Below are 57,671 nucleotides of genomic sequence, written 5' to 3'. Positions count from 1 at the left end.
GGATAAAATTGAATTTGAGAATAAAAATGAGTTAGCTGTTTGGCGGGGACATATTCATCAGGAGCATAGAGTTCTCTTAGTTGAAAAATTTCACACTAATAGGCTTTGTAATATAGGACATTGTGATGAAAAAAAAGCCTTTGAAGCAAGCTTTAAAGGTTTTTTATCAAAAGAAGAGCAGCTTAAATATAAGTATATAATTAGTGTTGAAGGTAAAGACGTTGCAACAAATTTGAAATGGATAATGTCTTCAAATTCTCTTTGTTTTATGTGTAAGCCAAGATATGAGACTTGGTTTATGGAGGGGCGATTAAAAGCTGGTTTTCATTATGTTGAACTTAAAGATGATTTTAGTGATCTAGAAGAGAAAATTTCTTTTTATAATAAAAATCCAGATAAAGCACTAGAAATAATTAAGAATGCTCAAACTTATACAAAACAATTTTTAGATGAAAATATGGAAGAGATAATTGGATTGCTTGTTGCTGAAAAATACTTTATTCAGTCACAGCAGCTTAAAAAATAAACTGCTTATATAGTTTTAGGTATGAGTTAGTCATTGCATTTGGAGAGTATTTTTTTAATTGGCTCTTGGCATTTAATATATATTCTTTTTGTTTTTCTGGCGTTTTTATAAGTTCCAATAAAGATTCCTCTAATGCTTTTGCATTATTCACTTCAAATAGAAGCCCTGTCTTCTTATGAATGACTATGTCCGGAATACCTCCAACATCTGCTGCAATTATTGGTACGCCAGCGTTCATAACATCTAAAAGAGTTGAGCCTAACCCTTCATTTCTTGAAGGAAAAGCAAAAATATCAAGAGCAGCAATGTGATCTGCAATATTTTCTTTAAAACCTGCCCAGGTTATATTATCTAATTCATGAGACTCTTTTTTTAATATGGCCTCATCTTCCCCTCGACCAAAAATAATAAATTGAAAGTGTGGGTGGGACTTTTTTAAGTTTCTTGCCGTTTCAATTAATAACCTTTGTCCTTTATGCTTATCTACAAGTGCGCCAGCGTTGCCAATAAGTATTTTTCCATTAAATTCTGATTTAAAACTATTAGTTATGCTTTTATTCACTTTAAAGTCTGCCATTACACTAGGAATGAGCTGGATATTTGTATTCCATTTTCTTTGTTGTATGAGAGTTTTTATTAAACTTGATATAGCTACGATACTAGCAGCGTTTGAATAACTCTTTTTATTAAACCATTTCTTCTTAATATCCTGATCAACTCTTCGAGTAATGATGTAAGGAGTATTTGTAAGAAGCTTATGTAAGTATGCCCAATGAACTGCTTTTGCATCATGAGCATGCATAATATCAAATTTAGTAGCACTAAAATGCCCGAGAATTTGATTATCTGCATCTACAAAGTCTAAGTTTATAACTTTTGCTAAGTGATGTCTTAACGGCGAGTCTTTTCTACATGCTAATGACTGTTTTATATCAGGTTTGTTCGCAAGAGTTTTAATTAGAATCTCTGTCTGTCTTTCTCCTCCACGAAAGCCTTTAGCTAAATTTATATGTAATATTTTCAATATCGTTCTCTCTTTTTAATTTTATAATTGCTAAAGCTGACTTTGTAACGCTAAGAGTCGTTACTTCTGAAATATTTCCATTCGGTGGTGTGATGCAAACAGAAAGTGAGTTTTTATAAAACCATTCTTTTTTCACTTTATCAAATATACCTAAAAAACCATTTTGCACACATTGTGCAACATGGCTGGGACCGCAATCATTAGCAATAGTTAAGTCACATAAGATTGACAGTTTTGAAATATCAGAAATATTTATGTTTTCATATATTTGAATTCTATGGTTTGATTTTTTAGCCTTTAAAAGTATTTTTTTTTCTTCTTTCTCATCAGGCCCAATAAGGGCGTGAATACCAATCTTTACATCAAGTAATTTTTCTAAGTTTATGCAAACTCTAATAAAGTTATTAACTCCCCATTTTTTAAAATCGCCTGCACCTCCCCCAACCATAACAAAAATATTAATGTGGTTTTTATTAACATTTAATTGAGACCGCCTAGACTCATATAGAAATGGAGCCTTTAAGCTTTTTGATATTTCATCTTTTGATAAAAATTTATCATAAAGTTCAAGATAGTGAACTGCTCTGTATTTTTCATCACAAAAATTCACATGGTTATTCAGTAGATTAGAAGTTTTAGCACTTTTAGTCTTGACAATAGCATCTTTAGGATAGGCTCTTTTGAGAAAAAATGAAAACCTTAGCCCAAAACTATTTGGTCGAAGTGAAATGCAGTGTTCATTTTTCCTAATATATTGTAAATCCGTCAAGATCGAAGTCGATTTAACTTTATGATCTATCCAACTAAATTGTTTATAAAAAAAATCTAAGTCTTCTTTATAAACTATTCTGATTTCGTTATATTTTTTTTGATTTTTTAATGTGAATAAAAAAGGTAGACATGTGATTTGTGCACCAAAATTACATCTATTTCTCAAAAAGATATTTTTCATACTTAAACTACCAAATATTTTTAAACTCATTTTGTTCTGTAACACTTTTATCTCTTTGAAACTCTAATAGTTTAGCATATTTCAAGTAACTATTTATTGCAGAACTTAAAGCAATCGTCATTCCATCTACTCCTCCTAAAAAACCTTTTTGAAAAATATATTTACGTATGAAGGCATTTAATCCATGCAAGAAGGGGGAGAAAGAATTGGCTTTTTTGCCTTTAGCAAACATGATTTTTGCGGCCCGACCGCTAAAATTTCTACCTGGTTTAGCAAAGAGTTCGCCAATGTTCTTAAATGAAAAATGAATGATATCTGAGTTAAAGGTTTTCAGTGAATTAGCGGGAACACTTGAGTGCTGTTTTACCTCTTTAAATTTTGTTTTTTTATGGTTGTAAAGACGTGTGCAATTATCTGGATACCAACCACAATGTTTGATCCAACGAGAGCCGATCATGTTTTTACGGCGAAAAGAGAAAGCATCAAATTTAGTGCTTTCAAGGTCAATAGAGCGAATGTCTTTAATCATTTCTTCTGTCAATCTTTCGTCCGCATCTAGGCTTAATACCCAATTATATTGCACTTCTTTTAGTGCGATATTTTTTTGAAAACCATCCCCTAAATAAACTTGATGAATGACCTTTGCTCCTAAAGATTGTGCAATCTCAATAGTTTTATCTTTACTACCAGAGTCAACCACAATGATTTCATCACAGACTTGTTTAAGACTATTAATACAGTCTGTAATATTGGCTTCTTCATTTAAGGTAATGATGTTTCCAGATATCTTCATAATTTTAGAATCACTATCAAGGGTTTATGGTCTTAATGATTAAATCGGGTGTTAGCTTATTTTGACAGTCTGTATGCCCTAAAGGGCATTGACGCTTAAAGCAGGGAGAGCATTCTAAGTGTAAATTGTGAATGGTCTTTTTAATTGTCAATGGTGGTGTATAACGTTCACTGGTGGAGCCATAAATACCATGGACATAAGTGCCAACAGCGGCGGCCACATGCATTAATCCAGAGTCATTGCTAATGGCGAACTCTGCTTTAGCCAGTAAATCGATTGCATCAACAAGTTTGGTTTCACCACACAAGTTGAAAGCAAACTCTCCTAATCCTTCGATAATTGCGTTGCCTTCTTCCTTGTCTTTAGGGCCACCCAGAACCCAAACTTGGTAGCCTTCTTCTATAAAGTGTTTGGCTGTGTCATGAAAGTGAGAAATAGGCCATTGCTTTGATGGACCAAATTCTGCACCAGCCATGAGGCAGGTAGCAGGTCTATTTGGATGTAATCTAAGACTATCAAATAGCTTGCCTTGGTTTACTTTGTCAACTTCAAGCTTTGGGTTGGGCATGTTTTCAGAAGTAGGGGGGTATGCTTCAAGCTTCTCCAATCCTAGAGATGTAAAGCGTTTTACTGTTTGATCTAAGCTAGTTTTATCAAGCTTTCTTCTTTCATTTAAAAGGAAGTATCTTTGCTCTCCATGAAAGCCAACTCTTTTGGGAATGTTAGCAAAAAAGGGAACTAAAGCAGACTTCCAAGACCTAGGAAGAACGATGGCTTGATCGTATTTTTCACTACGTAAAGAATGGCCTAGTTTTTTTCGTGTACTGATTCCCCATTCGCCATGGCCAGTGGGCAAGGTGATTGCGTTTCGTACATCTGGCATACGTGCCAAGATAGGTGCAGACCAAGCTGGACCTATCACATCAATAATGGCATCAGGATGATTTTGTCTGATTTGGCGAAAAAGGCTATTCGCCATAACCATGTCGCCGACCCATGAAGGGCCGACTATTAAAAATTTAGCCATTAGCATCTAGCCATGTCATATAATCTTTTACACCTGTTGCCAGATCCCTAAAGTCACCTTGATAGCCTGCTTCTCTTAACTTACTAATATCTGCTTGAGTGAAGCTTTGATACGCACCTTTTAGGTGGTCTGGGAAATCTATATATTCAATTTCACCTTTTTCATAGTGAGAAATAACAGTTGTCGCTATGGTTTTAAAAGGCTCTGCTTGGCCTGTTCCGAGATTGTAAATACCTGATGCTTGCGGGTTATCTAGGAACCATAGTTTAGTTGTTACCAAATCTTCAACATAGATGAAGTCACGGCTTTGTCCGCCCGCTTCATAACCATCGTAAGCGCCGAAAAGTTTCGGATTCTCACCTGCAAGCACTTGATTGCGAAGGTGGAAAGCGACGCTTGCCATACTATCTTTATGTTGCTCTCTTGGACCGTAAACATTGAAGTATCTGAATCCAACAATTTGAGATTCTGCATTTGGTAAAATGTTGCGAATATATTGATCAAACTGAAACTTAGAAAAAGCATACATGTTTAATGGCTTTTCATGGCTTCTTTCTTCTTTAAAAATAGGGCCTGCACCATAAACAGAAGCAGAAGAAGCGTAAGAAAATGGAACTTTATGCTCAAGGCAATAATCTAGAACAGCCTTTGAGTATTGATAGTTAACATCCATAACATATTTACCATTCCACTCAGTGGTTGCTGAACAAGCACCTTCATGGAAAATAGCATCGACTTTTATAGACAGAGTTTTGTTTTTTAAGGCGTCTAAGAAGTCATACATATCCATGTAATCAGCAATGTTTAGATCTGCTAAGTTAATGCATTTTTTGCCGTCAGTAAGATCATCTACCAGAAGAATATCGCTAATGCCACGGTCATTGAGGGCTTTGATAATGTTGCTGCCGATAAAACCGGCGCCGCCTGTTACTATATACATATTCTTTATCCTATTCCCTTTATGGGGTTTCTTTGCATCCAGTTTATCACTTCGGTAAGCCCTAGAAAAATATGATAACTGGTTGTTCCTGATAAATTAGCGTCGATTGGACTGTTTTCAGCATCTAGGTATTCGTTCCAACGACCATCCACTTTTAGATAATGGTTAAAGGTAAAGTTCAACCCAGTATGAATTGTTTGTGCTTGCTCTTGATTTGACTCAATTTGCACGCAGGCCGCTTTTAAAAACTCTGTGATAGGCCAAATGCGTTTTGATGTGTCTAGAGGTTTGCCTGTATCTGCCGCAATTTGATTATAAATACCACCTCTTGGATCAAAACCATATTTGCAGGCTTTCTCCCATAGATTGGTTGCCATACTAAGGTAGGTATCTTTAGGGTGTACTTTATAGGCTTGGTGTAATAGCCAAACCCACTCAAAATGATGCCCAGGCTCAGTAATCTGACCGTCGCTTTTATCTGCTTGCCAATCTAATTCAAAAAACTCTAATAAACTTCTGCTTTTTTTATCATAAAAATGTGTTTCAGCTAACTCTAACAGAGATATTATTTGTGTTTTGTAGCAGGTTTCCTGTGTTGCATTAAACGCAGCAATATAACCCTCTAACAAATGCATATGAGGGTTTTGACGTCTTTGCTGAGTTTTATCAATAGGGTAGCTTTCGTAAAATCCACCATTATCAGCGCTCATGTGTTGAACGAGAAAACCGTCGGTTTTTTTCATTAAATCTAAAGCTGTTTTATCTTTTGTTGCATTAAAATAAAAGCTGAAAGAAAGCAGTACAAAAGCTAAAGCATAGGCATCACTAGTATTATCAAGTGGCTCAAGGTTGTCATCTAGAGAAAAGCGCCAGCGTTCAATATTATTTTCAGTAAATAAATAATGGTTAACGATAAACTTAAATAAAGGCTCAAGCAGAGTAAGCCACTTTGGGTCTTTTGTTTCTAAATAAGCATGAGAAAATGTATAAAGCTGCCGACATTGGCTAAGCAAACGAATGCGTCCCATGGGCTTAATTTGCCAGTCTTGATCAAGACATTCAGCACTCTTGCCATCAGCTTGATTAATCCCGTTTAGAGACCATTTTGTCAGTAAGTTTTCATATAAATATGAACGACAAGGCGTAAGGAAATCTCGCTTACATTCTGAAATTGTGAGTGTCATGATGGAATAAAACCTTATCTTTGTGACGATATCCAACTTGGGAGTTTCATATGATAAGATGGACGTCCCAAAAAATCGATTATTATTACGCCATGGACTCTTCATATTTAAATTTTCAAGATAAACATATTCTAGTTGTTGGTGATGTCATGCTAGATAGATACTGGCATGGTGGCACTTCTCGAATCTCTCCTGAGGCACCTGTGCAGGTTGTTAAGGTGTCGCAAAATGAAGATAGACCAGGTGGTGCGGCGAATGTTGCGCTAGGTCTTGCTCAATTGGGTATGACAGTAACCTTAATTGGTATCGTTGGAGATGATGAAAACGCAGATGCGTTAGAGGATTGCTTGAATAGTGCGGGAGTGAATTGTCATTTCGTCCGTACCGCAAGTGCACCAACGATTACCAAGCTACGTTTAATGAGCCGTCACCAGCAATTGATTCGTATGGATTTTGAAGAGAGTTTTGCTGCCGAAAAATTGCAACAAGCTTTAGCTGATGTGGTGAAAGAGCAAATAATAAATAAAGATGCGGTTATTTTTTCAGATTATGCTAAAGGCACATTAGCGGGCGTACCAGAGCTTATTCGTATTGCTAATCACGCTAACGTCCCTTCTTTTGTTGATCCTAAAGGCAAAGATTTTTCAATTTACCAAGGCGCAACCTTAGTAAAGCCTAATTTATTAGAGTTTGAGATCATTGTTGGTGCCTGTGAGTCAAACGATGAGGTATTAGAGCGTGGTGAAGCCCTAAGGCAGAAATATGGCTGGAAAGCTTTATTAGTTACTCGTGGTGAAGATGGTTTGGTGTTATTCGAAGAAGGGCAACCTGCGTTTTCTTTGGCAACGGCCGCAAAAGAAGTATTTGATGTGACGGGTGCTGGCGATACTGTTGTCTCTGTCTTAACGGCAGTCTTTGTGACAAGTAAGCGTTTAACGGATGCGGTTGAATATGCGAACCAGGCGGCTGCTTATGTCATTAGTAAGCTAGGCACAGCCTCTATTACATCAAAGCAGCTTGATGCCATTATGTTTGCTAGAACCCGTACTACAAATTTTGGTGTACTCTCACCCTCTGAATTGTTAGAGCAAATTCAACTTGCTCAAATGAATGGTGAAAAAATTGTTTTCACTAACGGTTGTTTTGACATCCTCCACCCAGGCCATGTGACCTACATGAAACAAGCAAAAGCCTTGGGCGACAGACTTATTGTTGCGGTTAATACAGATGCGTCTGTGAAGCGTTTAAAAGGGGACAAACGTCCTATTAATCCTTTAGTGCATAGAATGGCTGTATTAGAAGGGGTTGGAGCGATCGATTGGGTGACAAGCTTTGATGAAGATACACCAAAGGAAATTATTGAAGCCCTATCGCCAGATGTTCTAGTAAAAGGTGGAGATTATAGTATTGAAACCATTGTTGGGGCTGACCATATTCTTAGCCAAGGCGGGGAAGTAAAGGTATTGACCTTTGTTGATGGTTATTCAACCACCTCAATCATTGAAAAAGCGAACCTATAGTATCTAGGCTAGTCCAAGGGCTAGCTTAAGTGCTCTCTCGCAATATGTAACGGAAGAATTTCATTGGAAAAGCAAGTTAATAAAACTGTATCAGATGTGAGTATTTACTTACGTTTGCTTAATTATACAAAAAGCTCATGGCCTTACTTTGTATTAAGTTTTTTTGGGTATTTGTTATATGGGGCAATGGAGCCCACACTGGCTTATTTACTACAGTTAATAGTAGATACCCTAGGCGGCTCAGAAGCTGAAGGTGCGAGATCAAACTTGACTGACGATAGAATATTTATTCCTTTGTTTATTTTGGGAATCTTTATTATACGTGGGATAGGAACTTTTTTTGGTAGCTATTTTATGGCAATTGTTGGCACTAAGTTAGTTTTTGATCTTAGGGTTGATATGTTTAATAAACTTAGTGAGCTTCCATCTAGTTATTTCCATGGTGAATCAAGTGGTCGGATTTTATCAAAACTGACCTTTAATACCGAGCAAGTCATAGGTTCGGTCACACAAGCTATAAGGGTTATTTTGCGAGAAGGGCTCACTGTTATTGGTTTGTTTGGTTTTATGTTATATACCAATTGGCGTTTATCTCTCTTTTTTATTTTGATTATTCCTTTTATTGCCGCGATTGTTGCCTACGCATCTAAGCGTTTTCGTAAACTGAGTAAGCGTATTCAAAGTGCTATGGGGGGGATTACAGATGTTGCTTCAGAAGCGATTAAAGGCCAAGAAGTGGTAAAGATTTTTGGCGGCAAAGCCTATGAAAATAAGCGTTTTTATCATGCTGCGTTACATAATCGCCGTTCACAACTTAAAATGGAACTTACTAAATCATTAAACGTGCCTATCGTACAGTTTATTGTGGCGATCGCTTTGGCAATGATAGTGTGGCTAGCATTGGCTCCTGAAATCAGTGAAAACATGACTGCTGGTCACTTTGTGGCCTTTATCGGTGCTGCTGGTATGTTAAGTAAGCCACTGCGACAACTGACAGAGATTAATTCAATCTTGCAAAAAGGTTTAGCAGCAGCGCAAAGTATCTTTGAGTTTTTAGATGAAGAAAGTGAAAAAGATACAGGCAAAACTAAGGTAGGGACGCTTAAAGGAGAGCTTGAGTTTAAACAGGTTGATTTTGTCTACCCTAATACTGAGAAGACTATTTTAACTAACATTAATTTGATTCTTCCGGCAGGTAAAACCTTAGCTCTAGTGGGTCGTTCTGGTGGCGGTAAGTCTACGGTAGCCAACTTGGTGCCTAGATTTTATGATATTAATGAAGGTGAACTGTTAGTTGATGGACTTAATGTTAAAGATTACTCCTTAGATGACCTACGTCGTAATGTAGCTTTAGTGAATCAGAAAATAGTGCTTTTTAATGGTTCTGTTCGTGAAAATATTGCGTATGGCCATTTAGCTAATGCCTCTGATGAAGAGATTATTGCGGCCGCAAAAGCGGCTAATGCTTGGGACTTTATCGAGAAGTTAGAGTATGGACTAGATACCCAAGTAGGCGAAGACGGTACACTTTTCTCTGGTGGACAGAGACAGCGCATTGCGATTGCTAGAGCTATTTTGAAAGATGCATCCATTTTAATTTTGGATGAAGCCACCTCAGCGTTAGATTCAGAATCTGAAAGAGCCATTCAACAAGCACTTAATTCCTTGATGAAAAATAGAACCACTATTGCGATTGCTCATCGGCTTTCAACAATAGAAAAAGCTGATATTATTGCTGTGATTGATCAAGGGCAAATTGTTGAACAAGGTACTCACAAAGAGCTACTTGCCAAAGAGGGGGCTTACGCCAAGCTTCATGGTCAGCAGTTTAATGAAGAGAAAGAGTAAGGAATGCTGATTTATCGAATTTTAATGGGTTTGATTAGTCCCTTTATATTGCTAAGACTATTTAAATTAGGTCGAGGTTATTCTGATTATTCAGTAATTAAAGCTTTAGGCTTTAACCAAACACCTGTAAAGGCTGATATTTGGATTCACTGTGCGTCTGTTGGTGAAGTGCTTGCTGCTAGGCCTCTGGTTAAGTCTTGGCGCACTAGGAACCCGAATGCAAAAATTTTGATTACCACAATGACGCCGACAGGAGCTGAGCAAGTTTCAGGTAGCTTTGGTGAGGCTGTTATTCATAGGTATATACCCGTGGACTGGCATCATTCTGTTAAGCGATTTTTGAAAGGGGTTGAGTGTCCTAGGCTTTTAATTATTGAAACTGAGCTATGGCCAAACTTGCTTGTTCAAGTGAAAAAAAAGGGAATGGCGATTTATATTGTTAACGCAAGGTTAAGTGAGAGGTCATTTAAAAAATACGCTAAATTTGCAGGATTCTCTAAAAGATTAATGTCCTTGCCGGATCGTATTTATGCCCATGCTGATGCTGATGCAAAACGCTTTGCAGATTTGGGTGCGAAGCAGGTGTTAGTAACAGGCAATATTAAGTTTGATTTAAAGGTTAATCCTCAGGTTATTCAAGATAATTGGCAACAATACTTTGTTAAAAATGAGTTTGTTTGGATCGCAGCCAGCACCCATGAAGGTGAGGATATTCCATTATTGGAAGAGCATCTTGTACTAAAAGCACAACACCCAAGTGCTGTGCTTATTATTGTGCCTAGACACCCTAAAAAGTTTGAGCAGGTCTATCAGCAAGCTTCTGCTAAGTTTGAAAATGTAGGGCTTCGCTCTGAAACCCCCATGGAAGAGTGGTGTAAACTCGATGTGTTAGTAGGTGATAGCATGGGAGAGATGATGCACTATTTCCAAGCATCTGATCTCGCGTTTGTGGGAGGGAGCTTAATTGAGCGAGGTGGTCATAACCCAATCGAGCCAGCTCTCCTATCTAAGCCTGTATTGGTTGGCGAGCACACTTTTAATTTTAAAGACATTACTGAAAGTTTGGTTTTATCTGGTGGCGGGTTACGTTGCAAAAATAGTGAGTTGGTAGGTAGTCTATTGCTTGCTTTTGCAAAAGATAAAACACTCGTCATAGAAACGGGCGCTGCAGCCTATGAGTATGCATTGAGTAATCAAGGGGCTGTTGAGAGAGTATTGGACTCAATTAGCTCTTGATGTAGTTTGCTTCACTGTAGCAGGTTTCAATGCCTTTCAGTTTTATATCATTTGTCACACCTTAGTTTACTAAGTGGTTTCCTATATAGAGAAAGAGATAATTGCGCGATAGTGTGGCTACTCTGTCTCTTGCGATGAAAATAAATTCCAAGTCTTCTAATCTAATAACGCTTTAAAATCTGATAAGCAGATTTTAGCTATGCTCATATCATTCTTGATATTAAATTCATGTCTAATACCAATAACATCACAACCTGCTTCATTTGCTGCGCTAAGGCCTGCAAAAGAATCTTCAAATACTAAGGCGTCTTTTGCTTCAATATTGAGCTTTTTTAGTGCGACAAGATAAGCTTCGGGATGGGGCTTGTGTCGACTAACATCTTCTTGGCTGATGATAAGGTCAAAAAAGTTGTCTAATTCCAGTTGAGTTAATACTTGTTCTATCATCCAACTGGCAGCGCTACTTACCACGGCGACTTTACAATCAAGCTGGGATAACTGTTTAAGGTAGGGTTTGATGTTCGGGCTTAGGTCAAGTTGATCTTTTAATAGTCTTCGGTAGTGTTGTCTAAAGTATTGATTAAATTCAGCTAAATCAGGGTTTATCTTTGCTGACTTAAAAAAGTGTTGAGTAACACTTGGCCAATCTTGTCCCATGACATCTTGATAGATAAGGTGATCTGCTTTACTGCCATAATCTTGACAGGCTAATGCTAACGCTTTGCCTTTTAATGGTTCTGAGTTAACTAAGGTACCGTCTAGATCAAATAAATAAGCTTGGTATTCTCTTTGTTTTGTTGATTGCGTGTGTGAGTTTAACAAGATTCTTCCTTTCATTTTTATACGCCATACATGGCATGCCTTTTGTTTTGGTTAAGAGCAGGAAACTGGCCTTAAGTTCAAAATATCGTTACAATCCGCTTCGATTTTTTATCTCATGGGGTGCTCTATTCGTTTTCGATGTGGGGCTGAGAAGCAAAGCTAACCCAATGAACCTGATCCAGATTATGCTGGCGTAGGGATTGAGATCCTCTACTTAACGCTTATTGTGACTTAATTTAATAGGTCCAAGTTTAATAGTAGAGAGCCTTCAAGCCTCGCCGCTCACAATGCCACATTAGGCTTGTTTTTAGGAGCGACAAAATGCGAACACCTTATATTACTTCAATAGCGCTAGCTTCCCTTGCCAGCTTGTCTTTATCAGCCTCTATGGTACAGGCCGAAGAAACAAAGATACTAAATGTTTATACCTATGATTCATTTGCATCGGACTGGGGCCCAGGTCCTAAGATTAAAACGAACTTTGAAAAAGAGTGTGCTTGTACTCTAAATTACGTCACCTTAGATTCTTCTGTTGGTATTCTATCTCGCGTTCAGCTTGAAGGAAGCGGTTCAAGAGCGGATGTTCTATTAGGCTTAGATTTGAATTTAATGCAAGCTGCTAAAGCGAGTGGTTTAGTTGCTGAGCATAATGTAGATACTAGTAAGGTAACAACACCAGGTGGATGGAGTGATTCTCATTTTGTGCCTTTTGATCAAGGATATTTCGCATTTATTTATAATACTGAAACCTTGAAAGAAGTGCCTAAGTCTTTGAAGGACGTAGTAGAAAATCAAGACCTTTCTGTAATCTACCAAGATCCAAGAACCAGTACACCTGGTTTAGGTCTGATGTTGTGGATGAAATCAGTTTATGGTGATGATGCCGCTGAGGCTTGGCAGACATTAGCAGGCCATACTAAGACAGTAACCAAGGGTTGGTATGATGGTTATAGTATGTTTCTAAAAGGTGAAGCTGATCTTGTTTTAAGTTATACCACATCACCTGCTTACCATATGGTGGTAGAGAGTGAATCTAAATATCAGGCCGTGCCTGCATCGGAAGGTTTTTATCCTCAAGTTGAAGTGGCAGCTCAATTGAAAAATGCACCTAACAAGGCGCTAGCGGATCAATTTATGCAGTTTATTTTGACTCAAGGTTTCCAAGGTGAAGTAGCAACAGGTAATTGGATGTTTCCTGTTATTGAGTTAGGAGATAACTTACCAAAAGCATTTACTGGTCTTGAACAGCCAACTAAAGTATTAACTTTGCCTGCAGAGCAAGTTGCTGCTAACCGTAAGCAGTGGATTAATGAGTGGTTAGATTCAGTGACTCAATGAGACTAGGCTTATTTGGTGGTAGGCTTGATAAAAGTTTACTGCCAGCTATCTTAATTGTTAGCGTTTTCTGTATTATTGGTATTGCGAGTTTCGTTGTTTTGCTCGCTTTCCAAGATGTTTCAAACTGGTATGAAACCCTTTCGAGCCGTTACATCTGGCGACTACTTAAATTCTCTCTCTGGCAAGCTTTGCTAAGTAGTGTGCTCAGTCTCATTGTTGCCATCCCTGTTACAAGTGCCTTAATGCATCGACGTTTTAAGGGGCGGGATTTTCTATTGCAACTTTTTTCAATTTCTTTAGTTGTGCCAAGTATAGTGGCAATTTTAGGGATAGTTGTTGTTTATGGACGTAGTGGCTGGATTACCTCAGTAACGGATGTTGAGCTACCTCTTTATGGATTGTTTGGTATCTTACTAGCACATGTGTTTTTTAATATGCCGCTCGCTGTTCGTATACTTATACAGGCACATAATCTCATTCCTTCTGGTCAATGGCGTTTATCTTATCAACTTGGCTTTTCTCGATGGAATGTATTTCGATGGATGGAGTGGCCTTATTTACGTAAAGCCTTACCGGGTGCTTTTCTACTTATCTTTATGCTTTGCTTTACAAGTTTTGCTGTTGTTTTGAGTTTGGGTGGGGGCCCTAAATCAAGCACTTTAGAAGTAGCGATTTATCAGGCGCTTAAATTTGAATTCGATATTGCTAAGGCAAGTGTTTTGTCTTTATTGCAGGTCTTTATTTGCACTTTAATTGCGGCTTTAGTTTATAAGTTTGCAAGCGCTTACCAACAAGATTTTAGTTTAAAGCAGATTAAAAGTTTCCCCGTGAAGGATAGTGTTAAAGCTAGGTGTTTGGATTTGAGTTTTCTGGCTTTGGCTTTGCTTATTTTATTGCCTCCTTTTATGGCTATTTTATCCCCTATTTTTACGCCTCTATTTATCACTACTTTGTTCCAAGAAGCGACATGGCTAGCTGTTTGGGTGTCTATCAAAATAGCGATTCCTAGTGCTGCTTTAAGCTTAGTGTTAGCAATGGGGTTTGTTGTATTAGCGAGGGTATCAATGGATAAAGCGGGTTGGTCTTGGTTGCCGAGTAAGCTTGAGTATTTAGGCGGTATGATTTTAATTGTGCCAAGTTTGGTAATGGCTACAGGCTTGTTTTTATTGTTGCGTCATTTAGGTATTGCAGCTTTTGATAATGCTTACTGGGTAGTGGTATGGGTAAATGCCGTGATGGCTTTGCCGTTTGTACTAAGAGTTGTACTGCCAACTTTTTATCAGCAAGAAAAACGTTATCGTAAATTGTATCAAAGTCTAGGACTGAGAGGAGTTGCAAGGTTTAGATTGGAGTGGCCAATAGTACGACAATCTGTTGCTCAAGCGACAGCTTATGCGCTTCTTTTAAGTTTAGGGGATATGAGTGTGATCGCGTTATTTGGCTCGCAAGGGTTAACCTCTCTGCCGCTATATCTTTTTCAATTAATCGGTTCATATCGAATAGATCAAGGTGCTTGTATCGCTGTGATTCTAGTCTTGTTATGTTTTGCTTTATTTTCACTTTGCACTCGTGTGATAGGAGGGAAGCCAAATGCTTAACCTAGATGTGCAATATCAATGGCGTAATCAAGATGGTGAAGGCTTTAATGCAAATTATCAAGCTAGCTTGGCTAGTGGTGTAACGACCCTACTAGGGCGCAGTGGAGAAGGAAAAAGTACCTTACTACACCTTATTGGAGGGTTTTTAGATGCGCGTAAAGGGATCGAGTATCTAGGGCAAGACTTAACGGTTTTGACGCCCGAGCAAAGGCCAATCACAACCTTATTTCAAAGTGATAATTTATTTCCTCAATTAAGTGTGTGGCAAAATGTTAGCATAGGATTAGCTACAAATTTGAAGCTGAGTGCTATTCAAAAAGAAGCTGCTATGTGGGCGTTAGAACGCACTCAGCTTGAGGGTATGTTCACTAAGTTACCTGAGGCGTTATCAGGCGGACAAGCGCAGCGAGTTGCAATTGCTAGGGCTGTTGCTCGGGCTGTTGTTGCTCAAGAGGAAAAGAAGAAATCTATCCTTTTGCTCGATGAGCCTTTTAGTGCGTTAGACCCTAGTTTACGCAGCCAGATGCTGACGTTAGTGGCAGATCTTACTCAGCAATTAGAGCTCACCAGTTTGATTGTGTCTCATTTGCCTGAAGAAGCTCTTTTAGTTGGAGGGAAGCTTATTCTGATAGAAAGTGGAAAGGTCGTGTTACATGAGAGTGTGGATGTTCTCAATCAGATTGATAAAAAACCTGAATTATCACGTTATTTAAATCACTGATACTTTTTATCTCATTCTTTGGTTTTTGCTTGGAGCACCTTTTGAAAGATAGCCTATTGGTAAAAGGGGTTTTGGCGACTCTCGCCTATGCTTTCATCATGTCAGTTACTAGCTTGGTTGCTAAACTGGTGCAAGCAGAAGTCGCCGTGTCAGCATTGGTTTTTTGGCAAAGCCTCTTTTGCGTGACCATATTGCTACCTCAGCAAAGAGGTCATTGGCGTCGACATAATGTGAGTGTGTGGAGAACACACTTTTTACGCAGCATATCTGGTTTTTTAGGCTTTTATTTTTTCTACCTCGCAATTAATCATATTCCTTTGGTGGAAGCGTCAATGTTAAGAGCTTGTGTGCCTTTATGTGTGCCTTTAGTCGTTTTGCTTGTACATAAAATAAAAGTTCCGAGTTCTCGCTGGTTACCTTTGATTTTAGGTTTTTTAGGCGTTGCGCTTATTATAAGGCCGACCCCGAGCCAGTTTGATCCTTGGCAACTCGTTGGTTTTTTGTCTGCCATTGGTCTGGCTTTTTCAATGGTGACGACTCGGATGCTTTCAAAAAACGTTAGAGCAAAAGAGACAATGACGATTTATTTTTTAATTTCGGCTGTCTTATCTTTGCTCTTGTCTGTATATAACCAAACATCTTTGTTAGTGCCTGTTTATCTTATTCCTCATATATTGATAGTGGGATTAACCTTATATTTTGCTATGTACCTATATACCTTGGCTTACGGTTTTGCTCCTGCAAGTATTGTTTCGCCAGTGAGTTATATTGGCGTAGTTTTTAGCGGGCTTTGGGGGATGTTGATTTGGGGGCATGTGCCAGACTTACTTGCAATGTCAGGTATGTTGCTTATTTTTTCGAGTGTGCTTTTAACTACTTATTTAGGTGGTAGAAAATCTATGGCTTAGCTACTTTTGTGATTTTGCTCGGCGAAGGTTTTGCACAGTTAAACCTATTAGGATACAGGCAAGACCAACGAGCGTTGAGTTTTGTATGCTTTCACCTGCAAACTGAGTTAACCAAAAAATAGATAAAATAGGGGAGAGAAAAATAAAATTGGCAATGCGACTCGCCTTATCAGTCAGCTTAAGGGCCTGATTCCACAGTACAAAAGTGATTCCCATTTCAAAAAGACCAATATAGAGGGCGCTTAAAACGCCTTCGATAGGCCAGTTACTAAGGTTACCTGTTATCCAGCAATATATGAAAATCATTGGAATGGCGAAAGCAAAGTTTAATGTCAGTCCGATTAGGCTAGGGCGCTTATCTTTAGTATTTAATAACCAGTAAAGCGCCCAAATAATCGTGCTTAATAATGCCATTGCTACCCCAAGGAGGTTGCCGAACTTAAGTGAAAACGGCTGGCCGTGAGTAGCAATAAAGAGCACGCCAAAATAACAGAAAAGTGCTGCTAGCGTATCATTCAGTGTCAGTCTTTGTTTCATGATAGGTACAGCAAGTAAACTAAGCATAATTGCCCAAGTGTAATTAATCGCTTGTGCTTCTTGAGCAGGCAGTAGGTCGTAGGCAACCAGTAAAATTAGATAATATATAAAAGGGTTAATGGCACCGAAAAAGAAAGAGCTTTTATAACTGGTTTTTGCTTCTTGCAATAATGCTTGGCCTTGTTTTTTTATCAAGACTAACGTCATTAAAAAGCCAAAAGAGGTGATGCTAGCGACAAGTAAAAGTTGTGCTGGTTCTATGTGCCTTAAGGCGATGCTAAAAGCTGTGGCAACGGTGGACCAAAAAAAGACAGAAATGAGCCCATAAATAATAGCTTGCTGATTGTTTTTTTCTGTTGTCATGGCACGTTTTCTTCTTTGTTTACCTAAAATATTAGAAGCGCATCAAAGCGCCGATACTAACAGCGTTACTTTTATCATCTTCAACAATTGGGCTGTTGGTAATGTCGTTATAGCGACTGTGAGAGTATTTTAAATTAACAAAGGCTGATTTTGTTAAAGGGTAATTTACTGCAACCCCCACACTAATTTTTTGAGTACTGCCTGAATCGTAAGCGGCGATATTGCCACCTGTTCTGTCTGATTCTGCTTGGCTAACACCATAGACATGATTGCTTAGTTTTTTATCTAGGTAACGATAAGATATTTCAGGAGAAACACCTATTTCATTCACTCTCAGTCTTAATTTCGCTTTGACTTCGGCAAAAAAGCCATCATGTTCACCTAAGATATCTTGGCCTGCTTTAAAGGTGACGGGGCCTATACGATAAGCTGCTACAGACATTAGCGTGATGTCTCTATCGTCTAGTTTTCTTACATCGACATTGTCTGAATCATCTGGATCGTAACTTTCATTTTCAAGACTTAGGCCAAAGCTTAAATTATGGAAAGACTGTAAAGGGAGTAAACGATAACCCAGTTCGATACCCTGAAAGTAAACATGCTCACCTTGGTAAACGATAAGGGGCAGTGCTTTGGTTTCTTTATCAGTATCTAGATGAACGGATGAACTGGTATTAGAAATTGCTCCTAAGGTCCAAGGTGGTACTGTCTGGGCCATGACTGAAGAAGGCAATAATAAACTTAGTAGGGCAATTTTAGTGACGTTTCTCATGAAAAGGTCCTTTTCTCCAGTAGTCCTGTTTAGGTATGAAAACTTTGGGCATAATGTCAAAAAAATGCCTATTAATATAGGCTTAAATTAGTAAAAAAGACGCAAACCCTTCCTTATTATAATGATGCAGATTTAATTCTAGTTCGACTAGGCTTTTATGTTTGTTTGTTATACAATTCGCCACCCCGTAAATCATACACTCCTTGTCTCACAGCTTTTAACGGGGGAGCTTCGGAGACTAAGAACCCATAAGGAGCTTCAATGCGTCATTATGAAATCGTCTTTCTGGTTCATCCAGATCAAAGCGAACAAGTTCCAGCGATGGTTGAGCGTTACACTAACCTAATCACTGAAGATGGTGGTCAAGTACACCGTCTAGAAGATTGGGGTCGCCGCCAATTAGCTTACCCAATTAACAAAATTCACAAAGCTCACTATGTTCTTATGAACATTGAAGCTTCTGAAGCTGTTATGTCTGAATTAAACGACACTTTCCGCTACAACGATGCAATCATCCGTAACTTGGTGATCCGTCGTAAAGGTGCGGTAACTGAAGTTTCTCCAATTAAAGCTGCTGAAAGCCGTGAAGACCGTCGCGCACCACGCGAAGAGCGTCAAGAACGTACAGAAGCTGTTGAAACACCTGCTGAAGAAAAATCTGCAGAGTAATTTATTAATTTAGGAGATCCTCATGGCTCGTTTTTTCCGTCGTCGTAAGTTCTGCCGTTTTACAGCAGAAGGTACCGTTGAGATCGATTACAAAGATCTAGACACACTTAAAGGTTATGTTACTGAAACTGGTAAAATCGTACCTAGCCGTATTACTGGCACTAAGGCACGTTACCAGCGTCAGCTAGCGACCGCTATCAAACGCGCTCGCTACATCGCACTATTGCCATACACTGATAGCCACTTCAACTAAGAACGTGGTTTAAGTACCTGATGAGTAAATTAGCGCAATGGGTAATGAATCGTCGAATGAATGCCGTTATTGGCGTTGCGGCGTTTAGTGCCATTCCTTTACTTGTTTTTATAGCTGGCGCGATACAAGCGTTAGTGGTACTTAGAAAAGGTGTTGCAGAAGGCATATCTGTATTTGCGTGGGGAGGGCTAACAGCCTTATTGCTGTGGGTCTTTCAGGGTGATGCGACAACCATTTTAATATTGGTTCAAGCTGCCTTATTTAGTTATGTGTTAAGAACTACCGTGTCCTGGGGGGCTTTGTTTGTAATGGCAGTTGTAATTGCTGTTGTGAACGTTTTTATGCTCCCTTTGTTGATGTCTGGTGTGCTCGATCTTCTTCTTGAGATGATGAAAGGGCTGTTTTCCCAGATGAAGGTGACAGGTGTAAGTGATGAGGACTTGTATCAAGAGCTCGTTGTTTCTATGTCAGTGGCACAAATGTGTATATCAATTGCGGCTGTTTTCCTTGCGAGGAGTTGGCAGTCAAAATTGTATAACCCAGGTGGTTTAGCAAAAGAATTTTTGCAGTTAAAGTTGACTTTACCAGTCACATTAACATTTGCGGTGATGGTTTTCTTAGGCGAAAGCTTGGGTGAGTCATTTCAGTTCTTTGCTCACATAGTGATTCCTATTTTTGTCCTTGTTGGACTAGCGCTAGTGCATGGTGTGTTTGCGAAAAAGAATATTGGGAAAGTTGGGCTGATTGCTTTTTACCTAGTAGGACTGTTTATATTAAACGCTTATATCGTCAATATGCTGATTGTATTAGTTATTGTTGATAGTTTTGTTGATATCCGTAGTCGTATCTCTGGTGCAGCGCCCACTTCTGACTAAAGCTAATGATTATTTAGAGGTGATCGAGATGAATGTGATTCTACTCGACAAAGTAACTAAGCTAGGTGGTATCGGTGACCAAGTTGTCGTAAAACCAGGCTATGCTCGTAACTTTTTGATTCCGAACAAAAAAGCTGTAATGGCAACGAAAGCTAATATTGCAACTTTTGAAGAACGTCGTGCTGAGCTAGAAGCTCAAGCTGCAGAACGTACTGCTGCTGCGCAAGCACGTGCAGAACAATTGAATGGCAAAACTTTCACTATCGAAGCAAACGCTGGTGATGAAGGTAAACTATTCGGTTCTATCGGTACTCGCGATATTGCTGACGTGATCTCTGCTTCTGCAGAAGTTTCTAAGTCAGAAGTACGTCTACCAGAAGGCGCTATTCGCCACACTGGTTCTTTTGAAGTTGACGTTCAACTACACTCTGAAGTAGTTGCAACTGTTACTTTGGAAGTTGTTGCTCAGTAATCGTTGAGATTCTGAATAACAGACTGCAAAATAGGGCAGCTGACGTTTCGTCAGTTGCCCTTTTTTATGGCGTTTTTATGTGAATGATGATTTGCTTTTAATATAAAGTGAATTGTTTTGTGATTAAGCTGATTATTACTTAATGGTGTAGGTTTGGAAAATTCAGATGTGAGTGCAATAAAGTTGCCACCTTATTCGGTTGAGGCTGAGCGTTCTGTTGTGGGTGGCTTAATGCTTGACCCAGATGCATGGGATAAAGTGTCTGAATTGGTTGTATCTGATGACTTTTATCGGCCAGAGCACAAACAAATCTTTGCCGTTATCGCAAAGCTTGCTGATGAGTCTGAGCCTATCGATGTGGTTACCATTGGTGAAAAGCTTGATAAACGTGGTGAGCTCGAAGATGTGGGAGGCATGGCTTACCTCATTGAGATGGCTGAAGCGACGCCAAGTTCTGCCAACATCGCAAGTTATGCAGATATTGTGCGTGAACGGTCTGTTTTACGTCGCCTGATAACCACAACAAGTGAAATTTCGACTCGTGCTTTTCATCCAGAAGGCTTAACTGCCGCCGAAGTATTGGATGAAGCTGAGCGTAAAATTTTTCAAATCGCAGAGGGTGGTGATAAGAAAGGTGGACCGCGAATTGCGTCGGATATCTTAAGCGCTACCGTGGATAAGATCGATGAGCTTTACCATCAAGAGGGTGCAATTACGGGTTTAAGTACCGGCTTTACCGACCTTGATGATATGACATCAGGATTGCAAAAGTCTGATTTAGTTATAGTGGCAGGTCGTCCTTCTATGGGTAAAACAACCTTCGCGATGAACTTGGTTGAAAATGCCGCCATGATTACTGATTTGCCTGTGATCGTATTTAGTTTGGAGATGCCCTCTGAGCAGCTAATGATGCGTATGCTTTCTTCTTTAGGACGAATTGATCAAACGCGCATGCGTTCTGGTCAGTTGTTGCAAGAAGACTGGGATAAGCTCATGTCTGCCGTAAAAATGCTGAAAGATAGAAAGCTATTTATTGATGATACTGCCGGTATTAGTCCAACTGAGATGCGTTCTAGGGTAAGGCGAATAGCCCGTGAGCATGGTGATGGTAAGGTTGCCTTGATCATGATCGATTACCTTCAATTGATGCAAATACCAGGCTATAGCGAAGGTCGAACCAATGAAATCTCTGAGATTTCCCGTTCCTTGAAGGCCATCGCGAAAGAAATGGAATGCCCTGTTATTGCATTATCCCAGCTCAACCGTAGTTTGGAGAACCGTCCTAATAAGCGACCTGTAAACTCAGATTTGCGTGAATCTGGAGCGATCGAGCAGGATGCAGATATTATATCCTTTGTATATCGTGATGAGGTTTATAACGAAGATACGCCTTATAAAGGGGTTGCAGAGATAATTATTGGTAAGCAACGTAACGGTCCAATCGGTACTTGTCGCCTGTCATTTGTGGGTAAGTTCACTCGTTTTGAAGATCTGTCTCCGGATGCATATCAAGATTTTGATGATGAATAAGGAAAAAGATTGGCAATATACGTTTTTTTTAGTAAAGCGATATTGATTTATCTAGCTTAGTTAATGGTTTAGAATTATTTTAATGTGAAGAGAAAACACCCTTCTTAAATGGGTGGCCATAATAAAATAATATCGAGAAAACTTATGCGTAAGATGTCAGCAACAAACAAAGAAACGGCTTTCCCTGCTGATTATGTGCTCGTTTCTAGTACAGATATTAAGGGAAAAATTACTTTCGTTAATGATGAGTTTTGTGAAATAGCGGGCTACTCCAGAGAGGAGTTAATGGATCAGCCTCATAACTTGATTCGTCATCCCGATGTCCCGCCTGCCGTTTTTGCAGATATGTGGGCGAATCTAAAGCAGGGCAATTGTTGGCTCGGTATTGTTAAGAATCGCTCAAAGAATGGTGATCATTACTGGGTAAGTGCTCATGTAAGCCCTTTGATAGATAATGGTAGTGTCATAGGTTATGAATCTGTTCGACGTAAGGCTACGGCAGCAGAAGCGCAGCATGCTCAAGGTTTATACGATAGGGTGAATAAAGGGAAGTCGATCGTTCCTAGCTCTGTTAAAGTGGCTTCTTTTTTTCAATCAAGTTTTATCCCTTCAATTTTATCTTTATTAGTTCTTATGCTTATTAGCTTAGGGACTGGTGTTGTTTGGGCTCAAGTGGCTGGTGTGCTTGCAGGTGCAATTGGATTGTTTGCTGTGTTGCAGCAGCGTACGGGTCTAGATGAAAGTTTAAAGACCATTCCTGTAGAGTCTCACAATATGGTTGGCCAATACTTATATTGTAAAAGAGTCGGACCTAAAGCCGCTTTGAGTTTTGCTCAGTTACATCAGGAGGCAGCGCGAAATACTTTTCGTCATAGACTATTAGAGAGTTCGAAAAATTTAACCGTACGAGCAAGTACGGTTAAAAATGGTGTTTCCGTGAACCTTAAGGGCTTTGCGCTGCAGAATAGCAAATTTGATTTGGTTGCTGCAGGTGGTGCGCAGATGCTATCGAGTATTCAAGAGGTGGCGCAAAATGTTAACGCTGCCGCTGAGGCAACAGAATCTGTTTGTGCTGAAACACGAAGCAGCCAAACTTTAGCTGAAGAGACAGGTAGTACGATACGTCAGGTCTATAGCGAAATTAATGATGCTAAGAAAGTAGTTGATGTATTAGCGAAAGAGAGTGACACCATTAATGAGGTGGTTAACTCTATTAGTGATATCGCTGAACAAACCAACTTACTTGCGCTGAATGCTGCGATTGAGGCGGCACGTGCAGGTGAAGCTGGACGTGGGTTTGCTGTCGTTGCAGATGAAGTGCGAGCATTAGCAACACGAACTCAACAAGCGACTCAAAATATTAATCAAATGACTGAAGAGTTGAAACGTAATACTGAGGCTGTTTTAACCACAATCGATCATGGTACGGAAGTGGCTAAGCAAGGTGTTGATCGTATTGAGCGTGTGGCATTGAATATGACATCAATCGAAGAAGCTATCATGAAAATAGTGGATATGACGTCTCAAATTAATGTGGCAGCTCATCAGCAGGAGCAGGTAGCAGAAAACTTGAATCTGCAAATGGGTGAAGTGACAGAGTTAAATAGTAAGAGTATTGGGCGAGCTGAAAATTCAGTCGCGGCTATTACGGCTATTGAAGAAGAAGTATATGAGCAAGTGAACTTAGCAGAGCGTTTTAAAGGTTAAGCTTATCTTATAGAAAGTTTATGCTAATCACTAAAAGGCCCGAATCAAACAGTTGATTCGGGCCTTTTATTTTTTGCATATTATTTAACTTTTAGGGCTTTGTTTCATTTAGATATCGTTATTTATTTAATTTTGAGAGCACATTAAAAATTGCAGAACCTAACTTATCTAGATCAGTCTTTTCTGCGACAAAGGGAGGCATTAGGTAAACGAGTTTGCCAAAAGGCCTTACCCAAACGCCTTCATCAACTAGCATAGGTTGAATGACTTTTTGATCGACAGCCTCTTTTAGTTCTACTACGCCAATTGCGCCGAGGCAGCGAACATCGGCAACATTGCTTAATGCTCTGCATGGCTCTAATGCTGAAACTAGATTGTTTTCGACATTGCCTATTAGGGCCTCAAGGTCGTACTCTATCAAAAGTTCAAGGCTTGCATTGGCTGCACTACACGCTAAGGCGTTACCCATAAAAGTGGGACCGTGCATGAAAACGCCATCATTGTCGCTGATACCAAGTGCAACCTTGTCATTGGTTAGTGTGGCTGCCAATGAGCAGTTTCCGCCAGTTAACGCTTTGCCAATACACATGATATCAGGGCTAACATTAGCGTGATTACAAGCGAACATTTTGCCGGTACGGCCAAACCCAGTAGCTATTTCATCTAAAATGAAAAGAACATCAAACTCCTCGCAAATTGCTTGTATTTCAGTTAGATATGCAGGGTTATAGAAGCGCATTCCCCCTGCATTTTGTACGACAGGTTCGAGTATGAAGCCGGCAATTTGTTCGCTTGATTGGCTAAAGAGGGTGCGTATTTCATCCAAATAACTTTGATCAACCTCGCTTTCTAAACCCGTAGGTGGAGGGCTAACAAAGTACTGAGGTGTTAGTGCTTGATTAAAAAGTCCATGCATTCCGTTGACTGGGTCGCATACTGACATAGCGGCAAACGTATCGCCATGATAGCCACTTTTTGGCGTGGCGAATTTTTGTTTGTTAGGTTTGCCTTGAGTGTGCCAATACTGAATGGCCATTTTAAGTGCGACTTCAACTGAGACCGAGCCTGAATCACTAAAAAATACTCGCTCTAATCCGTCTGGGCTTAAGTCTATCAGCTTCTGGCCAAGCTCTATGGCGGGCTTATGGGTTAAGCCGCCAAACATAACATGGGAGAAGTTATCTATTTGCGCCTTCATAGCTTGGCTTATTTTTGGATGATTATAGCCATGAATAACGCTCCACCATGACGCTGTGCCATCAATTAACTGTCGACCATCTGCTAATTGAATTTGCATGCCCTGGGCTTTTTCAACTAGGTAGTGAGCGATAGGTGTGCTCATAGATGTATAGGGGTGCCATAGTAGCTGTTTATCAAGCTCGACTAGCTCTGAATGTTGATCTTTATTTGTTGTTTGAATGGGAGCTGTCATTGATGTGCGCCTTCTCATGCTAATTTAATCTGGGCAATCTTAGCGAAACTCTTTTAGCTGGGCTAGTCGCAAAGTATATTAGTTGTCTTCAAATCCTTTTGCAGGGGTTCTTGCGAGGCTCCATACATCCACTTGTGTTGCACCTGCTTCTTTTAATTGGCTAATGCAGGCATCAATGGTTGAGCCTGTGGTGATGACATCATCAAATAAAGCCACATGAGAAGGGACAGGTTTTGGGCAATTAAAGCTATTGGCTTTTAGTTTATGCCTTTGTGCTTTATTTAAATCATGTTGTGGTGCTAAATTTTCAGATTTTACTAAAAGTGTGTTTTGCAGGGGGAGGTCTATTGCAAGCTGTGCTAATAGATTGCTGCTTAATAAGTTCATGTGACAAAAGCCCCGCTGACGAACTCTATTAATGTGACTAGGAACAGGGATGAGTGCCTGAGGCCATGGAGTGTGATTGCTCTGTTGGTAATGCTTTTTGAGTATTGCGACGAGAAAGTGACATAAAACTTGGCAGTTTTGATATTTGCTAGAGAATTTTAATCCCGTTATTAGCGTTTTTGTATGCCCTTGGTAAATTAATGGGCTAAACAATGTTTGATATTGGGGCGGTTTTTTCTGACATTCACCACATAAATTTATTGGCTTAGGAGTGGGCAGTTTACACGTCTGGCAATAGCTCTCATTCAGTGTGAAACCGTCTAAGCAATGTTGGCAAACGAGCTGTGTTGATTTGATCCGACAGAAATAACAGCGATCTAAAAAATGTTGGTAGTAAACTTGTGATATTTTTTGGGTTGACAGAAATGACCAGTCCATTAGTATTGCTATCCTTGCAATCATTTATTTGGGGAAACCATGTCTGCCACAAACCTTTTCGAAGCGAAACATAATTGGACTCATGCTGAGGTGCAAGCCTTATTTGATCTTCCTTTTATGGATCTTTTATTTCAAGCGCAAACTGTTCATAGGCAGAACTTCAAGCATAATGAAGTACAGGTTAGTACCTTGTTATCTATTAAAACAGGTGCGTGTCCTGAAGATTGTAAATATTGTCCTCAAAGTGGTCACTACAATACTGAGCTTGAAAAAGAAAAGCTAATGGAAGTAGAAAAGGTATTGCAAGAAGCAAACCTAGCCAAAGATAAAGGGGCGACTCGTTTTTGTATGGGGGCTGCTTGGAAGCACCCTTCTGAAAAAGATTTTCCATATGTATTGGAAATGATTAAAGGTGTTAAGAAACTAGGTCTTGAGTCTTGCGTTACTCTAGGAACTTTGAATGACAAGCAAGCTGCTATGTTGTCTGAAGTGGGTCTTGATTATTACAATCATAACCTAGATACCTCGGCTGAATTTTATAACAGTATCATTACTACGCGCTCATATCAGGATCGTTTAGATACTTTGGATCGTGTACGTGATTCAGGTATTAAACTGTGCTGTGGCGGTATCATGGGTATGGGCGAAGAACAAAATGACCGTATTAGCTTGTTGCGCCAGTTATCAGAAATGAAACCTCACCCAGAAAGTGTACCAATCAATATGCTTGTTAAAGTAGAAGGTACGCCAATGGAGAATGTTGAAGACTTGGACAATTTTGAATTTATTCGAACTGTCGCGATTGCGCGTATTTTGATGCCTAAATCTCATGTCCGTTTATCTGCTGGGCGTGAAGGCATGAATGAACAGATGCAGACTTTGTGTTTCATGGCGGGTGCAAACTCCATTTTCTATGGTGAGAAACTATTAACAACACCTAACCCTGAAGCGCATAAAGATATGCAACTATTCAGTAAGCTAGGTATCAATACAGAAACCCGTGAAGAACACTCTGATGAAGAGCAGACAGAAGCGCTTTTGGCCGATGTGCAAGCACATCAAGAGTCAAAAGTTTTTTACGATGCAGCCAAGTAGAGTGAATTTATGTCGATTAGTCCTGATTGGGTGCTTGAAGCTTTAGAAGAGCGAAGAAAACAGGCCTTATTTCGTCATACTGTTATAATGGAAGGTGCTCAGGTACCTTCCATAGAAATTGATAAAAATGCCTATCTGGCATTTTGTTCTAATGATTACCTAGGTTTATCTAATCACCCCAATATGGTGAAAGCCATGCATGAATCAGCACTGACTTACGGTGTTGGTAGTGGTGCTTCTCATCTTGTAAATGGTCATAACCGCGAACATCAGAGTCTTGAAGAAGAGTTAGCTGATTGGCTAGGTTATGACAGAGTGATGCTTTTTAGCACTGGCTATATGGCAAACTTAGGTGTCATTGCAGCTTTCGCTGGTAAAGATAATGCTGTAGTGCAAGATAAACTTAATCATGCTTCTCTCATTGATGGGGCTCAGCTTGCTGGGGCTAAAATGAGGCGATACCTTCACTCTGATTTGATGTCAGCACAAAAAATCTTATCAGGTTTTACTAAAGATCAAACTAAATCTACTATCCTGGCTACGGATGGTATTTTTAGCATGGATGGTGATAGGGCTCCTTTAGCTGGATTGGCCTCTTTATGTAAACAAAATAGTGCTCTTTTGCTGGTTGATGATGCTCATGGCTTAGCTTGTTGTGGTAAGACTGGTCGAGGCTCTATGGAGATAGAAGGCGTAACACCAGATGAAGTGCCCCTTTTAGTAGGAACTTTTGGTAAAGCATTTGGAACGGCTGGCGCTTTTGTAGCTTGTTCTCACGACTTTGCTGATTATCTTACCCAATTCTCTCGACCTTATATTTATACTACTGCTATGTCACCAGCTATTGTCGGTGCAACAAGAGCAAGCCTAAATATAATAAAAAGTGATGAAGGTCTGATGCTTAGGCAAAAGTTGGCTGCTAATATAGCCTACTTCAGACAAGCTGTTAGCGCACTACCTATTGAATTGTGTGAATCAGAAACAGCAATTCAGCCTATCTTAGTTGGAGATAGTGAGTTGGCGCTAAGTTTGAGTGAATCTTTAAAGACAAGCGGTATTTGGTGTACGGCAATTCGTCCTCCGACTGTGCCAAAGGGAGGGGCTAGGTTACGTATTACTTTTTCTGCACAGCATAGCTTTGATCAAATTTCACACTTGGTTAATAGCTTGACGTTAGCATTGGCGACAAGGACATAAAGGTATATGCGCTATCGAATAGAACAAGAATGTTTTGGTAATCCAGATAATCAGGCAATTTTTATGCTTCCTGGTTGGGCTATGCCAAAAGAGTGTTTACATACGTTAGCGCAAAAACTAAGTGCTAATTTTTACGTTGTATTAGTTAATTTACCGGGTATCTCTAGGGATGCCGACTTGATTCAAGATGCAGTGATAGGCCCTAACTACGATATTGATGCTTTAACAGAGCAGTTAGTCGCAGCGGCACCTAAAGATGCTTGGTGGCTAGGTTGGTCTTTAGGCGGAATGATTTCAAGTTATGTTGCTGCCCACAGGGCAAGTTGTGTCAAAGGCTTGATTACAGTCGCTAGTAGCCCTGCATTTGTGCAATCTGATGATTGGCAGCTTGCCATGCCTATGCAAGATTTTGAGAATTTTGAAAGCTTGATAGCAAGTGATGCTGCTTTAGGGTTAAAGCGTTTTATTGCCTTGCAAACCAAAGGTGGTTTAGATGCGTCTCGTATACGTAAAGAATTAGCCGCTTGGGTTGAGCCTGGTGTGTATATGTCTTTAGCTTTAGAGGGTGGGTTACGCCTTTTAAAAGATTTGGATGTAAGGCGAGAGCTTGAGATTCTTGATGTACCAAGTTTACATATCTTAGGCGAAAAGGATGCACTGGTTAACTCTACTTGGCCACAAACTATCAAAAATGAATGTGTACCTATTGAATATAAAGTTCTTGAAGGGTGTGCACATCAACCGTTTTTGGAAGATTTAAATCTGTTATATCCACATATAGAAAATTTTTTGAATGCCCACTAAAAACATCATTCCCTGCTATAAACAAGAAGTCGCAAAATCCTTTAATAAAGCGGCTTCGACATACGATGACTTCTCTCAATTTCAAGATAATGTATTGACTAACTTAAAAGGGATGTGTCCAGAAGGTGACTTTAAATTAAGTTTAGATTTAGGTTGCGGTACAGGGAATGCAGCCAATTTTTTGAGTGCTTTTTCTCATCGTCTAGTTAGCTTAGATTTATCGCTAAATATGCTGCAAAAGAGTCAGCAAAAGTCACCTAGTAGCTTTGTTGTTTGTGGAGATGCAGAGGCTTTGCCTTTTCAGAATGGCTGTTTTGATTTTATTTTTTCGAGTCTCTCTATTCAGTGGTGTGAAAATCTTAATTCAATTGGGCGTGAAGTTGAAAGGGTCTTGCAGTCAAACGGAGATTTTCTTGTTTCTACCTTATCACAGGACTCAATGCCTGAAATTGCCCATTGCTGGCTACAAATAGATGGCCATACCCATATAAACCATTACCCAAGCTATGATGAACTGATTGCTCAAATTAGTTGTGCTGGACTTGTGCCCCAACAGATCGTTTGCGAGCCAATGACTATGTGGTTTGACTCACCTAAAGATGCGATTGATTCACTGAAAAAAGTGGGTGCGAGTGTGCTGGTAGAAGAAGATGAAAGGCAAATTGTTACTCCGGCTGCTTGGCGAGCATTTCTGGGGGAGTATGAAAAGCTAAGAACAGAAAAAGGCATTCCTTTAACCTATCAACTTGTTTATTTACACCTTAAAAAGATATAAGAGAGAATTAAATGTCAGCTAAAAAACGCTTTTTTATTACTGCGACAGACACTGATGCTGGTAAAACTTTTGTTGCTGCGGGCATTCTGGCTGCTGCAAAGCGAGCAGGCCTTGCGACTATGGGGCTAAAGCCTGTTGCAGCAGGTGCTGAATTGGTTGATGGGGTTTTGCGTAATGATGATGCCCTGGCGTTAATGGCTCAGACCAATGTGAAGCTGACTTATGAGCAAATTAATCCAGTGCTATTGAAACAGGCGATTGCTCCTCATTTAGCGGCTGAAAGTGAAGGTGTGAATATATCGGCAAGAAGGTTGGAAGGGGTTATTAAGGGATCGTTGCTAACGCCTCATGATTTTGCGCTGGTAGAAGGGGCTGGTGGATGGCGAGTGCCTTTAAACTCTCGTGAAATGCTATCTGACCTTGCTAAGTCGCTAAATTTTCCCGTTATACTTGTTGTGAATATGAAGCTTGGCTGTATTAATCATGCGACTCTGTCGGCAGAGGCGATTCAAAGAGATGGGTTGAATTTAGTTGGGTGGGTTGCAAATATGGGAGACTCTATGCCCTATTATGAAGAGAATGTTGCTGCTATAAACTCCATAATTGCTGCACCTTTACTTGCTAAGTTAGCTCGATATGAAAATGTTGAAGACTCAAATTCAGAGTTTGATAACATCTTGTCCCAACTCTAAATTAAGTGACTTTAGTGACTATTTAGTCTTAACTTATATAGAGATAAAGCCTATCTTTTCTCTTATGACATTTTGCTATCACGTCATAAAGCAATTACCTGTCATGTTTTTAGTAATTAAAAGCAAATTTATGAAGCTTATGTAGATTTAAAGTTAGGTGCCAATAGTCATTTAATTGTTCAAAAAAAGGTTAAGTTATGACGGTAAAGGTTGCTCAAGAAAGTAAGAATTTATCGCGTGTTAAAATCCCCGTTCTAGTTCCTCTCGCAATTGCTCTAAGTGTTTTGTGTACTGCTTTTTATGTGGTTGTATCTAATTTGTCTGATAAACATCAGGAAGATAATTTAATTAATGCGGTTACACGCTTTGATGAGCAGACTTATCAAGTGTCGCAACAACAAGGCAAGTTGATGCTACATAATTTGCTTTGGATTACTGACCGTTTTAAAAGCTTGAGAGAAACTGATAGCCGTTTAATTGATGAGCATTTACAAGAGCTTTTTAGAGCGTCGAGAGACTCTATCAGTATCAGCCGTATCATGTATGTTTCTCCAGAGTTAAAGATTTTAGGTGAAGTGTGGGATGAGCAGCCTATCTCTCAAGTAAATAGCTCTGTAGTGCAGATGGCGGTTGAAGAGCAGCAACCTGCAGTAGACCTTGTATTGTTAGATAATGGCGAGCTGCTTTTAAGGGCTGTGATGCCAGTTGTTGTTGAAGAGCGTTTAAACGGTTATTTAATTATGGATAAACCGCTTGATAGGTTAGCTAATACACTTGCGCTTGGTCAGAATATTTATATGTCCATGCTAGTCAATAAAGATCGATTGGATCTTGAGTCGGTCAAAAGGCGCTATCGTGTTTACAGTAAAGATTTACTTTATAACCAATTTAGCAAGTTTTTATCGGTAAATACGAATAATACTTTATTGGATCAAAATGCATTTTCTAATTTATTAGAGGGTTATTACGATGCGAATGTCGGTAATGAAATTTATTACTCGACAGGCGTAGCGGTGAATAAACGCATTTTTGATGTTGGAATAGTGCCTATTTCAAATGCTTCTGGAGAGATTTTTGCACACCTTTTGATTGGTAAAGACACAACTAAGGTTAAGCAGGACCTAAGGTTTACTCTTGCTCTTACTGGTGCTGTTGTCATTGTTGTTGCGCTCATGTTGTTTGTTTTCTTTTATGTCTTGTTGGGGCGTATAGAGAATCAGATTAACCAAAGTGAAAATAAACTGTTGTTTGCAAATGATGAAGCTGAAAGGCACAGGCAGGATGCAGAGCGGAAGAAAGTTGAAGCGGAAGAGTTAAAATTATTAGCTGAGCAAAGTCGTGATGAAGCTGAAGTGCATCGACAAGAGGCGGAAGTGAGTCGGGATGATGCCGAGCAAGAAAGAAAGGAAGCTGAAAATGCACGTGCTGAAGCGGTCAAGGCAAATGAAGTTAAGTCTGAATTTTTGGCTAAAATGAGTCATGAATTAAGAACGCCTCTTAATGCAATTATTGGCTTGTCAGAAATGATGCACGAAGATGCGTTGGAGTTTGATGATGAAGACTATGTTGAGCCTTTGGATAGAGTATTAAGGGCAGCTAAGCATTTGTTGAATTTGATCAATGACATTTTGGATATCTCAAAAATCGAAGCGGGTAAAATGGAACTTCACCGAGAGACATTTGACCTTGGTATGGTGTTAGAAGACGTTTTAGCTTCGATTAGGCCTTTGTCGGATAAGAAATCGATTCCTTTGATTGGTGAGTTTGAAGGGTTAGGTGACCACTTTAATGACCAGACACGCCTGAAGCAAATTTTGTTAAATCTCATGAGTAATGCGGTGAAATTTACTGATGAAGGCGCTGTGAAGTTATCTGCTTTTGCTGATGAAACTAATCTCCATATAGCTGTCTCTGATTCTGGTATCGGGATGAATCAGGAGCAATGTGACAATTTATTTCAAGACTTTGTTCAAGTTGACTCCTCCAGTGTAAGGAAGCATCAGGGAACAGGGTTAGGTTTAGCGATAAGCCGTAAATTCGCTCGTATGATGGGAGGCGATATTTTAGTGACGAGCGAAGAAGGTAAAGGTTCTGTTTTTACTTTAACCATTCCACTTGCTCAAGATAAAGTTGCACTAGAATTAACTGATGATGAGCAGACACAAGCTAATCAAATGAGTCATGATGAAGCAAAAGCTATCACGTCTGTATTAGTCGTTGATGATGATTCTGATATGCATACTTTGATGGCAAGATACTTGTCAGATGAAAGGTTTGAGCTTTCCTTTACTAAGGATGGAAAGGAAGCGCTAGAAATGGCTTTAGAGCTTAAGCCTGATCTCATTACCCTAGATATTCAAATGCCTGGAATGAATGGTTGGGATACCTTAGCTGCACTTAAAGCAAATACTGAGTTATCACATATTCCTGTTGTTATGGTGTCTATAGATGACGAAAGGAAGAAAGGTGTTGCACTGGGTGCTGATGATTATTTGGTTAAGCCAATCAATGAAAATGCAATTGTGCAGGTAGCTGATAAGCTTAAATCTAAACTTAAGAACAAGTCTGCAAATATTCTTATGATCAACACTCATGAAAATGATGTATCTGGGCTAGTTAAGGTATTTGAACAAGAAGGCTGGCATATTAATCAAGCTGAAAACTCAGATGATGCGATGGCAAGTATGTCTACAGTGCAACCTGATCTTATTGTTGTCGATCTCATGATGCCACAAAGTGATGCATTTTCTCTGTTAGGGCAAATCGAACAAGACCCTAACTGGTCAAATATTTTTGTATTGGCAATGACTTCCAATGATCTAGATGAGGAAGGAAAGCGCTTGCTTGATCAAAGAGTGGATAAGGTTATGCTGGAAGATGAAATTTCCAAAGAAGTAGTGATTAATCAAATTAAGAGATTGTTAGGTAGTTAATCATGACGGCAAAACAGATACTTTATGTCGAAGATAATGAAGATAATATTTACATGCTCAAGCGCCGGCTGGAGCGAAAAGGCTATCAAATACATGTTGCTTATACTGGTGAAGAAGGTGTGTTAAAAGTTGATGAGGTGAAGCCTGATCTTATCTTAATGGATTTAACCTTACCTGGTATTAGTGGTTTTGAGGCGATTGAGCAGATACGCCTGACAAATACAAATGTTCCTATCATTGTCTTGTCAGCTCATGCAATGGATTCCTACATGAATGAGTCAGTTGCGGTAGGGGCAAACGATTTTGATACTAAGCCTGTGGATCTTAAACGTCTGATTCAAAAAATTGAAAGTCTTATATAGGTGTAATTATGTCTGTAAAAATTCTTATAGTTGATGATTATGAAGATAATCGATATACCTTAAAGCGACGTTTAAAGCGAGATGGTTACAAGGATTGCGATGAAGCGGAAAACGGTCAAATTGCATTAGAAATGCTTGCTCAAAAGCAATATGACTTAGTGTTATTGGATCTGATGATGCCAATTATGGATGGATTTGAAGTGTTGGAACAAATGCGCCTGAATGATGAATATAGTCATTTGCCGGTGATTATGATTTCGGCTGCTGATGATTTGGAAAAAATAGCTAAAGGTATTTCATTAGGTGCTGAAGATTACTTACCTAAGCCTTTTAATCCCATTATTTTGAAAGCTCGGGTTAAGTCTGCCTTAGAAAAACGTTCGCGTTCTCTTGCTCAAATCAATGAGCTTACTTTTACCGATACACAAACGGGTTTACTAAATGAGGCTTACCTTCTACAGGCTTCCACCTTGTCGGACTTTGAGCAAAAAAACGGACAGGATGATGTGGCTTTTGTGGAAGTCTTTTTTGAAAAGTATGGGGTGCTAGCTTCCAGTTTAGGCAAAGTAAGTGCCGATGCTTATATCAAGATTCAAATTGAGCGCATGCAAGCAGAATTTAATGACTTTGGTACTTTCTATTTCATTTCACCGGGTCGGTTTGTATTTGCTGTTTTACAGCTTGAGTCAATAGATGGACTTATCTCTCGTCTGCAAGAGCTACTTCATTTGCTGCAAACTAATATAGATATGAATGGTGTCAGTGTTACTGAAGAGGCAAAAGTAGGGGTGACTGTTGAGGTTGGCCTAGAGCAGGGAATTGAAAAAATTCTCCATAAGGCGAATGTGGCTCGTTTGCAAACGAACCAATTTATGCCTTTGTCTCTCTATGATGATGCTATGAGCTCATCTGTGGTTGATAAATTGAAGCTAGAAGCGGATTTGCGTAAAGCAATATTGAATGATGAACTTATTTTGCACTATCAACCTCAAGTTCATGCTAAAACAGGTGAAGTATGTGCTGCTGAGGCGTTGGTACGTTGGTTGCATCCAGAAAAAGGGATGATATCGCCTTTTCACTTTATTCCAATCGCTGAAGAAAGTGGAATGATAGTGGAGCTAGGGAAAAGCGTGATACGCAAGGCGACAAAGCAAATTGAAGATTGGCGTAAAATATATGATGGCGCTTGGTCTTTTCCTATTAGTGTGAATGTTTCAGCGCAACATGTGTCACAACCAGAGTTAGTTGGGTATATCGCAGACTTGTTGGCACAGCATAATTTAACAACCTCTATGTTAAAGGTTGAATTAACTGAGTCTGCGTTGGTCGAAGATGAATCGGGTACACGTACTGTGCTAAATGCAATGCAGAGTACAGGTTTAAAGATTTCCTTAGATGATTTTGGTACAGGCTTCTCTTCTTTGTCTTATTTACTTGAATTACCCTTAGATCAACTCAAGATAGATAAGATGTTCGTTGATAATCTCGTGCAGGATGAAAGATCCCGTAGTGTATTTAAACATGTTGTTAATCTTGCTCACGATCTAAACTTAGAAGTTGTGGTTGAGGGGGTTGAAGACGAAGAGCAAGTGAAGCTGGTTAATCAATCAAACGTTGACTTTATTCAAGGCTATTACTTCTATAAGCCTTTGCCAGCGGATGATTTTTTCGATGTAATACAAAATCAATAATTAGCGCGAAGGAGTTAATTTGAATTGCTGGTTGTACGGTTTAAGTCTTGAAGAAAGATGGCAGGTAGAAGCGATTCTGAATTATTTGGGTATTGAAATCGACGACCCAGATACGGCAATGAGAGCGCCAGTCTTTATTGTTGTTGGATCTCTGGCTGGTGCAGTTAATAGCCAAGTTGAAGTGCCGATTATTTCGTTAAATCAAGCATTTAAGGTATATACCTCTGGGCTTTATTGGTATAGTCCCCTGCCTTGGCGACAAGAGACTTTGCAAAAAGTTTTGAAAGAGATAGACGCATCACGAAAGCTACCAAGACGTCATGCACTCGACCTTAATCTACATGTTAGACACCTTGAATCTTTGTTGATTCGACAAGCACTTGTTTCTTCGAGGGGGGTTGTCTCAAAGGCTGCAGCTAGCTTACAAATTCAAAGAACGACGCTAATTGAGAAGATGCGTCGTTATAAAATTGATAAATCGGAGTTCTAGTGACAAAGGATGAAGAAATTAGGGCGTTAAAGGCTGCATTCGAAGAATTTACGCAAACCTCCCAAATTTTAGCTAATTCCTATAATGAGCTACAGAACCAAGTTGCTGAACTTGCCCAAAAACTTGCTCAGTCAGAGCAAGAAAAACAAGATGAAGTACGTAAAAATGAAATGCTGCTAGCTCAGTTTCAGCAATTATTTCAGTCCATGCCTGTTGGTGTACTCATGCTTAACTCGAATGGTTTAGTCATAATGGCAAATAAAGTAGCCATTAACCTATTTGATGTTGAATTGGTGGGTAATCCATGGGGTGCTATCGTGCCGAAAAGCTTTGCGCCACAAAAAGATGATGGCCATGAAGTAACTATGGTGTCAGGGCGAAGAGTGAGAGTTGAAACCTCATCCTTAGGTAATGTGCCAGGACAACTTATTATTTTAATAGATCTGACCGAAACCTTTAAATTACAACAACAGCTGTCTCATCATGAAAGGCTTTCAAATATGGGGAAAATGGTAGCAGCACTTGCTCATCAAATCAGAACACCTTTAGCAAGTGCAACTTTATATGCTGGCCATTTACAAAACCCTGAACTCTCTTTGCCAATGCGAGATAAATTTTCTACAAAATTGATGGGGCGACTAGAGAATATTGAGCGTCAAATTCGAGATATGCTGATATTTTCGAAAAGTGATATCAGGCTTGATCAAAAGCTAAACTCAGACGAGTTTTTTGACGAGTTAGCAAGTTTGTCTCAAGATATATGTGAGCAAAAAAAGGCAAGGTTAGAAGTCGAAAACTTAATTACCAATACCGTTATTTTTCAGTGTAATAAGGATACTTTAACAGGGGCCTTATTGAATTTATTGAATAACGGAATTGATGCACAAGAAACAAATCCTAAAATAAAGCTAGAAATGGACTTACAAAATGACCATTTGAGCATCACTTATATTGATTTTGGGCCGGGAATGACTAATGATGAATTAGACAAGGTGCATGAAGGCTTTATTACGACAAAACAACATGGTACAGGCCTAGGTTTAATGGTCGTAAAGGCCGTTGCTAGAGCTCATCATGGATTATTAGAATTACGCAGTGTGAAGAATCATGGTACTCGAGCACAAGTGCTCATACCAATAATTAAGGGTTAGTATGTCTGAAGTGAATTTATTGATAGTTGAAGATGATAAAGAGCTTGCAGAAGCGCTTGAAGACACCCTGATGTTGGCAAATTATCATTGTGTTTTAGCTTATAGCGCAGAAGATGCGGTATTGGCATTACGCAATCAGGCTTTTGATATGGTTGTGTCAGATGTCAACTTACCAGGCATGGATGGCTATGGTTTACTTTCTCATGTGATCGAAAAATACCCTGATCTCCCTATTATGTTGATGACAGCGTTTGGTGACATTGCCCATGCTGTTGATGCTATGCGTGAAGGCGCAGTGGATTACTTATTAAAACCTTTCCAAGCTGATGAATTACTTAGCACAATTGCTAAGCATGCAAGACACCATTCTCAATCGGAGGATAGTGGTCCTGTAGTTAAGGATAAGGCAAGTCTAGAGTTACTTGAACTTGCAAAGCGTGTTGCTGCAACAGACTCAACAGTCCTTATTAGTGGTGAAAGTGGCACAGGTAAAGAAGTGCTTGCTAACTATATTCATCAACATTCAGACCGCCATCAAGGTCCATTTGTTGCTATTAACTGTGCTGCGATCCCTGAAAATATGCTGGAAGCTATCTTGTTTGGTTATGAGAAAGGCGCATATACAGGGGCAATTTCTTCTCAAGCAGGTAAGTTCGAACAAGCAAATGGTGGCACTCTCTTATTAGATGAAATCTCTGAAATGGATGTGGGTTTGCAGGCCAAGCTTTTGCGTGTTTTACAAGAGCAAGAGGTTGAAAGGCTAGGTGGAAAGAAGCCGATACCTCTTAATGTGCGTATTATTGCTACCACAAATAGAGATTTAGCAGACTATGTTCGTAATGGTGGATTTAGAGAAGATTTATATTACAGGCTTAATGTCTTCCCATTGAGATGGTTACCGATTCGTGAGCGTAAAGGCGATATTATTCCAATTGCACAAAGCTTGCTAACTAAGTACACGGAAAAGATGCGACTCAGCAGTAGCTCGTTAACGCCATCTGCTCAGAGCCAATTAGAATCTCACCCTTGGCCTGGAAATATACGAGAATTAGAAAATGTGATTCAAAGGGCCTTAATTCTCAGTCCCAATGGCGTTATTCAGGACACTCATATCGCGTTTGATATGATGTCTGTCATGGTTGAACCTGAGGAAGATGAGGAAGAAAGTGATAACGCCGCTTCTATTTTAGGGCAAGGTGTGCAGCAGCATGAGTTTAGAATTATTGCTCAAGCTTTGATTGATGCAAATGGAAAGCGCAAGGATGTGGCTGAGAAATTAGGTATTAGTCCTCGAACTTTACGCTATAAAATAGCTAAAATGCGTGAGTGTGGCTTAGAAGTTGATTGATTTATCTATCTTGTTTTGGGTTGCATTATGCTAAGCTAGATTGGATAACGAATTCGTAGGTGATTAAAATGGTCAGCAATAGACCAGACATAAATCAAGTTTTATCTCAAATGAGAGAGATGAAGACACAAGTGCAGCAGCCTGGTGTTGCTCCTACTCCGCTTTCTGAAACTCAGAAAGTTGAAGGGGATGGGACAATTGAGCGGGCAGATTTTGCACAAATGTTGAAAGATGCCGTTGATAACGTCAATGACTTACAGCAAGATGCGAAATCAATGGCACAAGCCTATGAGAGAGGCGATGAAAACGTAGATCTACCTCAAGTGATGATAGGTTTGCAAAAATCGAGTGTCTCTTTTGAGGCTATGACTCAAGTAAGAAACAAACTTGTAGATGCATATGAAAAAATTATGAATATGCCAATTTAGGTGTGATGTATAAAATTTTGGCGATCCTAAATGGATAATGTTCCAGTACAACAGTCTGACCAAAAACTCTATGTAGAGTTATTAACCGGCTTCAATAAACTTACTGTTATTAGACAGTTAGCTTTGATGGTCGGTTTAGCTGCGTCTATAGCAATTGGCTTAGCTGCGATTTTATGGACAGACGGTCCCGAATATAAACCTGTATTAAGCAGCATAACTGATTACAACGCAGATCAAATTGTTGAAGTTTTAAGTATCAACAATATTCCCTTCAAGCTGGATGAAAATACCGGCGCCTTATTAGTTGAATCTGATTATTACCATCAAGCTAGATTAAAACTCGCTGGCTCAGGTATCGTGAATGATACTGTTGTTGGTATGGAAATCATGGATCAAGAGCAGGGTCTTGGTACCTCTCAATTTGTTGAAGGCACTCGTTATCGACGGGGTCTTGAAGGAGAGTTGAGTCGAACGATATCTAGTTTACAGAGTATTAAAGCGGCACGAGTGCATCTGGCGATTCCGAAAGAATCAGTATTTGTAAGAGATACACGTAAACCTTCTGCATCCGTTTTCTTAGAAATGTACCCAGGTCGCCGTCTTGATAGAAGTCAGGTCGAAGCGATTGTAAATTTGGTTTCGTCCAGTATTTCTCAACTAAATGCTAAAAGTGTGACGGTTGTTGATCAAAGAGGCACCTTACTGAGCGAGAAAGAAACTAGCTCGGAGCTTTCTGTTGCAGGTAAACAGTTCGAATACACTCGTAAAGTGGAAGATGTTCTGCTTAGCCGGGTGAATAATATATTAGAGCCTGTTGTGGGCGCTGAAAGGTTTAAGGCAGAAGTTTCTACAGATGTGGACTTTACTTCGGTTGAGCAAACAGACGAACAATATAACCCTGATTTATTGGCTTTGCGAAGTGAGCAAACCCTGAATGAAAGCCGCAATGGTACAACCAACTCAGGTATTCCTGGGTCTTTAACAAACCAGCCACCAGGTGCTATCACTGCGCCAGAAGTGGCTAATAGTGCTGGCGCTACTACGGGGAGTAACGGTGAGTCGCGCCAAGAAACTACTCGTAATTTTGAATTAGATAGAAGTATTAGCTATACCAGAAGACAACAAGGAACGATCAGGCGTCTCTCAGTCGCTGTAGTGGTAGATGACCTTGTCAGTATTGATCCAGAAACATCTGAACTAGTTAGGACGCCTTGGAGTGATGATGAATTAAGTCGTCTTACACTCTTAGTCCGTGATGCCGTAGGCTATAACTCTGGCCGAGGAGATAGTGTCAGTGTTATTAACTCTCCTTTTGCTGTGCCAGAACCATTACCTGAACCAGAAGAAGTTCCTTTTTATCAGCAAGCTTGGTTTATTAGTTTGATCCAGCCTACGCTGGTTGGCTTTTTTGTACTTATTCTTCTTATGGTAGTGGTAAGGCCAATACTTAAAGCCTTGGGCGAGCAGAATAAAATTGCTGTTGCAGAAGATGCGGAAGCATCGATATTTGCTGATGAAACAGATGAAATTTCAGATGATCAAGTCTCACTTGTTAGTGCAGAAGATATTATGGTGCCAGGTTCACCTGAGAAAATTGAAAGACAGCTTAATGCGATTCGTGGCCTAATAGCAGAAGAGCCTGAGCGAGTGGCACAAGTGGTTAAACAATGGGTGACGGACGGTTAGATGAGTGATACGGAACAAGGTGGTGGTGACGACCTATCATCTTTACAGAAAGCAGCTGTGCTATTAATGTCTTTGGGTGAGTCGGATGCGGCTCAAATCCTTAAGCATATGGGCCCGAAAGAAGTTCAACGCATCGGTCAATCCATGGCGCAGTTAGCTAATGTACAAAGACACCAGGTTGAAAAAGTTTTAGATGACTTTTTGGTTTTGGTTGGTGATCAAACTGGTTTAGGCTTGGGTGCCGACGGCTATATTCGAAATATGCTAAAAGAAGCCTTGGGTGAAGAGAAAGCTGGTAGTCTTATTGACCGTATTCTATTGGGCGGTAATACCACAGGTTTAGATACCTTGAAGTGGATGGAGCCTAGAGCCGTTGCGGATGTTATCCGCTATGAGCACCCTCAGATTCAAGCCATTGTTATCTCTTATTTAGATTCAGACCAAGCGGCGGATATTTTATCTAACTTTGATGAGCGAGTAAGGTTAGATATCGTATTGCGTGTTGCGTCATTAGAAACGGTTCAGCCAGCTGCTTTGCAAGAGCTTAACTCAATACTTGAACGTCAGTTCTCTGGTAGTCAAGGTTCGCAATCTACTTCTATTGGTGGTGTGAGAACCGCTGCTAATATCATGAACTTTATTGATAGTTCTGTTGAGGCTGACTTGATGGAATCTATCCGTGATGTTGATGAGGATCTTGCGAACACCATTCAAGATATGATGTTTGTCTTTGATAATCTTATTGATGTAGATGACAGAGGTATTCAAGCAATCTTACGTGAGGTTGAATCTGAAACGCTCATTTTAGCTTTGAAAGGGGCTGACCCAGATATGCAAGAGAAGATATATAAGAACATGTCTTCTCGTGCAGCAGATATGCTTAAAGATGACTTGGAGGCTAAAGGGCCTGTTCGAGTTAGTGAAGTTGAAGTTGCACAAAAAGAAATTCTTGCCATTGCTAGACGACTTGCCGACGCTGGTGAGATTATGTTAGGCGGTGGTGGTGAGCAGATGGTTTAACCTATGTCTGAAAGTGCAAAAGGAAATGAGCGTAAGTTAACCGCTTATGAGCGTTGGGAGCTGCCTCATTTGGAGGACGTCGCTCCGAAAGAAGACACAGGTACCTCATTATTAATCCGCAAAAATGAAGCTGTCATCGTCGAAGAAATTGATGAGGACTCTTTAGTCTATGAGCCTCTAACGGCTTCTCAATTAGAAGAAATACGTCTTGCCGCTTATGATGAAGGCTATGTTGAAGGGCTTGAAGAGGGTCATCAAACTGGTTTTGAAAAAGGTGAAGCGCAAGGTCATGAAGAGGGGCATTCGGCTGGACTTGAAAAGGGTTACGAAGAAGGTTATGAAAAAGGTTTTGTTCAATCTGTAGAAGATGCTACTGCAAAATTGGCACAAGTAGAAACGCTGCTTAGCCAGTTGTGCGAAGATTTAAGCAGCCCTATTAAGTCTTGCAAGGATCAAGTCGAATCGATTCTTTACCAAACAGTTGCTAATATGGTTCAGAGTATTACTCAATCCCAATTAACGGATGTCTCAGGAGAACTTTTATCATCCCAGGTGGCATTTTTAAGCCGAGAGCTTGAAGAGTTAGAGCAACCTTTGAGAATTCGTTTACATCCTGATAGTGCTGATTTGATACATACCTTCTCAGTATTTGAAAGAGTTGATATTAAGGTTGAAAAAGACGAAAACTTGTTGCCTGGTGGGTTTATATTGGACTCTAAAGGTGCATTTGTTGATGCGAGTATTGAGCATAAAGTCGAATTGATTTTAGCCGATCTTGCGAAACTTCAGCCTCATCCTGAGCCAGATTCTGATGGAATCTGATCTAATCTCCCGCCTTAATAAGTTAAAACAATTCTCCACAGAGCACCTTAACCCAGTACTTGAAGGGAAAGTGACTCGTATGGTCGGTCTGACAATGGAAGCGGTTGGTTGCAAGGTTGCTTTAGGGGATAGGTGTTCAGTTCAAGTTAGACAAAATAAATGGGTCGAGTCTGAAGTAGTTGGTTTTACTGGTAACTTAACTTACTTAATGCCAACTGAAGCCATTAACGGTATTGCTCCTGGTGCACGTGTGAAGCCTTTGTCAGGTGAAGGTATGATGATGGTTGGCCCTGAACTGCTTGGGCGAGTCGTTAATGGTTTGGGCTATCCTCTAGATGGAAAAGGCCCAATTAAAGCTCAGCATAGAATTGGTATGCAGGGTGACATTATTAACCCTCTTCAACGCAAGCCTATTACTGAGCCTCTTGATGTCGGTATTAAGTCTATCAATAGTCTTTTGACTGTAGGTAAAGGGCAAAGACTAGGCTTATTTGCTGGTAGTGGTGTCGGTAAAAGTATGCTGCTAGGTATGATGACTCGCTTCACTGAGGCCGACATAACAATAGTAGGCTTAATCGGTGAGCGGGGACGAGAGGTTAAAGAATTTATTGAGCAGATCCTTGGATCTGAAGGGCTTGCTCGATCGGTGGTGATTGCTTCACCTGCTGACGATTCTGCATTAATGCGATTAAGGGCTGCTACCTTAACAACCCGAATTGCTGAATACTACCGTGATCAGGGTAAGAATGTTTTACTTCTCATGGATTCGTTAACCCGATATGCCCAAGCTCAGAGGGAAATTGCTTTATCTGTGGGGGAGCCGCCTGCGACTAAGGGGTATCCGCCTTCTGTGTTTTCTAAAATTCCTCAGTTAGTGGAAAGAGCGGGGAATGGTGCTGTCGGTGGTGGTTCTATTACGGCTTTTTATACTGTGCTCACTGAGGGTGATGACCAACAAGACCCTATAGCTGACGCTTCTAGAGCGATTCTAGATGGTCACTTTGTATTATCCCGTCGTCTTGCTGAGGAGGGGCATTATCCTGCGATTGATATCGAAGCCTCAATCTCAAGGGCGATGCCTCACATTGTTAGTGATGCTCATTTAAAAGGAGCGCTTAGAGTGAAGCAGCTATATTCTAAGTACCAACAAAATCAAGATTTAATATCGGTTGGTGCTTATGCTAAAGGTGCTGATCCAGATACCGATCAAGCTATTGCGTTAATGCCTGAGATAAAAGCTTTCTTACAACAAGGGCTAGGCGAGCAATATAATATAGATGCAAGCTTGGAAGCCCTAGTTAAAGCAATGACCTAGACCTTTTAAGCTATAATGGGCATTATGTTTGTTAACCTGTTTATTGGAAGATGTGATGAAGCGGTCTCTGCGTATTCAGAAATTAGTTGAGCTATCTCAGAAAAAAGAAGATACGGTTGCCCGCCTGTTAGCTCGACAGAAAGCTAAGGTTGAGCAAGAAAAGCAGAAGTTAGAGCAATTGCAAGAATACGCCTCTCAATATGAATCTGAACGTAACTTATTGGGTTTGAGCCCATACTTGGTTACTAATTATCAGCACTTTGTCACCCGTTTAGAGCAAGCTGTACAGCAGCAAAAAGGGGCTATTTCTCAGTCTGAACATCAAGCTAATCAAGCTCAGCAGCAATGGTTAGCAGCAAGAGCTAAAACTAAGAGTATGGATATTGTAAGAGATAAGCATGCTAAACAAGAACAAAAAGCAGAAGATAAGCAAGAGCAAAGGCAGAGTGATGAATTTGCCATGCTTAGGTTTATGAAGTCTGGTTATTAGATTTAGTACCTTAAATTGTCATCATGGAAGTGCTGTTGAGTAAACTCAGTTATCGCCTTTATGAATTAGAAAGCTATAGTCTTTCCTATGATCTCTCCCCTGTTGAAAGCTTGATTGATATTAGGGAAGGTCTAGATTGGCTAAGTGTTAATGCGTCTAAGCAACTTGAATTAATGTCACTAGATGAATTGTTGAGTTCATATTTACGTTTGGTTATTAGCTTACAGCAAGCGTTTTCCCCGTTTAATTTCAAGTTTCGCGATTTGCTGCTGGAATTCATAGACCTCGCTCGACAACTTATTTTAGAACAAGATTTCTACTTATCCTATGAGCCTAATTTGGCTATAAAAACGCATCAAATCTCTTTAATGTTTAACAAGGTTGAGTGGCTGAACGGTAAGCTCGAAGCTAACTCAAGCTTAGAAATGAATGTTTATGAGTCACAAGTAGATCAAGATAATGACTATTGGTTAGATGATCTGATTGATTTTATTGAAAGATTTTCTAGAGTAGGTGTTTATTACTTTGAAGGCGGCTTAAATTTTAAGCAGGAAGAAGTACTAAATAACGATGCTAAGCTCGCGTTAAGTGGAGCCTCAACTTCTTTGGTATTAGGCGTTAAGACATCACAATCTCTTGCTTGGATGACTCATAACTTTACTAAGTTTGCATGGGGTGTCAAACAAAATGCCGCAGTAGTTTCTTCTCTTAATCTTACGCCGTTATTCAGAGGTCTTCGCCATGCCAATGAGTTGTTGGATTGGCGTGAAAAGAAAAGGTTTAAATACTCTAATTATTATAAAGATTTGGAGAAGTTCTATATTAGTTCTCAGTCTTTAACGCTTAAACAGGCGGCTGAGCAGCTTTCAAATGGTTTAAAAGCGCTAGTGGAAACTAAAGAAAGCCAAAATGATTTATGCATTAGTTTGAATGCTTTCAGTAAACTGCAACAAAGCTTGCCTCCAGTTATTAAAGCTATTTCTAGTAGTGATTCTCCAAAATGTTATTTAAGCGTGAATGACTATTCAGGTTCAACTCTACTTTCACTCAAAGTAGAGGATAGCTCATTTGAGTGTGAGTATGCGGGAGATGCTAATGCTCTTGGCGGTGGTTATTTATCCGTATCAACTGACTTGGATGTGTTAGAGCACCCAGTTTGGCAAATGAAGTTTGCTAATGAAACTATTTGTGTTCCAGATCATAAAATACATTCAATACAGATTTATGACGTTATAGACCTTGGGTCCTGTGATAATTTTTCCTTTGTTGAAATGACTTTTGAGAATATAGGTGTCGTTGATGTATTTATTGCACCTAAAAATATAGGGCTGTCTGAGTTAGATGCTAGAGTCGTTTTAATTGAAGGTGTTGAGCATATTTATGGCATATTAGTAACCGATTTAGAGCTTAAGCGACATGCTTATAAGGTTCTCTCTAAAGGTGTTGATGCTAAAACGAATATGCTTTGGTGCGTGGATGGTACAAATGTGGTGCCAGAGATAAATCCATGTGCCTATGATGAAAATGGTGTAAACCTAGTATTAAGGCAGGATGATGTTGATATTAAGGGTGGTGGCTGGCTTGCTTTGATTAATGGCATTCGTTGTTTTATACATGCCGATATAGTTGAAAAGCATTTACCTGTATTATTTGAAAATGTCATAAATTTGCCGGGAAGTACTCTTCCTTTAGTTAAACTTGAAGGTGTGTGTTACCCCTATTTAGAGTTAGAAAAGAGAGCTGTTTCATCTTTAGTGTTGCTAGCTTGGCAAGATAAGAGTATCTGCGTCTGTGTTAGTTCAATTTATTACGAAACGGATACTAGAGAGTTACTGCAAGAAGTAGAAGGTATTAAAAGAGCATATTTTGCAGAGTTTGCTCTAACTTCGCCAAATTATGATGCTAACTTATTATATGTAATTGATTCTAATAGCTTTGGATAGTTTCTCTTTAATAAGTGTTTTTTATATGATTAGATTTTATGTTTAAACCTTGGTTTCAGGACGTTAGATGACAGAAATTAATTTAAATGCCCGACGTAATAATGTAGTGACATTTTTAACGCGCTCTGTGCTTGTCCTGATGCTGTGGATTTGTCTCGTTGTATCTGGTGGTTTTTTCTTTATTTCTGAAGAAAATAATAAATCAATGCTAGCAGAGCAACGTGTTGATTTGATGCTTGAGCAGTTAAATGAGTTACAGTTGGAGGCCTTAGAGTTATTTATTTATTCAACTAATATCATTCCACATGATACTGAGAGCGTTGAAGAGCTATCAAATAAAGAGCAAGTGTTGCAGGCTAGAGTTGCTGCTGAACTTGAAGAGATGATTCGTATTTATCAAGAAATTGATAACTTTCCTGTAATTGAATTGGACTTAGAGCAGCTTTTAATCGTTAAAGATGTGCAACAAAAGATGCTGATAATAGATAGGTTTCAGGAGAGTCTTATTCTAGCAAGGTCTGTTCTACATGAATTTAAGCTCTTAAAGAAGCAAGAATACCTTGTTAACTTTCAGCTGTTTCAGAATTTAGTGATTGCTTTTACCTTGATAACTCTCTTGGGTTTGCTCTTCACATACGCACTTATGAGAAAAAGGCTTTCGGTTGGTTTGGAGAGTGTGCTTAACCTGGTTAAGAAGTTTCACCATAAGCAATACTCTTATTCACCAGATTGGCACCATAATGATGAATTTAGGGATATCTTTTTTCACTTGCAACAGCTTAAAGAGTCCAACTTAGTCCATGCTCATGTGGTTGAGCGAGATAAAAGTTTATTGGAACATTATTTCCAAAATATTCAGGAGCCATGCTTGGCTCTGAATAGTGATAGACGCTATGTATTCTGTAATCAGCTATTTGAATTGGTATGGTCTGAATATCAGGCTGAAATAGAATCAAGCTTATGCGACTTTGAAGAGCCTTCACTTGAGTTAGTTGACATTAAAATTTCAGAGACGAAAGGAAGTGAGAGTTTACCACCGTTATTTCGTTTTAATGGTTTGGCTTATACATTTAATGAAGAAGAAATCTTTGAAGAAGGACGTTTAATAGGTTATTTATTAACCTTCACTCCTGTGTCAGATGAATTGGAATATGAAGCGGTGACTAAGCTTGTTTCCTTAATGTCGAATGATGTTTGGAATGCTCCCGTTAGAGTGATGAGAGAAGAGTCGAAAGTGGCTGCTTTGGCGGCTCAGTTGGAAAAAATACGCTTATCGGTGACAAGTCTTGTTAACCTTTTTGATGGAATGACAGTAGCTGAGGAGAAGCAAAAGATTACCTCATTAAAGGAGGTTGGCGAACTCGTTATTATGTTGTCTGAATCTTTGGCTGATGCTAATGCTAATTTAGCTAAGCAAGCCTCTGAGCTTACTGAAGAGGAGCCAGATGATGTGTTTGAAGCTAAAGATGTACTCGATTTTGAACCGATACAGGGTGCTGTTTTTGAATTGAGACAAAAAGTTGAAAATAGCATTTTCTTTGCTTCTCAATTAGGGAAAAAGAATACCGATTCTTTGCAGGGGTTGGAGTCTAATTTATTACTAGGCTATGAGAATTTGAACCAAAGTTTAACGATTGTACATAAGGGTATTGAGGCAAGTGTTACTGCCTTACAGGATAGCTCTGATTGTATGTCAGAGGTGAAAGTGGCTGTGCTGAATGCCATAGTCAATAAAGATGAAAGTGAGATTGAAGTAGATGCTTTGCAAAGTATTGCCGTCGATTTAAGTCATGACATAGACACGGTTTCACAAATGTTACAAGATTCATTAGCGCAAGAGAAAGAAAGTTTAGCTATATTAGAAAGTGACATAGAGTCTTGTCAGGAAAGATCGATTAAAGCAAAAAATGCGATACAGGAGTTTAGTTTGAATAATCAGGAAGATGAGTTAACTTCGCATTCTGAAAATATGATGAAAGATGTTTTCAGTTTAGGCGATGTATTGGAACGTTTAATAGAAAAGAGTAAGCCTTAGTTTGTTAATGTACTTAAATGTAATGGCGAGAAACTTTATCTGGTAACAAGATAAAATTTGTTATTCAATTCTCTTATTTTCCAATTTGCTTTAAGTGTCAAGGAAGGCAAATTATTAAAGATGAAGTTGTCATTACTTCATGAAGACTTTATAGGATTTAGTTGTATGATCATGCAGACACAATACGATGAAAAAAAACATGCCTTAATAATTCAAATTGAAGGACGGTTTGATTTTAGTTGTCATAAGGCGTTTAAAGATGCTTACAGCTCGGTAGAAAGTAATTGTAAGTTTGAACTTGATATGACAAAAGTCACTTATGTAGATAGTTCGGCTTTAGGTATGCTTTTGCTTCTTAGGGATTATGCTGGTGGAGACCAAGGCGAAATTGTCTTGAGTCATTGTAATGATGCAGTAGAAAAAATCCTTCGTATTGCTAATTTTGATAGGTTGTTTTCGCTGCATTAATCCATGTCTTTAGTTTCTCTTAATATATTAATTGCTGACGATAACCCATCTGATAGGTTGTTACTAAAAGCTATGCTTAGTGGTCTTGGGCATAATGTTGAAGTAGCAGAAGATGGGTTAGAGGCAATTGAAAAGTTTGACCCTGAATCAACTCAATTGGTTTGTCTTGATGTTGTAATGCCTGAATGTGATGGTCTTGAGGCTGCAATAAAAATTCAAGAGATGAGTCGTGGTCGCTTTATTCCAATTGTTTTTTTATCCGGCCTGTCTGATACATCCTCATTAGTAAACTGTCTTAAAGTGGGTGGTAGCGACTTTATTTCTAAGCCATTTAACTTGGTGTTAATTGCGGCTAAATTAGATGCCATTATTCGTATTCTGTCTTTGCAGAAAACACTTGAGTCTCAAAGAGATAAGCTTTCTTCTTATAATGAGCAGCTCATTCATGAACAAGAAGTCGCTAAAGTTGTTTATGAAAATATAACTCACTCCAATTGCCTTTCAGATCCCTGTTTAAATACATTTTACTATGGTCATCATTTATTTAATGGTGATGTGATTTTAGCTGCTTATAAACCAAATGGAGGGATGCACCTTCTTATAGGAGATTTTACAGGGCATGGTTTGTCAGCGGCAATTGGGGCTTTACCTTTAGCTGATATCTTCTTTGAGTGGACCCGAAAAGGTTTCTTGATGAGGCAAATAGTGCCTGAGATTAATCGTAGACTCAAAGCAATTTTGCCAGCAGATATGTTTTGTAGCGCTTTATTTGTTGATATAAATATTACGGATAAAACGCTGGAAGTTTGGAATGGTGGCTTGCCCGATGCGCTTTTCTTCTCTCAGAGGCAAAAGAAGCCGCAACCTTTAGTTTCCCATAATTTACCACTGGGCATAGTTGCTGAATCTGAGTTTACCTATTCAACAGAAATTGTAAGCTTTGAAAACGGTGACTCGTTTTTAGCTTGGTCTGATGGTATTTATGAAGCAATTGATTCGAAAGGATTGATGTTCTCTGAATATCAACTTAACTCCTTAGTTGAGGGGCGGGTTGAAGTCGGGGATATCATGCCTTGGTTAAGGCGTAAGCTTGAAACCGAGGGAGTGTTAGATTCTTCTCATGATGATATTTCTTGTTTAAAAATAGATTTACATGATGCGATAGGTGTTGAGCAGGAGTCTAATCAGGATAAGGTTGCAGATCTTGATATGCCATCTGATTTTTCTTTTGAATATACCTTAAATGCAGATTCACTAAAGAATACAGACCCTTTACCTTATATTTTACAAATTATCATGACGGTCTCCGGGCTTAAGCGTTACTCAGGGCAGGTGTTTATGATGTTGTCTGAACTTTACTCTAATGCTTTAGAACATGGCGTACTGCAATTAAACTCAAAGCTGAAAGCGACTAATGACGGCTTTGTTCTTTATTATATGGAGCGTGAAACACGTTTAAGTACGCTTGAGACAGGTTTTATTAGGATTAAAGTCTCTATTTCTTCGGATGAAGTTGGTGGTTTGCTGAGTATTGAGCTTGAGGATAGTGGTGATGGTTTTGATACCTCTAAAGTTGGTTTAAAGTTGGAGGATTCTGATGAGCTTTATAATCGAGGCTTACCTTTACTTGGTCAGCTTTGTAAATCAATTACATTCTCTGAAAAGGGTAATCAAGTCGGTATTCAGTATCAATGGGATAAATAGCTGTTTTTAATTGGCCCTTGATTTGCATAGGTTATCTGTGAATCGGAGGGCTCTATGTTAGCAAATTCAAATTTATCTTTAATTTCACCAAAATCTAACGTCAATTCTTCAAGTGTTGGAGGCGAAACTTCAACTTCCACCGATTCTTTCGATAGTGTTTTTCAACAGGTGAGCGGTGAGCTCTCTTCTGACACTTCTTCTCAAGTTGTGCCTATTACGGATGCTTCCGTTAGTAGTGACGCTGTGGCTGCAAAAGTGGTTGTTTCAGGAGACACTACTCCGACTATTGACGGGGATAGCTCAGCTATAAATTCTGATTTGAATAAGTTAGATACTGGCCTAGTTGCAATAGAGCAAGAAAATATATCTAACTTAACTGGAGAAGCGTCATCTGGTACACAAGGCATGCTATCTGATGGTGTTTTATCTCCAGCCTTACCTGTCATGTCACAAAATACTGCCTCCCAGGTCTCAGAACTTGATACTAAACCTAGTGAAATTGGTGAACCAAGTGTTGATGGATTATCTAACGAGCTATCCGCTAGTGCTGCTGAAGAGGTTGAAAGTGTTGATACTACTCTAATGTCTAGTGGGTTAGCTGGTTCAGCCGCTTCTTCAGAGTTAGTTACGGCTCAAAAGGGGTTGGGTAATGTCTCAATTTCTGAGCCTCAAGTTGGAGTAGGTGAATTAAATAGTCAGGAAGTTACTTCAGGCTTAGGCGGCAACTCTTTGCAAAGTCAGGGGGTAAATCTTGCCAGTTTAAATAGTATTGAGCAGGCTTCTGTTGATACCACTTCTTTAGCGAGTAATGAAAAAGCTAGCCTTAAGGTGGGGGCTATTACTACAGATCCTTTATTAGACACTAGGTCATCACTTCAGAGAGACTCTTCTGAAATGATGAGTAGTGAGTTAGTAAGTGTTAATGAGATTGAGAGCAAGGATATAGTCATTCAAACTGTTGCATCAGACGTGGGCTCAGTTGATGTTACTGCTGGTTTAGCTCTTCTAGGGACTGAGACATTATCACGTGAAAGCGAATCCCAAGCTGCTTCAGTAAGCAATAAGTTAGCGGCCTCAAATGCTGAAGTGATTACGCCAGAATTAGAAAAAAATGCCAATCTTGATTGGATTATGCAGCAAATGTCAGGTGAAAAGCAGGCAACAGCTGATGTTGGTTTGATGCCTGAGTCAATTAAGCCTCAATCGTCGGTGAGTACAATTAACTCTGTCTTACCACAAAGTACAGATTCGTTAGCAAAACAAACAGCCCCTTTGTCACTTGGTTTGGTAGCTGCTGAATCTGGATTATTAGAAGTAGGTCCAGAATCTGAATTATTAGTTGAAGCGGAAGTTAAGGGAAGTAATTTAAATAAGATTGAACCTGAATTAGGCCGACAACTAGATAGCTCCAGTATGACTCGTTCTGGACTTGGCGATAGTCTATCTACAAGTGCGATTAATACGACGCAAACTGCTGCGACAGATGTGAAATTAGGGTTAGCTGCTACTGTAACCAATACGAGTAATCCTGCAAATATGACAATGCAAGTTCCTCCAAATCACCCTAATTGGTCTTTTGAGATGGGTGAGAAAATGATGTGGATGAATAAGCAAGGAATACAGCAGGCAGAGATTCATTTGGACCCCCCAGAGTTAGGGAGTTTAACGGTTAAAGTGTCTGTTGATTCTGATGTTGCGACTGTGAGCTTTGTAGCAGCATCGACTCAAGTGAAAGATTTGCTTGAAGGTCAGGTGCAAAGGTTACGTGAAATGATGGCGCAGCAGGGGGTAGAGTTGACAGAAGTGGATGTCAATGTCTCTCAGCAGGGTTCTGGTTCTCATCAATCAGATGAGGAAACTAATAATCAATTTGCTCAGAATGAGCTTGAGTCTGAAGAGGTTGACTCTGCATTAATGACGAATGAAGCAAGAGTGTCACGTTCTAAAGTCGATTTTTACGCTTGATATAGCAAGATTACCTAAAAGCTATGGTACTGGCATCAAAACCTAGTAGAATGACTGATAGTAATGTTTGTATTGTATCAATATGATAATACAACACTTTTTAATGAAAAATTAAGGGAATTGCATGGCTGATGAAGATTTAGATGTAACTGCTGAAGAAGGTGCTAAAGGCGGCAAAGGTAAATTGATTATCATTATCGTAGCTGCTGTTCTTGTATTAGCTATAGGTGGTGGTGCAGCTTTCTTTTTATTAAGTGATAGTAGTGAAGACGATGTAGCAGCAGATAGTGCAGAGACTAGTCAAGATGTTGGAGCAGATGCAACGGGTCCAGCAATTTATTTGAAACTTGACCCAGCATTTGTTGTGGACTTTATTGTGGAGGGTAAGCAGAGATATTTACAATTAAACCTAACCGTTAAGTCTCGCGACCAAGGTCAAATTGATGCAATCAAAATACACATGCCACTAATTCGAAATAGTCTTGTTTTATTGTTTTCTAGTCAGGTCTTTAGCGAGCTACAGTCAACAGAAGGTAAGTTGGCGCTTAAGTCAGCCGCTGTCGAGTCAATTAATACTATTTTGCAGCAAGAGACAGGTGCTGCTGGTATTGAAGATGTTTTGTTCACTAACTTTGTGATGCAGTAAGTATATATGTCTGCTCAAGATTTATTATCCCAAGACGAGATTGATGCTCTCTTACATGGTGCAGATGAGAAACCCGAAGAAGAAGATAATTCGAATGAAGGGGGTGTGGCCTCCTATGATATAACTAGCCAAGAACGAATTGTTCGTGGCCGAATGCCAACGCTTGAGATGATTAACGAACGTTTTGCTCGTTATACTCGTATTAGTTTGTTTAATCTTCTTCGAAGAACTGCGGATGTGTCTTCGGGAGGTTTGCAAATTATGAAGTTTGGTGAGTACGTTCACACTCTTTATGTTCCAACCAGTTTGAATTTGGTTAAATTCAGACCCTTAAGAAGTACCGCTCTTTTTATTCTTGATGCTAAATTAGTATTTAAGTTAGTTGATAACTTTTTTGGTGGCGATGGTCGGCATGCTAAGATTGAGGGGCGAGAATTTACTCCAACTGAAATTCGTATTGTTCAACTAATGTTGGAGCAAGTGTTTGTTGATTTGACCGAAGCTTGGGCGCCTGTTTTAACCGTAGAGTTAGACTATATTAGTTCTGAAGTTAACCCTGCTATGGCAAACATTGTAAGTCCGAGTGAGGTTGTTGTTGTTTCGACTTTTCATATCGAACTTGATGGCGGTGGTGGTGAGCTGCATATTACATTGCCCTATTCTATGATAGAGCCTGTGCGTGAACTATTAGACGCTGGTGTGCAGAGTGATGTAGATGAAAAAGATGATCGGTGGGGAAGGTCCTTACAGCAGGATGTAAAAGAACTTAAAGTTGAGTTATCAGCGGCAGTCACTCATGTTGATGTGCCTATTCAAGATGTGTTGAAGTTTAAGGCAGGTGATATAATTCCTGTTGAAATGCCTGAATTTATTACTGTAAAAGCGAATGGTTTACCAACAATAAAGGGTAAGTTGGGTGTCAGTAACGAAAAGTATTCAGTTCAAGTTGTTGAAAATTATAAACTACCAAAGTAACGAGATTAGATAGATGTCTGAAGAATCCCCAGATCAAGCAGGAATGGATGAAGGTTTAGCCGATGAATGGGCTGAAGCTATGGCTGAGGCTGGTGAAACTGGCGGGGATGGTGTCGAGGACGAATGGGCTGCTGCCATGTCCGAGCAAGATGCTCAACCAGTTGAACTTGAAGAGCTAACGCCAGCAATTGGCGGACAAGAAACACCCGCCGGAATGGATCTTATCATGGACATTCCTGTGACTCTGTCCATGGAATTGGGAAGTACATCGATTGCAATCCGAAACCTATTACAATTAACTCAAGGATCTGTCGTTGAGCTGGATCGTTATGCGGGTGAGCCTTTGGATGTATTGGTAAATGGTACCTTGATTGCTCATGGAGAGGTTGTTGTGGTGAATGATAAATACGGCATTCGCTTGACTGATGTAGTAAGTCCTAGTGAACGAATTAAGCGTATTAAGTGAAGTACTTTACTCTTAGTGTTAGTTTTTTAGTCTTAATGCTTCCAAGTTATCTTTTTGCCTCGGGTATTAATGATTTGATGTCAGCATCCTCTATTTGGAAGATGTTGTTGTCTTTGGTGTTTGTTATCGTCTTAATCCCATTGTCTCTATGGGCTATGAAAAAAATTCAGAAAGTACAAGGGAAATTTGGTAATACGCCGATTCAAATTTTAAACGTGCAAGCACTTGGAGCTAAAGAAAAGCTTGTGGTAATTGAAGTCGAGCAGCAAAAACTCTTGTTGGGTGTAACTGGGCAGTCTATTTCTTTAATCAAAACTTTATCAGAAAAAAAAGTAACTTTTTCTGACTACATTCCTAATAATATTCAGCCCCAATCTGAGAGTAAGGATGAGGCTGAATGATCCGCTTTTCCTTTTTATTAATACCTCTGATATCTCTCTTATTTTCTGGTAATGCTCTTGCAGAAGTGGGGTTACCAGCTTTAACTGTCACAACCAATGATGATGGCACGCAAGATTATAGTGTGTCCTTGCAAATCTTATTCATAATGACTGCGTTGACGCTTTTGCCTGCAGCACTCACAATGATGACAGCATTTACTCGAATTGTGGTGGTGTTGGCAATATTGCGACAAGCAATAGGGTTACAACAAACACCTTCCAATCAAATTATGGTTGGTATGGCGCTTTTTCTGACGCTTTTTATTATGACTCCGACTTTAGATAAGATTAATGCTGTTGCTCTACAGCCTTATTTAAAAGAGGAAGTGACATCAATTCAGGCTGTGGAAGCTGCTTCTGTTCCTATTCGTGATTTCATGTTGGCTCAAACAAGGGAAAGTGATATTGCTTTGTTTGTAAAACTAGCAGGTAAAGAAGGGAAAATAGAGTCTCTAGAGACACTGCCTTTTACTATTTTAATGCCTGCTTTTGTTGCGAGTGAGCTTAAAACTGCATTTCAGATTGGTTTTATGATTTTTATTCCCTTCCTTGTGTTGGATATGGTGGTGGCGAGTGTATTGATGGCAATGGGTATGATGATGTTATCGCCTATTATTATTTCATTACCTTTTAAAATTATGTTGTTTGTAATGGTTGATGGCTGGGCCATGATAATGGGTACCTTAGCCGCTAGCTTTGGAGTCTGATGTGGATCCGCAGGTAGTATTAGACTTATATGGGCAAGCATTTCTTCTTATTGTAATTATGGTAGGGGCTGTGATGGTGCCTAGCTTAATTGTGGGTCTAATTGTAAGTGTGTTTCAGGCGGCTACCCAAATCAATGAACAGACTTTAACTTTCTTACCTCGCCTTATCGTTACTATTCTTGTCATCATTTATTTAGGTCCTTGGCTGTTGCAGAAGTTAGTTGACTTCACAACCCAGCTATTTATTGATATTCCACTGATTATCGGCTGATGCTGCAAATTTATCCGAATGAGCTTTTAGGGCTTACGGTAAGTTTTTTATTACCTTTTTTTCGAATAGGGGCTTTTCTGATGGCTTTGCCACTATTTGGAACTCAGCTTGTGAGTACTCGTATTCGAATCGCTTTCGCCTTTGTTATTGCTATTATTGTTACACCTGTTGTCGCTGTTCCCCCTTACGATCCTGTTTCTCCTTATTTTGTTGTTTTAATTGTTGAACAAATGCTTATTGGTGTCGTGCTTGGCTTTATTGTCAGTATTCTCTTTCAAGTGTTTTCTTTAGCTGGGCAGCTTGCAGCGATGAAGGCTGGCCTTGGTTTCGCTATGTCTAATGATCCTGCAAACGGTATTTCAGTCGCAACATTAGGTCAGTACTATTTAACTATGGTTGGTTTAGCTTTTCTTATGACAGATGGACATCATGTCATGTTTGAGTATCTAGTGGAGAGTTTTGACTATTGGCCAATAGGGCAAGGATTTAATTCTGAGTTTTATTATGACATAGTGCTTTTGGGTGGCTGGATGTTTGAGAAAGCATTGCTTATGGTTTTACCTTTATCTATTGCTGTACTGGTGATGAATTTATCGTTTGGTGTTGTTGCTAAAGCGTCACCTCAGTTAAATATTTTTGCGTTAGGGTTTCCTGTCATTATGCTGTTTTCCTTGTTCTTCTTTTGGATTATGTTAGAAGACTTTTTAGGTATTTATCGACTGTTTTTTGGTGAGTTAACAACTTGGATGAAAGATAAGTGGGGGTTGAGGCTAGATGGCTGAAAACGAAGATGGCGCAGAAAAAACGGAGGACGCCAGTAGTAAGAAGCTGGACGAGGCCCGAAATAAAGGTAATTTACCTAGATCGAAAGACCTTAGTTCAGCGTTACTTCTCCTAATTGCCGCAGCTAGTTTATACGCAACAGGCTCTCTGTTAGCTCAAGATATGTCTAATATCTTTGAGTTTAATTTTGTCTTAAGTCGTGCAGATATGTTTGATGTCTCGAAAATGGTGATCCATTTGTCGGACTCTTCTATCGCTATGATGGACTCCCTAATTGTCATGATGATAGTGCTGGCTATTGCAGGCATAGTGGGGAGTGTTGCGCTTGGTGGTTTTAACTTCTCTTGGGAGCCAGTCATTCCTAAGTTAAGTAAAATGAATCCCATCTCAGGTCTTAAGCGTATGTTTTCATTGAACTCATTAGTTGAGTTATTGAAATCGATTGCAAAAGTGTCACTGGTTTTGATTGTTGCGTTTTTTGTTCTCAAAATATATTTGCCAGAAATGCTTTTAGTGCCATTCCAATCACTGGAGTTGGCGTTAGAACATGCTATCAATGTTGTAATATGGGCATTTGTTTATGTTTCATTAGCGGTATTGCTTATTGCTGCTGTCGATGTGCCTTATCAGGCATGGACGCACAAAGATAAGCTCAAGATGACAAAACAAGAGACAAAAGATGAGTATAAAAATGCGGAAGGTGACCCTCAAATAAAAGCAAGGATACGCCAAGCTCAACGTCAAGCATCAATGCGACGAATGATGGAAGATGTTCCTAGTGCGGATGTTATTATTACCAACCCAACACACTTCTCTGTTGCCTTGAAATACGAGGCTGGCGCTAAGGGTGCACCAAAGCTACTTGCAAAAGGTAACGATTTTGTCGCTCTTAAAATTAGAGAGATAGGGGCCTTCCATAATATCCCTGTGATACAATCTCCTGTTCTAGCGCGTTCTATATACCATCATACTGATATTGGTGAAGAAATACCGACAGGTTTATTCCAATCAGTTGCGCAAATTTTGGCTTATGTCTATCAGTTAAAGCAATCTCGTTTGTTTGGTGCAAAAGCGCCCGATGGGGTTCCGAATGTGGA

At 39.5% G+C, this 57,671-nt stretch carries 55 protein-coding genes and 1 riboswitch (2 of these 56 running past the window's edge); of the genes, 44 read left to right on the top strand and 11 right to left on the bottom strand.

Translation table 11 applies throughout. The features are described 5' to 3' along the window. Nucleotides 1-526, top strand: the 3' portion of a protein-coding gene (locus Q0A08_RS11435; RefSeq protein WP_438467358.1) for a glycosyl transferase family 90. 419 nt of this gene lie to the left of the window's left edge; only the last 526 of its 945 coding nucleotides appear in the window; the start codon falls outside the window, past its left edge; the stop codon is at nt 524-526. Here Q0A08_RS11435 and Q0A08_RS11430 read toward each other — a convergent pair. Genes Q0A08_RS11430 through Q0A08_RS11405 form a run of 6 tightly spaced genes read right to left on the bottom strand, consistent with a single transcriptional unit; the run spans nt 516 to nt 6,446 of the window. Then, entirely contained in the window at nt 516-1,550 is a 1,035-nt protein-coding gene (locus Q0A08_RS11430) for a glycosyltransferase family 4 protein (RefSeq protein ID WP_438467356.1), read from the bottom strand. The two genes, Q0A08_RS11435 and Q0A08_RS11430, sit on opposite strands and share 11 nt — an antisense overlap. Beyond that, nucleotides 1,522-2,547, bottom strand: coding sequence for a glycosyltransferase family 9 protein (locus Q0A08_RS11425; protein WP_438467354.1), 1,026 nt, complete (start codon nt 2,545-2,547; stop codon nt 1,522-1,524). The genes Q0A08_RS11430 and Q0A08_RS11425 overlap by 29 nt, the downstream gene beginning before the upstream one ends. Then, nucleotides 2,510-3,295 carry a glycosyltransferase family 2 protein gene (locus Q0A08_RS11420; RefSeq protein WP_438467352.1) on the bottom strand — a complete coding sequence of 262 codons (786 nt, stop codon included), beginning with the start codon at nt 3,293-3,295 and terminating at the stop codon, nt 2,510-2,512. Before Q0A08_RS11420 ends, Q0A08_RS11425 begins: the two co-directional genes overlap by 38 nt. A 16-nt stretch (nt 3,296-3,311) precedes the next feature. Then, entirely contained in the window at nt 3,312-4,322 is a 1,011-nt protein-coding gene (gene waaF / locus Q0A08_RS11415) for a lipopolysaccharide heptosyltransferase II (protein ID WP_438467350.1), read from the bottom strand. Next, entirely contained in the window at nt 4,315-5,262 is a 948-nt protein-coding gene (gene rfaD / locus Q0A08_RS11410; protein ID WP_438467348.1) for an ADP-glyceromanno-heptose 6-epimerase, read from the bottom strand. Before rfaD ends, waaF begins: the two co-directional genes overlap by 8 nt. A gap of 5 nt (nt 5,263-5,267) precedes the next feature. Then, the gene (locus Q0A08_RS11405) at nt 5,268-6,446 is read right to left on the bottom strand and encodes an AGE family epimerase/isomerase (protein ID WP_438467347.1); all 1,179 of its coding nucleotides are present in this window, start codon (nt 6,444-6,446) and stop codon (nt 5,268-5,270) included. 92 nt (nt 6,447-6,538) lie between these two features. Between Q0A08_RS11405 and hldE the strand changes: the two genes are divergently transcribed. The 3 genes from hldE (at nt 6,539) to Q0A08_RS11390 (ending at nt 11,050) form a co-directional block, all read left to right on the top strand. Beyond that, nucleotides 6,539-7,966, top strand: coding sequence for a bifunctional D-glycero-beta-D-manno-heptose-7-phosphate kinase/D-glycero-beta-D-manno-heptose 1-phosphate adenylyltransferase HldE (hldE, locus tag Q0A08_RS11400; protein ID WP_438467629.1), 1,428 nt, complete (start codon nt 6,539-6,541; stop codon nt 7,964-7,966). Nucleotides 7,967-8,029: 63 nt separating this feature from the next. Continuing rightward, nucleotides 8,030-9,814: a lipid A export permease/ATP-binding protein MsbA gene (msbA, locus tag Q0A08_RS11395; RefSeq protein WP_438467345.1), complete on the top strand. Its 1,785-nt coding sequence runs from the start codon at nt 8,030-8,032 to the stop codon at nt 9,812-9,814. 3 nt (nt 9,815-9,817) lie between these two features. Next, nucleotides 9,818-11,050 (top strand): 3-deoxy-D-manno-octulosonic acid transferase, encoded by a 1,233-nt coding sequence (locus Q0A08_RS11390; RefSeq protein ID WP_438467343.1) that lies wholly within the window; start codon nt 9,818-9,820, stop codon nt 11,048-11,050. Nucleotides 11,051-11,206: 156 nt separating this feature from the next. Here the strand turns inward: Q0A08_RS11390 and Q0A08_RS11385 are convergent, their stop codons facing one another. After that, nucleotides 11,207-11,887, bottom strand: coding sequence for an HAD family hydrolase (locus Q0A08_RS11385; RefSeq protein ID WP_438467341.1), 681 nt, complete (start codon nt 11,885-11,887; stop codon nt 11,207-11,209). A 91-nt stretch (nt 11,888-11,978) separates the two neighbouring features. After that, a riboswitch (TPP riboswitch) is annotated at nt 11,979-12,090 on the top strand. 103 nt (nt 12,091-12,193) lie between these two features. On the opposite strand from Q0A08_RS11385, the gene thiB reads away from it, so the two are divergent. From thiB to Q0A08_RS11365, 4 genes are read left to right on the top strand one after another with little or no spacing between them, the layout of a single operon-like run. Continuing rightward, nucleotides 12,194-13,210 (top strand): thiamine ABC transporter substrate binding subunit, encoded by a 1,017-nt coding sequence (gene thiB, locus Q0A08_RS11380; RefSeq protein WP_438467339.1) that lies wholly within the window; start codon nt 12,194-12,196, stop codon nt 13,208-13,210. Then, on the top strand, nt 13,207-14,808 hold the full coding sequence (gene thiP / locus Q0A08_RS11375) for a thiamine/thiamine pyrophosphate ABC transporter permease (protein ID WP_438467337.1): 1,602 nt from the start codon (nt 13,207-13,209) through the stop codon (nt 14,806-14,808). Before thiB ends, thiP begins: the two co-directional genes overlap by 4 nt. Continuing rightward, nucleotides 14,801-15,529 carry an ATP-binding cassette domain-containing protein gene (locus Q0A08_RS11370; RefSeq protein WP_438467335.1) on the top strand — a complete coding sequence of 243 codons (729 nt, stop codon included), beginning with the start codon at nt 14,801-14,803 and terminating at the stop codon, nt 15,527-15,529. Before thiP ends, Q0A08_RS11370 begins: the two co-directional genes overlap by 8 nt. Before the next feature lie 41 nt (nt 15,530-15,570). Beyond that, on the top strand, nt 15,571-16,437 hold the full coding sequence (locus Q0A08_RS11365; protein WP_438467333.1) for a DMT family transporter: 867 nt from the start codon (nt 15,571-15,573) through the stop codon (nt 16,435-16,437). On the opposite strand, the gene Q0A08_RS11360 is transcribed toward Q0A08_RS11365, so the two are convergent. Continuing rightward, nucleotides 16,438-17,337, bottom strand: coding sequence for a DMT family transporter (locus Q0A08_RS11360; protein ID WP_438467331.1), 900 nt, complete (start codon nt 17,335-17,337; stop codon nt 16,438-16,440). Nucleotides 17,338-17,368: 31 nt separating this feature from the next. Then, nucleotides 17,369-18,109 carry a MipA/OmpV family protein gene (locus Q0A08_RS11355; RefSeq protein ID WP_438467329.1) on the bottom strand — a complete coding sequence of 247 codons (741 nt, stop codon included), beginning with the start codon at nt 18,107-18,109 and terminating at the stop codon, nt 17,369-17,371. 261 nt (nt 18,110-18,370) lie between these two features. Here Q0A08_RS11355 and rpsF point away from each other — a divergent pair, with 261 nt between their 5' ends. The 6 genes from rpsF to Q0A08_RS11325 all read left to right on the top strand — a co-directional run bounded on the left by rpsF (nt 18,371) and on the right by Q0A08_RS11325 (nt 23,615). After that, nucleotides 18,371-18,778, top strand: coding sequence for a 30S ribosomal protein S6 (rpsF, locus tag Q0A08_RS11350; RefSeq protein WP_046015138.1), 408 nt, complete (start codon nt 18,371-18,373; stop codon nt 18,776-18,778). A 22-nt stretch (nt 18,779-18,800) separates the two neighbouring features. Then, nucleotides 18,801-19,031 (top strand): 30S ribosomal protein S18, encoded by a 231-nt coding sequence (rpsR, locus tag Q0A08_RS11345; protein WP_009835471.1) that lies wholly within the window; start codon nt 18,801-18,803, stop codon nt 19,029-19,031. 20 nt (nt 19,032-19,051) lie between these two features. Next, nucleotides 19,052-19,906 (top strand): hypothetical protein, encoded by an 855-nt coding sequence (locus Q0A08_RS11340; protein ID WP_438467327.1) that lies wholly within the window; start codon nt 19,052-19,054, stop codon nt 19,904-19,906. A 28-nt stretch (nt 19,907-19,934) separates the two neighbouring features. After that, on the top strand, nt 19,935-20,378 hold the full coding sequence (gene rplI / locus Q0A08_RS11335) for a 50S ribosomal protein L9 (protein ID WP_438467325.1): 444 nt from the start codon (nt 19,935-19,937) through the stop codon (nt 20,376-20,378). A 153-nt stretch (nt 20,379-20,531) separates the two neighbouring features. Beyond that, on the top strand, nt 20,532-21,908 hold the full coding sequence (dnaB, locus tag Q0A08_RS11330; RefSeq protein ID WP_438467323.1) for a replicative DNA helicase: 1,377 nt from the start codon (nt 20,532-20,534) through the stop codon (nt 21,906-21,908). A gap of 144 nt (nt 21,909-22,052) precedes the next feature. Next, on the top strand, nt 22,053-23,615 hold the full coding sequence (locus Q0A08_RS11325) for a methyl-accepting chemotaxis protein (RefSeq protein WP_438467321.1): 1,563 nt from the start codon (nt 22,053-22,055) through the stop codon (nt 23,613-23,615). Between the two features lie 118 nt (nt 23,616-23,733). Here Q0A08_RS11325 and bioA read toward each other — a convergent pair whose 3' ends face one another. Both bioA and Q0A08_RS11315 read right to left on the bottom strand, forming a co-directional pair. Then, complete coding sequence (gene bioA / locus Q0A08_RS11320; RefSeq protein WP_438467319.1) at nt 23,734-25,047, bottom strand: adenosylmethionine--8-amino-7-oxononanoate transaminase; 1,314 nt, start codon at nt 25,045-25,047, stop codon at nt 23,734-23,736. Nucleotides 25,048-25,125: 78 nt separating this feature from the next. Continuing rightward, complete coding sequence (locus tag Q0A08_RS11315) at nt 25,126-25,434, bottom strand: ComF family protein (RefSeq protein WP_438467317.1); 309 nt, start codon at nt 25,432-25,434, stop codon at nt 25,126-25,128. A 477-nt stretch (nt 25,435-25,911) separates the two neighbouring features. Here Q0A08_RS11315 and bioB point away from each other — a divergent pair, with 477 nt between their 5' ends. The 30 genes from bioB to flhB all read left to right on the top strand — a co-directional run. Further along, nucleotides 25,912-26,967 (top strand): biotin synthase BioB, encoded by a 1,056-nt coding sequence (gene bioB, locus Q0A08_RS11310; RefSeq protein WP_438467315.1) that lies wholly within the window; start codon nt 25,912-25,914, stop codon nt 26,965-26,967. Between the two features lie 9 nt (nt 26,968-26,976). Beyond that, nucleotides 26,977-28,164: an 8-amino-7-oxononanoate synthase gene (bioF, locus tag Q0A08_RS11305; protein ID WP_438467313.1), complete on the top strand. Its 1,188-nt coding sequence runs from the start codon at nt 26,977-26,979 to the stop codon at nt 28,162-28,164. 6 nt (nt 28,165-28,170) lie between these two features. Continuing rightward, a complete protein-coding gene (locus Q0A08_RS11300) occupies nt 28,171-28,968 on the top strand; it encodes an alpha/beta fold hydrolase (protein WP_438467312.1) in 798 nt (265 codons plus the stop codon). Next, nucleotides 28,958-29,743 carry a methyltransferase domain-containing protein gene (locus Q0A08_RS11295; protein ID WP_438467310.1) on the top strand — a complete coding sequence of 262 codons (786 nt, stop codon included), beginning with the start codon at nt 28,958-28,960 and terminating at the stop codon, nt 29,741-29,743. The genes Q0A08_RS11300 and Q0A08_RS11295 overlap by 11 nt, the downstream gene beginning before the upstream one ends. Before the next feature lie 11 nt (nt 29,744-29,754). Next, nucleotides 29,755-30,435, top strand: a complete 681-nt coding sequence (gene bioD / locus Q0A08_RS11290; protein ID WP_438467308.1) for a dethiobiotin synthase — start codon at nt 29,755-29,757, stop codon at nt 30,433-30,435. Between the two features lie 197 nt (nt 30,436-30,632). Beyond that, nucleotides 30,633-33,368, top strand: a complete 2,736-nt coding sequence (locus tag Q0A08_RS11285) for a response regulator (protein WP_438467306.1) — start codon at nt 30,633-30,635, stop codon at nt 33,366-33,368. 2 nt (nt 33,369-33,370) lie between these two features. Continuing rightward, nucleotides 33,371-33,730 carry a response regulator gene (locus tag Q0A08_RS11280; RefSeq protein WP_438467304.1) on the top strand — a complete coding sequence of 120 codons (360 nt, stop codon included), beginning with the start codon at nt 33,371-33,373 and terminating at the stop codon, nt 33,728-33,730. A gap of 8 nt (nt 33,731-33,738) precedes the next feature. Next, on the top strand, nt 33,739-35,421 hold the full coding sequence (locus Q0A08_RS11275) for a two-component system response regulator (protein ID WP_438467302.1): 1,683 nt from the start codon (nt 33,739-33,741) through the stop codon (nt 35,419-35,421). Nucleotides 35,422-35,440: 19 nt separating this feature from the next. Continuing rightward, the gene (locus tag Q0A08_RS11270; protein WP_438467300.1) at nt 35,441-35,911 is read left to right on the top strand and encodes a helix-turn-helix domain-containing protein; all 471 of its coding nucleotides are present in this window, start codon (nt 35,441-35,443) and stop codon (nt 35,909-35,911) included. Further along, nucleotides 35,911-37,062: a sensor histidine kinase gene (locus tag Q0A08_RS11265; RefSeq protein WP_438467298.1), complete on the top strand. Its 1,152-nt coding sequence runs from the start codon at nt 35,911-35,913 to the stop codon at nt 37,060-37,062. The genes Q0A08_RS11270 and Q0A08_RS11265 overlap by 1 nt, the downstream gene beginning before the upstream one ends. Nucleotide 37,063: 1 nt before the next feature. Then, a complete protein-coding gene (locus Q0A08_RS11260) occupies nt 37,064-38,410 on the top strand; it encodes a sigma-54-dependent transcriptional regulator (protein ID WP_438467296.1) in 1,347 nt (448 codons plus the stop codon). Between the two features lie 68 nt (nt 38,411-38,478). Next, a complete protein-coding gene (fliE, locus tag Q0A08_RS11255; protein ID WP_438467294.1) occupies nt 38,479-38,838 on the top strand; it encodes a flagellar hook-basal body complex protein FliE in 360 nt (119 codons plus the stop codon). Between the two features lie 30 nt (nt 38,839-38,868). Beyond that, entirely contained in the window at nt 38,869-40,524 is a 1,656-nt protein-coding gene (gene fliF, locus Q0A08_RS11250; protein WP_438467292.1) for a flagellar basal-body MS-ring/collar protein FliF, read from the top strand. Beyond that, nucleotides 40,525-41,544, top strand: coding sequence for a flagellar motor switch protein FliG (fliG, locus tag Q0A08_RS11245; protein WP_438467290.1), 1,020 nt, complete (start codon nt 40,525-40,527; stop codon nt 41,542-41,544). It begins immediately after the preceding gene. 3 nt (nt 41,545-41,547) lie between these two features. Continuing rightward, nucleotides 41,548-42,366: a FliH/SctL family protein gene (locus tag Q0A08_RS11240; protein ID WP_438467288.1), complete on the top strand. Its 819-nt coding sequence runs from the start codon at nt 41,548-41,550 to the stop codon at nt 42,364-42,366. Beyond that, nucleotides 42,356-43,681: a flagellar protein export ATPase FliI gene (fliI, locus tag Q0A08_RS11235; protein WP_438467286.1), complete on the top strand. Its 1,326-nt coding sequence runs from the start codon at nt 42,356-42,358 to the stop codon at nt 43,679-43,681. The genes Q0A08_RS11240 and fliI overlap by 11 nt, the downstream gene beginning before the upstream one ends. Before the next feature lie 55 nt (nt 43,682-43,736). Next, complete coding sequence (fliJ, locus tag Q0A08_RS11230; RefSeq protein ID WP_438467284.1) at nt 43,737-44,171, top strand: flagellar export protein FliJ; 435 nt, start codon at nt 43,737-43,739, stop codon at nt 44,169-44,171. A 35-nt stretch (nt 44,172-44,206) separates the two neighbouring features. After that, complete coding sequence (locus Q0A08_RS11225; protein WP_438467282.1) at nt 44,207-46,114, top strand: hypothetical protein; 1,908 nt, start codon at nt 44,207-44,209, stop codon at nt 46,112-46,114. A gap of 67 nt (nt 46,115-46,181) precedes the next feature. After that, nucleotides 46,182-48,149 (top strand): hypothetical protein, encoded by a 1,968-nt coding sequence (locus Q0A08_RS11220; RefSeq protein ID WP_438467280.1) that lies wholly within the window; start codon nt 46,182-46,184, stop codon nt 48,147-48,149. 165 nt (nt 48,150-48,314) lie between these two features. Further along, entirely contained in the window at nt 48,315-48,617 is a 303-nt protein-coding gene (locus tag Q0A08_RS11215) for an STAS domain-containing protein (RefSeq protein WP_438467278.1), read from the top strand. A 3-nt stretch (nt 48,618-48,620) separates the two neighbouring features. Further along, nucleotides 48,621-50,321 carry a SpoIIE family protein phosphatase gene (locus Q0A08_RS11210; protein ID WP_438467276.1) on the top strand — a complete coding sequence of 567 codons (1,701 nt, stop codon included), beginning with the start codon at nt 48,621-48,623 and terminating at the stop codon, nt 50,319-50,321. Nucleotides 50,322-50,375: 54 nt separating this feature from the next. Further along, the gene (locus tag Q0A08_RS11205; protein ID WP_438467274.1) at nt 50,376-52,286 is read left to right on the top strand and encodes a flagellar hook-length control protein FliK; all 1,911 of its coding nucleotides are present in this window, start codon (nt 50,376-50,378) and stop codon (nt 52,284-52,286) included. A gap of 124 nt (nt 52,287-52,410) precedes the next feature. Continuing rightward, nucleotides 52,411-52,932, top strand: coding sequence for a flagellar basal body-associated FliL family protein (locus Q0A08_RS11200; RefSeq protein WP_438467272.1), 522 nt, complete (start codon nt 52,411-52,413; stop codon nt 52,930-52,932). Nucleotides 52,933-52,938: 6 nt separating this feature from the next. Further along, nucleotides 52,939-53,907: a flagellar motor switch protein FliM gene (gene fliM / locus Q0A08_RS11195; RefSeq protein WP_438467270.1), complete on the top strand. Its 969-nt coding sequence runs from the start codon at nt 52,939-52,941 to the stop codon at nt 53,905-53,907. 13 nt (nt 53,908-53,920) lie between these two features. Next, nucleotides 53,921-54,373, top strand: coding sequence for a flagellar motor switch protein FliN (fliN, locus tag Q0A08_RS11190; protein ID WP_438467268.1), 453 nt, complete (start codon nt 53,921-53,923; stop codon nt 54,371-54,373). After that, nucleotides 54,370-54,774 carry a flagellar biosynthetic protein FliO gene (fliO, locus tag Q0A08_RS11185; protein ID WP_438467266.1) on the top strand — a complete coding sequence of 135 codons (405 nt, stop codon included), beginning with the start codon at nt 54,370-54,372 and terminating at the stop codon, nt 54,772-54,774. Before fliN ends, fliO begins: the two co-directional genes overlap by 4 nt. Further along, on the top strand, nt 54,771-55,520 hold the full coding sequence (fliP, locus tag Q0A08_RS11180) for a flagellar type III secretion system pore protein FliP (RefSeq protein WP_438467265.1): 750 nt from the start codon (nt 54,771-54,773) through the stop codon (nt 55,518-55,520). The genes fliO and fliP overlap by 4 nt, the downstream gene beginning before the upstream one ends. 1 nt (nt 55,521) lies before the next feature. Beyond that, a complete protein-coding gene (gene fliQ, locus Q0A08_RS11175; protein WP_438467263.1) occupies nt 55,522-55,791 on the top strand; it encodes a flagellar biosynthesis protein FliQ in 270 nt (89 codons plus the stop codon). Beyond that, nucleotides 55,791-56,573 (top strand): flagellar biosynthetic protein FliR, encoded by a 783-nt coding sequence (fliR, locus tag Q0A08_RS11170; RefSeq protein WP_438467261.1) that lies wholly within the window; start codon nt 55,791-55,793, stop codon nt 56,571-56,573. The genes fliQ and fliR overlap by 1 nt, the downstream gene beginning before the upstream one ends. Next, a protein-coding gene (gene flhB / locus Q0A08_RS11165) for a flagellar biosynthesis protein FlhB (RefSeq protein WP_438467259.1) crosses the window boundary here: on the top strand, nt 56,566-57,671 show its 5' portion. 37 nt of this gene lie beyond the right edge of the window; only the first 1,106 of its 1,143 coding nucleotides appear in the window; it begins with the start codon at nt 56,566-56,568; its stop codon lies beyond the right edge, outside the window. Before fliR ends, flhB begins: the two co-directional genes overlap by 8 nt.

Source organism: Marinomonas sp. PE14-40 (assembly GCF_051623805.1).
In the GTDB taxonomy this organism is placed as follows: Bacteria; Pseudomonadota; Gammaproteobacteria; order Pseudomonadales; family Marinomonadaceae; genus Marinomonas.
Note: the sequence above shows the minus strand (reverse complement) of the source record. Positions and strands in the feature narration are given on the sequence as shown.

Excerpts from the sequence above, each read along its gene's own strand:
- bioA (WP_438467319.1), bottom strand. The coding sequence starts at position 25,047 with ATGACAGCTCCCATTCAAACAACAAATAAAGATCAACATTCAGAGCTA.
- thiB (WP_438467339.1), top strand. The coding sequence starts at position 12,194 with ATGCGAACACCTTATATTACTTCAATAGCGCTAGCTTCCCTTGCCAGC.
- waaF (WP_438467350.1), bottom strand. The coding sequence starts at position 4,322 with ATGGCTAAATTTTTAATAGTCGGCCCTTCATGGGTCGGCGACATGGTT.
- Q0A08_RS11275 (WP_438467302.1), top strand. The coding sequence starts at position 33,739 with ATGTCTGTAAAAATTCTTATAGTTGATGATTATGAAGATAATCGATAT.
- rpsF (WP_046015138.1), top strand. The coding sequence starts at position 18,371 with ATGCGTCATTATGAAATCGTCTTTCTGGTTCATCCAGATCAAAGCGAA.
- Q0A08_RS11390 (WP_438467343.1), top strand. The coding sequence starts at position 9,818 with ATGCTGATTTATCGAATTTTAATGGGTTTGATTAGTCCCTTTATATTG.
- fliI (WP_438467286.1), top strand. The coding sequence starts at position 42,356 with ATGGAATCTGATCTAATCTCCCGCCTTAATAAGTTAAAACAATTCTCC.
- Q0A08_RS11280 (WP_438467304.1), top strand. The coding sequence starts at position 33,371 with ATGACGGCAAAACAGATACTTTATGTCGAAGATAATGAAGATAATATT.
- Q0A08_RS11200 (WP_438467272.1), top strand. The coding sequence starts at position 52,411 with ATGGCTGATGAAGATTTAGATGTAACTGCTGAAGAAGGTGCTAAAGGC.
- Q0A08_RS11325 (WP_438467321.1), top strand. The coding sequence starts at position 22,053 with ATGCGTAAGATGTCAGCAACAAACAAAGAAACGGCTTTCCCTGCTGAT.
- Q0A08_RS11300 (WP_438467312.1), top strand. The coding sequence starts at position 28,171 with ATGCGCTATCGAATAGAACAAGAATGTTTTGGTAATCCAGATAATCAG.
- fliE (WP_438467294.1), top strand. The coding sequence starts at position 38,479 with ATGGTCAGCAATAGACCAGACATAAATCAAGTTTTATCTCAAATGAGA.
- rplI (WP_438467325.1), top strand. The coding sequence starts at position 19,935 with ATGAATGTGATTCTACTCGACAAAGTAACTAAGCTAGGTGGTATCGGT.
- fliF (WP_438467292.1), top strand. The coding sequence starts at position 38,869 with ATGGATAATGTTCCAGTACAACAGTCTGACCAAAAACTCTATGTAGAG.
- Q0A08_RS11355 (WP_438467329.1), bottom strand. The coding sequence starts at position 18,109 with ATGAGAAACGTCACTAAAATTGCCCTACTAAGTTTATTATTGCCTTCT.
- Q0A08_RS11215 (WP_438467278.1), top strand. The coding sequence starts at position 48,315 with ATGATCATGCAGACACAATACGATGAAAAAAAACATGCCTTAATAATT.
- Q0A08_RS11315 (WP_438467317.1), bottom strand. The coding sequence starts at position 25,434 with ATGAACTTATTAAGCAGCAATCTATTAGCACAGCTTGCAATAGACCTC.
- bioF (WP_438467313.1), top strand. The coding sequence starts at position 26,977 with ATGTCGATTAGTCCTGATTGGGTGCTTGAAGCTTTAGAAGAGCGAAGA.
- thiP (WP_438467337.1), top strand. The coding sequence starts at position 13,207 with ATGAGACTAGGCTTATTTGGTGGTAGGCTTGATAAAAGTTTACTGCCA.
- Q0A08_RS11370 (WP_438467335.1), top strand. The coding sequence starts at position 14,801 with ATGCTTAACCTAGATGTGCAATATCAATGGCGTAATCAAGATGGTGAA.
- fliP (WP_438467265.1), top strand. The coding sequence starts at position 54,771 with ATGATCCGCTTTTCCTTTTTATTAATACCTCTGATATCTCTCTTATTT.
- bioB (WP_438467315.1), top strand. The coding sequence starts at position 25,912 with ATGTCTGCCACAAACCTTTTCGAAGCGAAACATAATTGGACTCATGCT.
- Q0A08_RS11385 (WP_438467341.1), bottom strand. The coding sequence starts at position 11,887 with ATGAAAGGAAGAATCTTGTTAAACTCACACACGCAATCAACAAAACAA.
- Q0A08_RS11295 (WP_438467310.1), top strand. The coding sequence starts at position 28,958 with ATGCCCACTAAAAACATCATTCCCTGCTATAAACAAGAAGTCGCAAAA.
- Q0A08_RS11260 (WP_438467296.1), top strand. The coding sequence starts at position 37,064 with ATGTCTGAAGTGAATTTATTGATAGTTGAAGATGATAAAGAGCTTGCA.
- fliR (WP_438467261.1), top strand. The coding sequence starts at position 55,791 with ATGCTGCAAATTTATCCGAATGAGCTTTTAGGGCTTACGGTAAGTTTT.
- Q0A08_RS11420 (WP_438467352.1), bottom strand. The coding sequence starts at position 3,295 with ATGAAGATATCTGGAAACATCATTACCTTAAATGAAGAAGCCAATATT.
- fliM (WP_438467270.1), top strand. The coding sequence starts at position 52,939 with ATGTCTGCTCAAGATTTATTATCCCAAGACGAGATTGATGCTCTCTTA.
- fliN (WP_438467268.1), top strand. The coding sequence starts at position 53,921 with ATGTCTGAAGAATCCCCAGATCAAGCAGGAATGGATGAAGGTTTAGCC.
- Q0A08_RS11240 (WP_438467288.1), top strand. The coding sequence starts at position 41,548 with ATGTCTGAAAGTGCAAAAGGAAATGAGCGTAAGTTAACCGCTTATGAG.
- bioD (WP_438467308.1), top strand. The coding sequence starts at position 29,755 with ATGTCAGCTAAAAAACGCTTTTTTATTACTGCGACAGACACTGATGCT.
- Q0A08_RS11405 (WP_438467347.1), bottom strand. The coding sequence starts at position 6,446 with ATGACACTCACAATTTCAGAATGTAAGCGAGATTTCCTTACGCCTTGT.
- rfaD (WP_438467348.1), bottom strand. The coding sequence starts at position 5,262 with ATGTATATAGTAACAGGCGGCGCCGGTTTTATCGGCAGCAACATTATC.
- rpsR (WP_009835471.1), top strand. The coding sequence starts at position 18,801 with ATGGCTCGTTTTTTCCGTCGTCGTAAGTTCTGCCGTTTTACAGCAGAA.
- Q0A08_RS11220 (WP_438467280.1), top strand. The coding sequence starts at position 46,182 with ATGACAGAAATTAATTTAAATGCCCGACGTAATAATGTAGTGACATTT.
- Q0A08_RS11285 (WP_438467306.1), top strand. The coding sequence starts at position 30,633 with ATGACGGTAAAGGTTGCTCAAGAAAGTAAGAATTTATCGCGTGTTAAA.
- hldE (WP_438467629.1), top strand. The coding sequence starts at position 6,539 with ATGGACTCTTCATATTTAAATTTTCAAGATAAACATATTCTAGTTGTT.
- fliJ (WP_438467284.1), top strand. The coding sequence starts at position 43,737 with ATGAAGCGGTCTCTGCGTATTCAGAAATTAGTTGAGCTATCTCAGAAA.
- Q0A08_RS11210 (WP_438467276.1), top strand. The coding sequence starts at position 48,621 with ATGTCTTTAGTTTCTCTTAATATATTAATTGCTGACGATAACCCATCT.
- fliG (WP_438467290.1), top strand. The coding sequence starts at position 40,525 with ATGAGTGATACGGAACAAGGTGGTGGTGACGACCTATCATCTTTACAG.
- Q0A08_RS11360 (WP_438467331.1), bottom strand. The coding sequence starts at position 17,337 with ATGACAACAGAAAAAAACAATCAGCAAGCTATTATTTATGGGCTCATT.
- Q0A08_RS11205 (WP_438467274.1), top strand. The coding sequence starts at position 50,376 with ATGTTAGCAAATTCAAATTTATCTTTAATTTCACCAAAATCTAACGTC.
- Q0A08_RS11340 (WP_438467327.1), top strand. The coding sequence starts at position 19,052 with ATGAGTAAATTAGCGCAATGGGTAATGAATCGTCGAATGAATGCCGTT.